This window comes from Photobacterium rosenbergii, from assembly GCF_003026455.1.
Taxonomy (GTDB): domain Bacteria; phylum Pseudomonadota; class Gammaproteobacteria; order Enterobacterales; family Vibrionaceae; genus Photobacterium; species Photobacterium rosenbergii.
On the sequence record NZ_PYMB01000018.1, the window covers coordinates 57,672 to 99,217 of the forward strand.

General features: G+C 51.6%; 28 protein-coding genes, 1 pseudogene and 1 other annotated feature (1 of these 30 only partly in view). Of the genes and pseudogenes, 13 read left to right on the top strand and 16 right to left on the bottom strand.

The genetic code is table 11. The features are described from left to right. A protein-coding gene (gene brnQ, locus C9J01_RS22510; protein WP_107300383.1) for a branched-chain amino acid transport system II carrier protein crosses the window boundary here: on the bottom strand, positions 1-837 show its 5' portion. Its footprint begins 483 nt before the window's first position; only the first 837 of its 1,320 coding nucleotides appear in the window; it begins with the start codon at positions 835-837; the stop codon falls past the left edge of the window. A 361-nt stretch (positions 838-1,198) separates the two neighbouring features. Between brnQ and C9J01_RS22515 the strand changes: the two genes are divergently transcribed. Both C9J01_RS22515 and srmB read left to right on the top strand, forming a co-directional pair. Next, complete coding sequence (locus C9J01_RS22515; RefSeq protein WP_107300384.1) at positions 1,199-1,915, top strand: tRNA1(Val) (adenine(37)-N6)-methyltransferase; 717 nt, start codon at positions 1,199-1,201, stop codon at positions 1,913-1,915. 167 nt (positions 1,916-2,082) lie between these two features. After that, entirely contained in the window at positions 2,083-3,306 is a 1,224-nt protein-coding gene (srmB, locus tag C9J01_RS22520) for an ATP-dependent RNA helicase SrmB (RefSeq protein ID WP_107300385.1), read from the top strand. A gap of 81 nt (positions 3,307-3,387) precedes the next feature. Here srmB and yaaA read toward each other — a convergent pair whose 3' ends face one another. Both yaaA and C9J01_RS22530 read right to left on the bottom strand, forming a co-directional pair. Continuing rightward, positions 3,388-4,161 carry a peroxide stress protein YaaA gene (yaaA, locus tag C9J01_RS22525; RefSeq protein WP_107300386.1) on the bottom strand — a complete coding sequence of 258 codons (774 nt, stop codon included), beginning with the start codon at positions 4,159-4,161 and terminating at the stop codon, positions 3,388-3,390. Positions 4,162-4,304: 143 nt separating this feature from the next. Beyond that, positions 4,305-5,735, bottom strand: a complete 1,431-nt coding sequence (locus C9J01_RS22530) for an alanine/glycine:cation symporter family protein (protein ID WP_107300387.1) — start codon at positions 5,733-5,735, stop codon at positions 4,305-4,307. A gap of 564 nt (positions 5,736-6,299) precedes the next feature. Between C9J01_RS22530 and C9J01_RS22535 the strand changes: the two genes are divergently transcribed. Next, positions 6,300-6,482, top strand: coding sequence for a DUF3545 family protein (locus tag C9J01_RS22535; RefSeq protein ID WP_039467101.1), 183 nt, complete (start codon positions 6,300-6,302; stop codon positions 6,480-6,482). Positions 6,483-6,555: 73 nt separating this feature from the next. Here C9J01_RS22535 and C9J01_RS22540 read toward each other — a convergent pair whose 3' ends face one another. The 4 genes from C9J01_RS22540 to nfo all read right to left on the bottom strand — a co-directional run bounded on the left by C9J01_RS22540 (position 6,556) and on the right by nfo (position 9,198). Next, a complete protein-coding gene (locus tag C9J01_RS22540) occupies positions 6,556-7,092 on the bottom strand; it encodes a hemerythrin domain-containing protein (protein WP_107300388.1) in 537 nt (178 codons plus the stop codon). Positions 7,093-7,215: 123 nt separating this feature from the next. After that, positions 7,216-7,890 carry a uracil-DNA glycosylase gene (ung, locus tag C9J01_RS22545; RefSeq protein WP_107300389.1) on the bottom strand — a complete coding sequence of 225 codons (675 nt, stop codon included), beginning with the start codon at positions 7,888-7,890 and terminating at the stop codon, positions 7,216-7,218. A gap of 121 nt (positions 7,891-8,011) precedes the next feature. Further along, positions 8,012-8,140 (bottom strand): hypothetical protein, encoded by a 129-nt coding sequence (locus tag C9J01_RS30085; protein ID WP_255526797.1) that lies wholly within the window; start codon positions 8,138-8,140, stop codon positions 8,012-8,014. Positions 8,141-8,334: 194 nt separating this feature from the next. Next, positions 8,335-9,198 carry a deoxyribonuclease IV gene (nfo, locus tag C9J01_RS22550; protein ID WP_107300390.1) on the bottom strand — a complete coding sequence of 288 codons (864 nt, stop codon included), beginning with the start codon at positions 9,196-9,198 and terminating at the stop codon, positions 8,335-8,337. Positions 9,199-9,747: 549 nt separating this feature from the next. On the opposite strand from nfo, the gene grcA reads away from it, so the two are divergent. The 3 genes from grcA (at position 9,748) to C9J01_RS22565 (ending at position 13,017) form a co-directional block, all read left to right on the top strand. Next, complete coding sequence (gene grcA, locus C9J01_RS22555) at positions 9,748-10,125, top strand: autonomous glycyl radical cofactor GrcA (protein ID WP_107300391.1); 378 nt, start codon at positions 9,748-9,750, stop codon at positions 10,123-10,125. Between the two features lie 239 nt (positions 10,126-10,364). Next, complete coding sequence (locus tag C9J01_RS22560) at positions 10,365-11,540, top strand: dicarboxylate/amino acid:cation symporter (protein WP_107300392.1); 1,176 nt, start codon at positions 10,365-10,367, stop codon at positions 11,538-11,540. Positions 11,541-11,814: 274 nt separating this feature from the next. After that, a complete protein-coding gene (locus C9J01_RS22565) occupies positions 11,815-13,017 on the top strand; it encodes a dicarboxylate/amino acid:cation symporter (protein WP_107300393.1) in 1,203 nt (400 codons plus the stop codon). A gap of 77 nt (positions 13,018-13,094) precedes the next feature. Here C9J01_RS22565 and thrC read toward each other — a convergent pair whose 3' ends face one another. From thrC to thrA, 3 genes are read right to left on the bottom strand one after another with little or no spacing between them, the layout of a single operon-like run. Next, positions 13,095-14,378 carry a threonine synthase gene (thrC, locus tag C9J01_RS22570; RefSeq protein WP_107300394.1) on the bottom strand — a complete coding sequence of 428 codons (1,284 nt, stop codon included), beginning with the start codon at positions 14,376-14,378 and terminating at the stop codon, positions 13,095-13,097. A gap of 2 nt (positions 14,379-14,380) precedes the next feature. After that, positions 14,381-15,337 carry a homoserine kinase gene (gene thrB, locus C9J01_RS22575; protein ID WP_107300395.1) on the bottom strand — a complete coding sequence of 319 codons (957 nt, stop codon included), beginning with the start codon at positions 15,335-15,337 and terminating at the stop codon, positions 14,381-14,383. A gap of 1 nt (position 15,338) precedes the next feature. Beyond that, the gene (gene thrA / locus C9J01_RS22580; RefSeq protein ID WP_107300396.1) at positions 15,339-17,798 is read right to left on the bottom strand and encodes a bifunctional aspartate kinase/homoserine dehydrogenase I; all 2,460 of its coding nucleotides are present in this window, start codon (positions 17,796-17,798) and stop codon (positions 15,339-15,341) included. Positions 17,799-17,868: 70 nt separating this feature from the next. Continuing rightward, positions 17,869-17,987, bottom strand: a sequence feature (Thr leader region). Positions 17,988-18,288: 301 nt separating this feature from the next. On the opposite strand from thrA, the gene aceK reads away from it, so the two are divergent. After that, complete coding sequence (aceK, locus tag C9J01_RS22585; RefSeq protein ID WP_107300397.1) at positions 18,289-20,007, top strand: bifunctional isocitrate dehydrogenase kinase/phosphatase; 1,719 nt, start codon at positions 18,289-18,291, stop codon at positions 20,005-20,007. A 133-nt stretch (positions 20,008-20,140) separates the two neighbouring features. Beyond that, on the top strand, positions 20,141-20,599 hold the full coding sequence (locus C9J01_RS22590; protein WP_107300398.1) for an autotransporter outer membrane beta-barrel domain-containing protein: 459 nt from the start codon (positions 20,141-20,143) through the stop codon (positions 20,597-20,599). Positions 20,600-20,690: 91 nt separating this feature from the next. Here the strand turns inward: C9J01_RS22590 and C9J01_RS22595 are convergent, their stop codons facing one another. Both C9J01_RS22595 and C9J01_RS22600 read right to left on the bottom strand, forming a co-directional pair. Further along, positions 20,691-21,188, bottom strand: a complete 498-nt coding sequence (locus tag C9J01_RS22595; protein WP_107300399.1) for a putative 4-hydroxy-4-methyl-2-oxoglutarate aldolase — start codon at positions 21,186-21,188, stop codon at positions 20,691-20,693. A gap of 72 nt (positions 21,189-21,260) precedes the next feature. Further along, entirely contained in the window at positions 21,261-21,662 is a 402-nt protein-coding gene (locus C9J01_RS22600) for a DUF3293 domain-containing protein (protein WP_107300400.1), read from the bottom strand. 394 nt (positions 21,663-22,056) lie between these two features. Between C9J01_RS22600 and arcA the strand changes: the two genes are divergently transcribed. Then, positions 22,057-22,776, top strand: a complete 720-nt coding sequence (gene arcA, locus C9J01_RS22605; RefSeq protein WP_039467143.1) for a two-component system response regulator ArcA — start codon at positions 22,057-22,059, stop codon at positions 22,774-22,776. Between the two features lie 83 nt (positions 22,777-22,859). Here the strand turns inward: arcA and C9J01_RS22610 are convergent, their stop codons facing one another. The 4 genes from C9J01_RS22610 to mnmL all read right to left on the bottom strand — a co-directional run bounded on the left by C9J01_RS22610 (position 22,860) and on the right by mnmL (position 28,880). Next, positions 22,860-23,435 carry a hypothetical protein gene (locus C9J01_RS22610; RefSeq protein ID WP_107300401.1) on the bottom strand — a complete coding sequence of 192 codons (576 nt, stop codon included), beginning with the start codon at positions 23,433-23,435 and terminating at the stop codon, positions 22,860-22,862. Then, positions 23,432-25,798 (bottom strand): aerobic respiration two-component sensor histidine kinase ArcB, encoded by a 2,367-nt coding sequence (gene arcB / locus C9J01_RS22615; protein ID WP_107300402.1) that lies wholly within the window; start codon positions 25,796-25,798, stop codon positions 23,432-23,434. The genes C9J01_RS22610 and arcB overlap by 4 nt, the downstream gene beginning before the upstream one ends. A 127-nt stretch (positions 25,799-25,925) precedes the next feature. Next, positions 25,926-27,752, bottom strand: coding sequence for a GGDEF domain-containing protein (locus C9J01_RS22620; protein ID WP_107300403.1), 1,827 nt, complete (start codon positions 27,750-27,752; stop codon positions 25,926-25,928). A 183-nt stretch (positions 27,753-27,935) separates the two neighbouring features. Continuing rightward, the gene (mnmL, locus tag C9J01_RS22625) at positions 27,936-28,880 is read right to left on the bottom strand and encodes a tRNA modification radical SAM protein MnmL/YtqA (protein WP_107300404.1); all 945 of its coding nucleotides are present in this window, start codon (positions 28,878-28,880) and stop codon (positions 27,936-27,938) included. Between the two features lie 618 nt (positions 28,881-29,498). Here mnmL and gltB (C9J01_RS22630) point away from each other — a divergent pair. From gltB (C9J01_RS22630) to C9J01_RS22645, 4 genes and pseudogenes are all read left to right on the top strand, one after another. Further along, on the top strand, positions 29,499-34,046 hold the full coding sequence (gene gltB, locus C9J01_RS22630) for a glutamate synthase large subunit (RefSeq protein ID WP_107300405.1): 4,548 nt from the start codon (positions 29,499-29,501) through the stop codon (positions 34,044-34,046). Continuing rightward, complete coding sequence (locus C9J01_RS22635) at positions 34,039-35,511, top strand: glutamate synthase subunit beta (protein WP_107300406.1); 1,473 nt, start codon at positions 34,039-34,041, stop codon at positions 35,509-35,511. Before gltB (C9J01_RS22630) ends, C9J01_RS22635 begins: the two co-directional genes overlap by 8 nt. Before the next feature lie 350 nt (positions 35,512-35,861). Continuing rightward, positions 35,862-40,325: a glutamate synthase large subunit gene (gene gltB, locus C9J01_RS22640; RefSeq protein ID WP_107300407.1), complete on the top strand. Its 4,464-nt coding sequence runs from the start codon at positions 35,862-35,864 to the stop codon at positions 40,323-40,325. 12 nt (positions 40,326-40,337) lie between these two features. Beyond that, positions 40,338-41,483, top strand: a pseudogene (locus C9J01_RS22645) (FAD-dependent oxidoreductase); the annotation flags it as partial. Positions 41,484-41,546 lie beyond the last annotated feature (63 nt).

The window sequence follows — 41,546 nt, forward strand, 5'->3', positions numbered from 1 at the left end:
GCCGGCAGGACCAAACAGTGCCGCAACGTAAATCGCCAGGATATCACCACCATTTGACGCATTGGCTGCGATATTCACACTGGTAGCGCCCAAGTAGAATAGGGAGATGTAGACAAACGCCAAGCCAGCAGCCGCAATAAGGCCAGCCATCACCAGGTATTTACGGGTTGCCGTCTCATCGGTCACACCTTTGCTGCGTACCGCATCGACAATCACCATACCAAACAGCAACGCCGCAACCGCATCTAGGGTGTTGTACCCTTCGACGAAACCTTTAAGGAAAGGCATATCGATGTAATCACCACGCGCCGCTTCAATCGCATCCTGCGGGTTAGCAACAACGCTCACAGCCAGTGCGACCAAGGCAATGAACAAGATCGGCGTCAGGAATTTACCGACCATATCGACCAGGTTGCCGCGTGAATGGGACAGGAACATCGCAATGCCAAAAAAGACAATAGAGAAAATAGTTAGGCTAAGCTGTCCTGCATCGGCAATGAATGGCTTCACACCCATTTCGTAGGCCACCAAACCGGCACGCGGGGCGGCAAAAGCTGGGCCGATCACGATAAAAATCAAAACGGCGAGCAGTGTCGCGACTTTGGACGGTAAATCCTGGGTCATGCCTTTCCAGCCGCCAGCAACAGCAACGGCAATAATGGCTACAAGCGGTAAAGTAACACCGGTTGACAGGAACCCGAACATCGCCGGAACGAGGTGATCACCAGCCTGCTGGCCAGCTTGCGGCGGAAATATGATATTGCCTGCGCCAAGGAAGAAAGCGAAGGTCATAAAACCTAACGCCATGATATCGGTAAAACTGAGTGACTTTTTCAAACTGCACCTTCCACTCTTTGTTATGTCTGCTGTATTTGTAACTTTTGTTATTTTTTTGGCCACATAAAAGGATTACCTGAATGTGACCTTGCTCGCAGCATAATGACGAAAAAGTACTCAATAAGCAACATCGTAGTGAAAAACACTATAATCTTTGGAGTTGAAACTCAAAAACCAGCATATAACACCAAAATAAAAACCTCAGCCGAAGTATAAAACCAATAAAAGCCAATTATAAAAAAGATAAAAAACAGAATTAATAACTATGCAACATCTATTCAACAGAAGGTTACCATTCTGCATTTCAGTTCGGGCGGGCTATAATGCCATGGTCAAAAATACAACAAGGTCCAGCAACACCATGGCAAAAGGGTTCACCTTCAAACAATTCCACGTCAACGATCATGGCTGCGGCATGCCCGTCAGCACCGATGGTGTCATGCTCGGCGCCTGGGCAGCGCTACCCGCATCGGGCCAGATCCTCGATATTGGCACCGGTAGTGGCCTGCTCGCATTAATGAGTGCGCAGCGCACAGCCAGTAACGGCAACCCTATTACCGCCATTGAAATCGACAGTGGGGCAGCAGCAGCGGCGCAGAAAAACTTCACCGACTCCCCGTGGCTGTCGCGTATCGAGTTAGCACACCAGAGCGTGCAGGGCTGGGCTAGCCAGCAGCCGGCGGGCAGTGTTGCAGCGATTGTCTGCAACCCGCCCTACTTCAACCATGGCGAACAAGCTGGCTGCCAATCCCGGGCAACAGCGCGCCACACCGATACCCTGTCGCACCATGACTTATTGGCAGCCATTAGCCACCTGCTGGCCCCAACGGGCACTGCCAGCCTGATCCTGCCGGTTTATGAAGGCGAGCAGTTGATCGAAGCTGCCCGTGCCCACCAGCTATACTGCCAACGGGTCTGCGAAGTCAAAACCACCGAACGTAAAGCCCCTGCCCGGCTACTGATCGCTTTGGCCGCAAGCCCATCAGAACAACAAAACGAACAGTTGGTGATCCACCAAAGCGGCGGGTACAGCGAGGCATTTATTGCCCTGACCAAGGCGTTTTACTTGAAAATGTAGCGAGGCTGCAGCATTCGGTTTGGCGATTAGCGGAAGTTTTTGTACTTTTATCGGTGATCGTTGCGGCAATTATCTCTATAATGCCGCCCCTTATGTATTTTGCACGTGCTCTATAGGCTTCCCCGATAGGCGGAAGATACCCCTGAGTTCCCAAGGAGAAATGACTGGTGAGAGACTTTTCCGAATTAGAATTAGATAGCGAGCTGCTGCAGGCCATTGAAGATATCGGCTACGATCGCCCAACCGTGATCCAGGCCGAGGCGATCCCGCACGCGCTGGATGGCCGTGATGTTCTGGCGTCCGCTCCTACCGGTACCGGAAAAACCGCAGCATTTCTTCTGCCGATGATCCAGCACCTGCAGGACTTCCCGCGCAAGAAGCCGGGGCCTGCACGCGTATTGGTCCTAACCCCGACCCGCGAACTGGCTATCCAGGTTGCCGATCAGGCGCGCGCGCTGGCCAAGCATACCCAACTGAAGGTGTTCACTATCACTGGCGGGATCTCCTACGACGAGCATGCTGAGCTACTGGGCAAAACCCAGGATATCGTGGTAGCGACACCGGGCCGTTTGATGGAGTACATCGAAAGCGAGCGCTTTGACTGCCGTGCCATCGAATGCCTGATCCTCGACGAAGCTGACCGCATGCTGGACATGGGCTTCGGCAAAGCCGTAGAGCGTATTCACAACGAATGTCGCTGGCGTCGCCAAAGCTTGCTGTTCTCAGCAACGCTGGAAGGCAAGGGTGTCCGTGACTTCTCTAACACCATTTTGAACGAGCCGGTTGAAGTCAATGCCGAGCCGCCACGCCGCGAGCGTAAGAAGATCCACCAGTACTACCATCGCTGTGATGATATGGCCCACAAGTTGGCATTGCTGGAAAACATCCTCAAGGGCGAAGCCGAGCGCACCATCATTTTCGTCAAGACTCGCGAGCGCCTTGCCACCCTACGAGACCAGTTGGCGGCAATGCAGATCCCATGTTGCTGGATCCAGGGTGAGATGGCCCAGGCATCACGTAATAACACCATTCGCCGTTTCCGCGAGGGTGAAGTGAACATCATGCTAGCCACTGACGTTGCAGCACGTGGTATCGACCTGCCTGATATCAGCCACGTAATCAACTTCGATATGCCGCGCACCGCCGACGTCTACCTACACCGTATTGGCCGTACTGCCCGCGCAGGTAAGAAAGGGACAGCCGTTTCTTTGATTGAGGCACACGATCAGGCAATGATTGAGCGTGTCGGCCGTTACATGAAAGAAGAAGTCGCTGAGCGCTTTGTTGAAGGCATGCGCCCGCAACACAAAAAGCCAGCTACGGTGAAAAAGAAGAAGAAAAAAGATCCGAAAAAGAAAGCGGCAGTGAAAAAGAAGAAAGCCAAGAAGTAAGGCTTTTTACCGCAAGGACAAACAAAACGGGCTGGTATCTACCAGCCCGTTTTTTATTCCGACGATATATTGCTTTCGCGCTTATTGCTCTTCGCGCTTGAATACCAACTCGGTAGCTGTCGACTCAGCCGGCACAAAATAGTACCCGGCAGTATCGAACTGCTGCAGCTTCTCAACCGAATCCACTTGGTTATCAATAATGTAGCGCGCCATCATGCCACGGGCCTTTTTGGCATAGAAGCTGATCACCTTGTAGGTGCCGTTCTTGCAGTCTTTGAATACCGGGGTAATGATCTTACCGGCCACCTGCTTAGGTTTAACCGCCTTGAAGTATTCATTGGAAGCTAGGTTGATCAGGATGTCATCGCCCTGTTCTGCCAATGCATGGTTGACCTTATCGGTAATGATACTCCCCCAGAACTGGTATAGGTTCGTGCCACGGGGGTTGTCCAGCTTGGTGCCCATTTCAAGGCGGTACGGCTGCATCAAATCAAGCGGGCGTAGCAGGCCATATAGGCCAGATAGCATTCTCAGGTGCTGCTGGGCATAGGCAAACTGTGCATCGTCCATGGTTTCGGCGGCTAACCCGGTATACACATCTCCCTTAAAGGCCAAAATCGCCTGGCGGGCATTTTCCGTTGTAAATTCTGGCTGCCACTCGGCAAAACGAGCTGCGTTCAAACCGGCGATTTTATCGCTTACCTTCATCAGGCTGGCGATCTGGGCTGGCGTCAGCTCACGGCAGACCTCAATCAACTCAGCCGAGTGGTCAGTCAACTCTGGCTGGGTAAAGGTTTCTGTCGCCAACGGAGAGTCGTAATCAAGTGTTTTTGCCGGTGAAACCACAATTAACATGGGAAGCTTCCTTTTGATCTTATATAGCTAAGATGTTAACAGCCTGACAGAAAAAAACCACGCGTTGTACGCGTGGTCTTTTCTATTATTGTTATCGCTAAATTCGATGGTTGGGATCTACCAACCCAAGCGGCTCTTGGCTATCAATCCTTTTTCGGCTGATCCCAAATCCCTTCTTCCAACTGGGCATGCAGTTCAGGGTAATCCTTACTGTCGAAGGTCGGTACCCTGCCCTGTTTAAGCTGGAGATTGTAGTCCCGAGCCAACTTCACTACCGTGCCGGACAGCAGCACAATCGCAATCAAGTTGATAATCGCCATCATCCCCATCGACACATCCGCCATTGCCCAGACGGTCGGCAAATCGGCCACGGCACCGAACATCACCATACCCAGCACGACAATACGGAACACGGTCAAGCCTGCCTTGTGGTTATGCTCAAGGAAGATCAGGTTGGTCTCGGCATACGAGTAATTCGCCACCAATGAGGTAAAGGCAAAGAAGAAGATAGCAACGGCAATGAAGATAGCGCCCCAGCCACCGACCTGAGAGCTCAGCGCTCGCTGGGTCAGTTCAATACCGGTGATCTCACTGTGCGGCACATACTCGCCCGACATCAGGATAATGGCCACGGTTGCCGAACAAATCACGATAGTGTCCATGAATACACCCAGCATCTGGACATAGCCCTGAGAAGCAGGGTGCGGTGGGTACGGTGTTGCCGAGGCCGCAGCATTAGGAGCAGAGCCCATACCCGCTTCATTGGAAAACAAGCCGCGCTTGAGGCCATTTATCATTCCCTGGGCAATGGTGTAACCCAAGGCGCCCGAGGCCGCTTCTTCAAGGCCAAACGCACTGCGGAAGATCAAACCTAGCACCTCAGGCAGTTTGCCAAGGTTGGTAAACATGATAAACAGGGCCAACAACAGGTAACACAGTGCCATGGCCGGCACCAATATTTCTGCAGTGCGGGCAATGGCACGCAGGCCGCCAAAGATAATGACACCCGCCATCACCACCAGCACGACACCAACGTAAGCCGGATTCCAGCCAAAGGCGACATTCATCGCCTGGGTGATTGAGTTGGCCTGTACCGAGTTAAACACCAAGCCAAAGGCGATAATCAGGAAAATGGAGAACACCACCCCCATCCAGCGCATGCCGAGGCCCTTTTCCATATAGTAAGCCGGGCCACCACGGTAGTTACCGTCATCATCTCGGGTTTTATAGAGCTGGGCCAGGGCACTCTCGGCAAAAGCCGTTGCCATCCCCAACATGGCAATCAGCCACATCCAGAAAATGGCTCCCGGGCCACCAAGGGTAAGGGCAACAGCCACACCAGCCATGTTGCCGGTGCCAACACGGGCAGCCAAACTGGTACACAGCGCCTGAAACGATGAAATGCCCGATTTGTCCGACTTACGACTGTTCTTCATGACGCTGAACATGTGGCCGAAGTGACGGAACTGAATGAATCCCAACCGATAGGTAAAGAACACGCCAACGCCAATCAGCAAATAAATGAGCACGGAGCCCCATAACAGATCGTTCAAAAAGTTAATCTGACTTGACACGTCTACCCCTCTAGAAATCAATAATAAGCTGATTACCGGTCCCATTGACCGTAAACAGAAAATATCGGCACAGCCCGCCAGCCAACCTGGCGTGAATCTGCCGGGTAAGCAAAACAGTTACTACAACCTTAGTTTTATTATGTGGCAAAAGACAGCGGAGGATATTCCTGCATCCACAGACCGCTCTCTGACGCAGCTATTTTGTTGGCATGATGTTAACAAGAGGCATAAGGAAAGCACCACCTGCTGACAGGACCTTGTTTGGTATAACTGCAGATGGCTGATGATCATGCAAAGATAACCAGCAAAAATCAATATCCTAGCCATGAATATTGCTTATCTGGCATTTTGCTGGCGAATTTAGGGCCGATATTCTGCTTTTTCATCCCATTCTCACACCCCATTGCAACGACTTTCTGGTGCTTTTTTATACAACCAGTTTGACATTGCGATCTTACGCACATCAAAACTTCATCAATGGGTAACATTTGCGAAACACATCAATTTTATTTTGTGGCTTGCTATGATATTTAATTAGGACCGATTGTAAGGAAGAGGTGCTCTATGGACAGCTATGCATTCGATGACATTCTTGCAACTGAAACACCAAGACGTGGTTCCCGGAGCAAGCCTGTAAAACGCAAGTGGCGTGAAATTGAAGCGCTGAAAGACAGGCAAAGACTGCGCCGTGAATTGGCTGATATTGACATGTTCAAGGATTTATCAGACGACGATCTTGATTTCTGAATCAACAAGCAATGATCAACTAAAGAGCCGGCCTTTGCCGGCTCTTTCTTTATATATCAATATACACGGATCGCTAAGCTTGTAGCCGCTCCGCAAGGTTACGGTAACGATCGGTGACCTGAACACCAAATAACGGGTCACAATCGCATTCTTCATACTGCTGTGATACTGCCAGCCAATCATCCTGGGTAAAGTGCTTGCGGATAAGGGGAAGGATATGTTTTTCCTCGAACTCCAAATGAGCGTACTGGCGGACAACAAAAGCATTGAGCTTGTCGGCAAACACATCAAGCGGGATCACCGCATCCATCAATATCATCTCGACCGTATCGGCGAACTCCTGGGTCAGCCTTGCCAGCTCTTCATGCTCTTTTTCCAGGCTTTCAACTTCACCGACATGCTCGGCATAGTGCTGTTGATAATAGTGATAAAGCACATCTTCTTTCGGATGGTGGCAACACTCGGCATGATTCTGCAGGTAATCAACAATATCTTTGATCAGGCCATAATCGACCTCTTGCCCGTTGCGTATTGCAGTCAGCTTCTGTTGAAGTATCTTCAGCAGTCGGCATATATAACCATGTTCAGTGTGAATATCGTCCAGCATCATTGCGTAAACCTCCCAGTCATCTCCATTACTAAAAGTGTAAGTAGGGATGGAAAAACGCACCTTGATCCTGGTTATTTAATGTGCAGATAATTTACATTACCTACACATTTTGACAATTAAAGATTAATCTTCCAGTAACCAATTTATTGTCGGCTTATTCATCTGATTTAATAGCTGATTTGTCTGCGAGAAATGTTTACAGCCAAAGAAGCCTCTGTATGCAGACAGGGGGGATGGGTGAGCAGAACGCAGTACATGGTGCCGCTCAGTATCGATTTTCTTGCCTTTCTTCTGGGCATGCGCTCCCCACAGCAGAAAAACCACGCCCTCACAATGCTGATCAATAACCTCAATCAAACGGTCGGTAAACGTCTCCCAGCCTATTTTGGCGTGAGAATGGGCATTGCCCTGCTCCACCGTCAGGACCGTATTTAGCAGCAATACCCCTTGTTCGGCCCAGCTTTGCAGGTAGCCATGGGATGGCGGGGTAAACCCGTCAATATCCGTTACTAGCTCCTTGTACATGTTGGCTAGGGATGGAGGGATCTTCACGCCTGGGCGGACCGAAAAGCTCAAACCGTGCGCTTGATCAGGGCCGTGGTAGGGATCCTGTCCGAGGATCACCACTTTGACCTCCGATAACGGGGTCGCTTCCAGCGCATTGAAGACATCTTCCTGTGGTGGGTAGATCTCCTTACCCGCAGCACGTTCGGCGGCAACATGCTGTTCAACCTGTTGGAAGTAGGGTTTCTGGCGCTCTGCATCAATCACATCTTGCCAGCTCAATACCGGGCTCATTCTCTGCTCCTCAATCTTATTTTGGTGCCCATTGTATGGGTTTGGTTGAGAAAACAAAGCCCCCTACCGGCCAAAGCACAGGAGGGGGCATTTCATTAGCAGAAGAAGAAAGCGTGCAGGACTATTCGACTTGGTAGCGCGCCTTGGGAGTAACAGGCGTTCGCCAATGGCCACGGCCCTGGATATGGCGGTGGGCCTGCGGCAGCCGTGAGATACCGTAACTCAACATCATCATTTCACTGTTCATCATTTTCCCTACCCTATTTGCTAAACCACTGGATAAAGATATGAAAACTTAGTGCCAACATTGCTGAAGAGTTAAAAAACATTATTTATCAATGGTTTAATTACAAACCTATAAAATCACCCATTTTCCGCCGCCCAACCTTGGTGAAACTTGCCCCATTGTAGGACAAATCATACACGTCTAGACCTCGGTGCAAGCTACTGGGCCACCGCCAATGATTCAGGGACAAACGACCGCAATGTGGCGATTTCCTGCTGCCAGATATCGGGGTTGATGGTTTCCAGCACCAACGGGATATTGTCGAAGCGGCTATCTTGCATCAGGTAGCGGAAGCAATCCCAACCTATTTCCCCCTCACCAAGGCTGTGGTGGCGGTCAAGGTGGCTACCTAGGCCGCCCTTCGAGTCATTGAGGTGCATACCACGTAGATATTGCATCCCGACAACTTGGTCAAATTCAGCAAAGGTGTTGTCCGTCGCGGTTTCACTGCGCAGATCATACCCGGCGGCAAACGCATGGCAGGTATCAATACACACACCTACCCGCGACTTGTCCTCAACCTGTTCAATAATGCTGGCTAGTTGCTCGAACCGCCAACCGAGGTTGCTCCCTTGCCCGGCCGTGTTTTCGATCACTGCTACCACATTCGGCACGGCTTGGTGTGCCATATTGATAGACTCAGCAATCAGGGACAGGCATTGATCCTCAGGGATTTTCTTCAAGTGACTGCCCGGGTGGAAATTGAGCAGGTGCAAACCCAACTGCTCGCAGCGGGCCATTTCATCAATAAACGCATTACGCGATTTTTCCAGCTTCTCACTCTCTGGCGCACCAAGGTTTATCAGGTACGAATCGTGGGGCAGGATCGCATCCGGGGAAAACCCGTATTGCTGGCAACGGGCCTTGAACGCGGTGATCACATCTTGCTCCAACGGCTTGGCCGCCCACTGACGCTGGTTCTTGGTAAACAAGGCAAAGGCATTGGCGCCGATCTTGTTGGAATTCTCTGGAGAGTTGTGCACACCGCCAGCAGCGGATACGTGCGCACCAATTAATTTCATCTTTTTCCTACTCTGAAGGTTTGCAATTTAAGCACGGATTGTACGTTATTTATCAACGTCAGCGCTTACAGATTGATCGGGGCAAGCGCACATTTTCCGCGAGGTTACGTGAGTAGCGCCCGCCATTTTGATGTAATTTTACTACAAATGATCCATTCAAATTTTTTTTAATTGATAAAATATTAGTTAAACACTAATAAATATGCGGCTTAGTTGACCTAGCTCAATAAAATAGCCTGAATATATTTAAGGTTTTTTGTTGTAATTTGATCTAAATCAATACACAATTGGTGTCAGCGAGATATATAATACGCAACTCAACAAGAAAACCGAAAAAACTAACGACATTCTCTTTAGCGGTGATTGCGAATTATAACTACTAAAAAATATGGCTTGTGGCGGTTGAAGCTTTTTTGCTCACTGGGCTTCACTTATTCATAAAAAACCGATTTTCGGTCGTATTTTTCAATAGTCATAATTTTGCAAAATCAGGCTTAAACCTCAGGGGTTAGGTCATAAGAGATAAGTCTTAAAACGGAGAAGAAAGTCATGATCCAAGGTATTCAAATCACTAAATCAGCTAACGATGACCTACTAAACTCAATCTGGCTGCTAGATACTGAAACTAACGAAGCTCGCTGTGTTGCTGCTTCTGCAGGTTTCGAAGCTGACCAGGTGATCCCGGCTGCTGACCTAGGTGAGTACGAGTCTCGTGAAGTTGCTATCGAAGCACCAGCTAAGATCGAAGGTGGCCAGCACCTAAACGTTAACGTTCTTAAGCGTGAAACTCTGGAAGATGCTGCTAACCACCCAGAAAAATACCCACAGCTAACTATCCGTGTATCTGGCTACGCAGTACGCTTCAACTCTCTGACTACAGAGCAGCAGCGTGACGTTATCGCACGTACTTTCACTAACAGCCTGTAATCACAGTTCCTGTTAGCAAAAACGGCGCCCAAGGGTGCCGTTTTTTTATACCTCGTCCGCAGCATCTCAGTAACCCCCTTCGCATACTGTTTATATTATCATCTAAAATGTGACAACAATTTAGGTATTAATGTTAAATAAACTGTACATTCATAGCGTTGCCTACCACCCAATGTTTGTATCACGGGCAATGCCACAAATATGGAGCTTTTATATAACAATATTTTCGGAGCCAGTTCATGAAGTTAATCCTCAAGCTTATCGCGGGTATTTTGATCGGTATCCTCCTCGGTTTCTTCGCCCCTGACGCAATCATCCGCGTCCTGCTGACTATCAAATTGCTTGGTGGCCAGCTAATCGGTTTCACGATTCCCCTTATCATCCTGTTCTATATCACCAGCGGCATTGCCAGCCTGCCAAAAAATTCCGGCTCACTGTTGGGTAAAACCGTCGCCCTCTCTTACGGTTCGACCATCATTGCCGGTAGTTTGGCCTTTATTGTGGCGAGCACCGTGATCAGCGGTATGGCTGAGCCAGTCACGGCGGCAGCAGATAGCGCCAACAAACTTACCAGCTTTATTACCATTGAAGTGCCGCCACTATTCGGTGTCATGACAGCCCTAGCCACCGCTTTCCTATTTGGCCTAGGGATCAGTATTACTGACAGCAAACCACTAAAAACGATTGCCGAAGACGGCCGCAGGATCATCGACCTATTACTTTCCAACATTATTATCCCGCTCCTGCCGTTCTACATCGCCGGTGTCTTTGCCGAAATGGCTGCAGAAGGTACCGTCTTCTCGACCCTGAAAACTTTCGGCATTGTGCTGGCACTGGCTATCTTCATGCATTGGGTTTGGATCACCATCCAATACACGGTAACTGGCTTGGCGCTGGGCTATTCCCCGCTGAAGCTGATCAAGAACATGATGCCGGCGTATTTTACCGCTGTCGGAACCATGTCCTCGGCGGCCACCATTCCGGTAACCCTTCGCCAGACCAAAGAAAATGGTGTCAACGAGTCCATCGCTAACTTCACCATCCCGTTGTGTGCCACTATCCATTTATCGGGCTCAACTATCACCTTGGTCACCTGCTCAACGGCAGTCATGGCTTTGAGCCAACATATTGCAATCCCATCTTTGTTTGAAATGCTGCCGTTTATCATGATGCTCGGGGTGACAATGATTGCCGCACCAGGGGCACCGGGCGGTGCCGTGATGGCCGCACTTGGCCTGATGGCATCGATGCTAGGGTTCGGTGAAGCAGAGCTGGCACTGATGATTGCCCTGTATATGGCCCAGGACAGCTTCGGTACGGCCTGTAATATTACCGGGGATGGCGCTATCTCCTTGTGGGTCAACAAGTTTGCCAAACAGCCTCAACCACAGGCCATCGAGCAAACCGACTCCTAACGAGCTGATCAGTATGAAGAAGGCAGGCTTTGGGCCTGCCTTTTTTATGAGACCGATATCACAAGGGCATTTTTTGTGCTGCAAGTATTTTACTGCGCCTTAATATATGTCAAAAAAAGCATCGGTATGCTGTTATTACACCCAAGCAAATCACTATTTCACTCGATGTAACACATAAAACACCTCTTTTTTGGCATCCTTTGCCAAGTAATGGTAAAAACATCGCCGCTTTGTTACGGACTACTATCCATTTTCCTCAATAGGACTATTGGCGATGAAACTGATTTTAAAACTCATTGCTGGCATTCTAGCCGGTATTCTCTTCGGCCTGTTTGCCCCTGATGTGCTGGTTCAAATCCTGATCACCATGAAGGCTTTGATCAGCCAACTGATTGGCTTCACCATTCCCCTGCTTATCCTCTTCTTTGTCACCAGCGGGATCGCAAACCTACCGAAGAACTCCGGCAAACTGCTGGGTAAAACTGTCGGCCTGAGTTACCTATCCACCATGGGGGCTGGTGCTATGGCTTACTTGGTCGCAGGACAGGTACTGCCTTCAATGCTGCACAGCACCGCAGAAGTCAGCGAGGCAGCCCGCACCCTGGCTCCTCTTATTGATTTGAAAATCCCACCTATCATGGGGGTAATGACAGCCCTCGCCGTCGCCTTTATCTTTGGCCTGGGTATCACGGCAACCAACAGCGAGCACCTACGCAAACTGAGTGACGAAGGCCGTGACATCATCGAGTTGTTCCTAGCCAAGGTGATGGTGCCATCGCTGCCGTTCTACATTGCCGGTGTGTTCGCCGACATGACCGTCAAGGGTACGGTGTTCTCGACCCTGAAAACTTTTACCCTAGTACTGGTATTGATTGTCGCCCTGCATTGGCTGTGGCTGACCTTCCAATTCATTAGCACCGGTGCATTGCTTGGCCGCTCTCCGCTCAAGTTGCTAAAGACTATGCTGCCAGCCTATGTTACCGCGCTAGGCACCATGTCATCGGCTGCTAGCCTACCTGTCACCCTGCGCCAGACCGAGCAAAACGGGGTGAAAAAGCCGATTGCCAACTTCGTCGTGCCGCTTTGTGCCAACATCCACATGTCTGGCTCGGCGATCAGTATCACCTCGGTGTGCGTTGCAGTTATCCTGGTTACCGGCAATGCGACCGTCCCGAGTTTTATTGAAGCACTACCGTTTATCGGCATGCTGGGTATAACGATGGTCGCCGCACCGGGTGCGCCGGGTGGTGCTGTTATGGCAGCAGTTGGCCTGCTGGGCTCTATGATGGGCTTTACCGAAGCAATGATCGGCCTGCAGATCGCCCTTCACCTAGCACAAGACGGTTTCGGCACCGCCTGTAACATCACCGGTGACGGTGCGCTGGCACTATGGGTAGACAAATTTGCCGATGAGGCGGTACCCGGTGAAGTGATGGAAGCTGAAGCCGCAACCACCAGCAGTGAACAAACGGCCTAAGCCAAAACAAGTCTCACTCGATTCCAAATAAAAAGGGAGCCAATCGGCTCCCTTACTTATTTCATGTCATTAAAAGCTTACTGCACGCTGCGCAGAACCGCTTTTAACTGCTCGAAATCATTGTCACGCTCAAGGGACAACAGTTCCATCGCATTGTGCTTGGCTAGCGGTCCAGGCAGGTCAATGTCTTTGCCTAGGATCTCATCCACCACTTCTTTGAATTTAGCCGGGTGGGCGGTACACAAGAACAAGCCTGTTTCGCCTTCAGCCAACTGCTCATTCAAGATACGGTAGGCAATCGCGCCGTGCGGTTCACACAAGTAGCCTTCTTGCTCCATCTCACGCAAGGTCTCAGCGGTCTGCTCATCATTAACTGCACCATAACCCAATTGGTCAAGGCCCCAGCCTTTGAGTCGGCACAGCTCTTCAATACGTGGCCAGTTGTTTGGCTGACTGACATCCATAGCATTGGAGATAGTCGGCACCGTTGGCTCTGGTGTCCAGTTACCGGTTTGCAGGTAACGTGGCACAGTGTCATTGACATTGGTGGCGGCAATGAAGCGCTTCACCGGTAGGCCAATGGCTTTGGCCAGCAAACCCGCTGTCAGGTTACCAAAGTTACCGCTTGGTACTGCAATCACCAGCTCCTCGCGCTTCTCTTTAGGCAACTGGGCAACCGCTTCGAAGTAGTAACAAATCTGGGCCAACAAACGGCTAATATTGATCGAGTTCGCCGAGTTGAGGCCCACTTCCTGACGCAACTCACTATCATCAAAGGCTTGCTTAACCAGCGACTGGCAATCATCAAAGGTGCCGTTAACCGCAACCGTCGAAATATTGCCGCCAAGGGTACAGAACAATTTTTCCTGCAGCGGGCTGATCTTACCCTTTGGATAAAGGATCACCACCTTGATGTTATCCATACCGTAAAACGCATGGGCCACGGCCGCACCGGTGTCACCCGAGGTGGCCGTAAGGATCGTGATTTTACCGTCACTCTCAGACACCGCAGCCAATGACTGGGCCATGAAACGGCCACCGAAGTCCTTGAAAGCCAGCGTCGGGCCATGGAAAAGCTCAAGGGCGTAAACCCCGTCTTTCACCGGCTTGATAGGCGCAGTGAACTGGAAGGCATTACCCACCATCTGGGAAACAGTTTCTGCCGCGAGTTCCTCACCGATAAATGCCGACAGAATCGCGGTACTGCGACTGACAAAGTCTTGCTCTAGTAGCGCATCGACATTATCGAAAGCCGGTAGGTCAGCAGGGAAAAACAAGCCTTGGTTGCTCCCCAACCCCTGGCGTACCGCCTGGCCGAACGAAACCTGCTCTTGGTGATCTTTTAGGTTATATAGCTTCATGGTTACAGCTCACTTCCTGTTACTCTTGAGCCCTGCCCGTCCAAACGACAGACATGGACGAATCCTTCTTCATTCTGAACATAATGATCTTGCAACCATCGTGCAATACGTTTTGCGACTTCAAGGTCGTCACATACGGTAAACATCGTCGGTCCCGAACCGGAGATCCCGCTAGCCAGAGCCCCTGCTTCCAGCGCATACTGCCGCGCTTTTGCAAAACCAGGCAGCAAACGCTCGCGATAGGGTTCAGCCACCACATCTTTGATCATTTTTGCTGCCAGCTCTGGTTGGCCTGAATGACAAGCATGGATAAAGCCGCCTAGGTATCGGCCATGGGCAATGACATCCTGACGACGATATTGAGATGGCAAGATAGCACGAGCTTCTGCAGTCGGGACTTTGATCCCCGGATAGGCCATTACCCAGTACCAGTTATCGAAACATGGCACCTGCTGGCTGATGATCCCCAGCTCCTCGACCATAAATTGCAGCCCACCCAGATAACACGGGGCGACATTGTCGTAGTGCAAACTACCTGAAATCTCGGCTTCCATCTCCCCCATCAGGGCCAGCAATTCAGTTTCGTCGAGCGGTTGCTCATGAAAGCGGTTTAGCGCATCGAGCGCCGCAACAATCGAACAGGCACTTGAACCCAAGCCCGAACCGATCGGCATGTTCTTTTCCAGTGTCAGGGCGACAGGTTTTAAAGCCGCCCCTTTTTTATCAAGCTCACGGGCAAATACTTGCCAGCAGCGGTAGACAATATTCTCTTCCGCCTGCTGGGGCAGTTTATCGACAAACGCCCCAACACAGTGCAACGAAAATGGCTGGGCCCCAGATTCCGCCAACACCCTGTCGCCAAGCAAAGTGCCATCGATAGGGGACACTGCGGCCCCCAGAACATCAAAACCGACACTGACATTGCCAATCGACGCCGGTGCATAAACCACTACACTCATCTTAAACTCCTAATTTCCAGCCCAGCGTACGCATCAAGTCGGCAAAGACCCCTGCAGCGGTTACTTCAGTACCGGCACCGTAACCTCGCAGTACCAATGGGATTGGCTGGTAGTAGCGGCTGTAGAAAGCCAGCGCATTCTCACCATCCTTAATCTTGAACATAGGGTCATCTGGATTGACCGCAGCAACCTTCACCGCACATTTGCCGTCTTTGATTTCACCGACATAGCGTAAAACCTTGCCCTCGCTGGCAGCTTCTTCAATTAAGTTGGCAAAGTAGGCATCCGCTTCAGGCAGGCGCGCCATGAAATCATCAACAGAGCCTTCGGCATCAAAGCCCGGCGGCAGGGCCTGCTCGACCACAACATCTTCCAGCTCAAGCGCCATGCCCGCTTCACGCGCTAGGATAAGTAGCTTGCGCGCGACATCCATACCCGAGAGGTCTTCACGCGGGTCCGGCTCAGTGAAGCCGTTATTCCTAGCGACAGTCGTCGCTTCGCTAAAGCTCATACCTTCATCAAGCTTGCCGAAGATAAAGGACAGCGAACCAGAGAGGATGCCCGAGAAACGCTCCAACTCATCACCGGCAGCCATCAGGTTCTGCAAGTTTTCAATAACTGGCAACCCGGCACCTACCGTGGTGTCATACATGAACTTACGGCGCATTGAGCGCGCAGCCTGACGCAACTGCTGGTAGTAAGCCATGCTGGCGGTATTGGCTTTCTTGTTCGGGGTGATCACGTGGAAGCCTGCTGACAGGAAGTCAACATACTGCTCGGCAATACCTTGGTCTGAGGTACAGTCAATCACGATTGGGTTAATGACGTGGTTACGTTTCACCAACTGGATCATCCGTGCAAGGCTCAGAGGCTCGGAAACCTGGCCCATCGCGTCACGCCAGTTCTCCAGTGGAAGGCCATTGCCATCTAGTAGCAAACCTTTGCTGTTAGCCAAGCCGCACACCCGGATCACAATGCCATTCTCGGCCAGTTTCGCCTGCTGGCGCTGGATCTGATCCACCAACTCGCCACCGACACCACCAACACCAATAACAAAGACATCAAGGAAGTGTTGGCTGTTAAATAGGTTCTCGTGACATGCCTTGACTGACTCGGAAACCTTGTCGTCAGGGATCACCGCAGAAATCGCACGCTCGGAAGAGCCCTGGGCAATCGCTACGATATTAACGTCTACTTCAGATAGCGAGGTAAAGAAACGGGAAGCCACACCACGGGACGTTCGCATACCGTCACCGACCAAAGTCACGATCGCAACGTTATCCATAAATTCGACAGGCTCAAGCAGGCCTTCTTTCAGCTCCAGCTCAAAGTGATCCTTTAGAGCTCGCTGGGCTGCCAATTTGTCCTCACTCTCGATACAGAAACTGATGCTGTACTCCGACGAAGACTGGGTGATCAACACAATCGACACGCCGGCCGATGACATCGCACCAAACACACGTGCGGCCATGCCAACCATACCTTTCATCCCCGGACCTGACACATTGACCATGGTCAGATCTTTCAGGGTAGTGATCCCCTTGATATCGAGCTTATCTTCACCGGTATCAAGGCCGATCAGCGAACCGGCTCCCTGTGGGTTGAAACTGTTCTTGATCAAGCAAGGAATGTGGAACTGGGCGATCGGGGCAATAGTTTTCGGGTGCAATACCGATGCACCAAAATAAGATAGCTCCATCGCTTCTTGGTAACTCAGGGATTTAAGCAATCGGGCATCAGGAACCAAACGAGGATCACAGCTGTAAACGCCATCGACATCGGTCCAGATCTCACAGCATTCCGCACGTAGGCACGCTGCCAGTACCGCTGCCGAATAGTCCGAACCATTACGGCCGAGGGTCACCAACTCCCCTTTCTCGTTGCCAGCCGTAAAGCCCGGCATGATGTTGACATGGTCTTGCGGCAACGGGTTTTGGCGGAAGTTCTGGGTAGAGGCTTCAATATCAACGTGGGCTTCGAGGTAATCACCGTTTGCCAACAAGTACGCAACCGGATCAATCAGGCTCGCCTGATGGCCTTTGGCCTGCAGCAGCGACTGCATCATGACAATCGACAGCCTTTCACCCTTACTGATGATTTTGGCGTAGACATTATCAGGGCATAGGCCTAGCAACTTGATACCGTGGACGTATTGCTTCAACTGGCCCAGTGAACTGGCTAATTTGGCATCTAGGGCCTCTTTGTCAAAGCCCGGCTCTACTGCTTTGAGGCCTGCCAGAAGTTCATTGAATACCGCTTCCAGATCGGTCAGTTGTACATCCGCCTCACCAAACTGGATACTATTTTCAATCACTGACACCAATTTATTGGTGACTTTACCCGGTGCCGACAGCACCACTGAAACTGGCCCCTGCTGGGCATTATTGGCGATGATATCTGCTGCTCGAGAAAACCTATCAGCATCGGCCAACGATGAACCACCAAACTTTAATACTCGCATTCCCTACTCCCACAACTTCCTAAAACGTGCCCCCGGGGACTCTTTGCCACTCCAGGATGAAAAATCTGGTTAAAAAAAAGCCCACATCTTTTTGGGATGTGGGCTTTTTTTGCAATTCTTTCGCGCATCAGCCCACCCCAGCAATCATGGTGCCGGTAATAATAATGGTGGTTGTATTCATGCTGAATGCGTTAAACATAGGTGTCCTAAAAAGATAACCAATATATGTATGCATTTACGTTTACCGTAATCATTTTCCCGAGTCAACCTTATTTTCACAACGAGATGTCTATTTAACTAGCAAAATGCAGGTAAAACTAGCGATATAGCTATACCATTGAGGCATGGTTAGTATCATTTTATTGCAGTTAACTAAAACACCATGCATAGTAGATATGGTGAATAATTAATCAATTCGGGATGATGCGCCTGAGCTTGGTAGCAATGTGTCGCTACTTGTAGGCTAACTTGAGAAGAATAGGGAGTTCGGATGACAGCTGCAATGGAACAACTTGTCGCCCATACGATTCTGCAAGGTTTCGATGCCATGTATGGCCGATTTTTGGATGTTACCGCCGGTGCGCAGGAGCGCTTCGAAAGCCAGAACTGGCCAGCCGTGCAACAGGCCCTGAAAACCCGGATCAAGTTCTACGATCATCATGTTGGCCTTGTCACTAGCCAAATTACCATCATGCTCGGCAAACGCTACGCCAACCACGCATTCCTGATGGCTGTCAAAAATGCCTACGAGGACCTACTGCTCGATTACCCCCGCTACGATATTGCGGAAAGCTTCTTCAATTCTGTCTATTGCCGGATCTTCGAGCACCGAAATATCAAACGCGACAAGTTGTTTGTCCATAGTTCCCAAGAAGGCCGTATTCCCATTTACCCGACGAACCTCAGCCGCCTTTACAACACCGGGGCGACGCTCGATACCCTGCTGGGCCGGATCCTTGATGATACGCCGTTCAGCCTTGAGTGGGAGGACAAGCAACGGGATATCCAGTTACTTGGCGATCGTATCAGCCACCACCTTGCAGCATTTGGCAATCCACCGCCGGTGATCGAAATGATCCGGGAGCCCTTTTTCCGCAACAAGGCAGCCTACCTGGTAGGAAGGATCCGGTTCGACGACCATAACCACCTCCCTATTGTGCTACCTATTCTGACCACCAACGAAAACAAGCTGTATGTCGATGCCTGTCTGGTTGATGTCGATGCGGTCAGTATCCTGTTTGGCTTCGCCCGTTCTTATTTCATGGTGTATGCGCCAGCCCCAGCCGCTCTGGTGCGTTTCCTCAGCGAGCTAATGCCAAACAAAACCAAGGCCGAGCTCTATACCGCAATAGGCTGCCAGAAACACGGCAAAACCGAGCTATACCGCGAGTTCCTCCATCATATCGAGCATTCCGATGACCAGTTCGTGTTGGCACCGGGTATCAAAGGTATGGTGATGTCGGTGTTCACCCTGCCGTCCTATGGTTTCGTATTTAAGATCATCAAAGACAAATTTGCACCACAGAAAGAGATAAGCCACGCCGTGGTGAAACAGAAATACCGGCTGGTAAAAGAGCACGACCGGGTTGGGCGAATGGCCGATACCCAGGAATACCGCAACTTTACTTTCGACCGCCACCGCTTCAGCGATGAGTTGCTAGAAGAATTGCTCAACGTCGCCCCGTCTATTGTTAAGGTGACCGAGAAAGAAATCTTGATCAAGCACCTGTATATCGAACGGCGGATGATCCCGTTCAACCTGTATATTGAACAAGCCAATGATGATGATCTGCGTCATGCGGTCGACGAGTACGGCAAAGCCATCAAACAACTGGCAGCGGCCAATATCTTCCCCGGTGATATGTTATTCAAGAACTTCGGTGTAACCCGCCATAAGCGGGTGGTTTTCTATGATTATGATGAGATTAGCTACATGACGGAGATGAATTTCCGCCAGATCCCACCACCACGCTATCCAGAAGACGAAATGGCAGCAGAGCCTTGGTACAGTGTCGGGATCAATGATGTCTTCCCTGAAGAGTTTCGGACCTTCCTGTTGATCAACCCGAAAGTGAGGCAGCTTTTCAACGAGCTGCACAGTGATCTGTTCGAGCCCCAATATTGGCAGCAATTACAAAGTAACATCGAAGAAGGCAAATTCGAAGATGTCTTCCCTTACAGCAACCACCAGCGACTCAGTTCAGGGTAAGGGAGTTGCTAAATAGGGCAGAATGTCTCAGCAATGCAAAACCGTTGTGTCATTTTTGTACTAATTGGCCTAGTATTATTTTGTTAAGGAAACATAACAAAATATCACAACAATAAATCAGGGAAGGTGATGAATGCGTACATGGCTAATCACGATTGCCCTGCTGGTAGTGGCGTTACCAACAACAGCAGCAGAAAGCAGGCTATTTAACATACTTGACGATAATTCGTCTTCTGGGTGGTTCATGTCATCCCAGTCCAAAGGTGCAGAGCAGTTCGATCTCTGGCAAATCGACAGCGGCTACGCCTACTCTATCTCAGATAATACCGAGCTTTACCTAAGTACCCGCTTAAAAAGCGGCAACGAAAACCAATCAGCCAGCCGTGGGATGCTATCCGGTGTTAAGTATAGTTTTTCCCCAAAACTGAGCTTACAAAGCGCCGTGACTTCCGAAACGCAGAACCAAGACACAGTGATGGGTGTTGAGGTGTCTAGTCAGTATGAAGTCACGGAGAGACTAAACCTGCATGCCACGCTCGACTACGAAGCACTGGAGCAAATATACCAATTTGGGATTGGTTTTCGTTTCTAGCGCTTCTGGCAGCTAAAGCAGATAAAGAAACAACAACGCCTGGTTATGCCAGGCGTTTTGCTATTTGAACCATTGTTGCTAAGCCTATCAATCATCCATTGATGGCCGATAGATCTAGGGGCTGCTTACTAAAAACTACCCCGTTGAGATCGGCGTAAACCATATCCCCCGGGTAGACCAAGGTATGGGCAACAGTAAGGGTGACATTTTCCTCACCAGTCTGGCGCTTAACTGTTTTAACTGGGCAGGTCGCCAGTGCTTTAACCCCAATATCCAATGTCGAAATGATCCCGACATCCCGTGCAGCCCCATTAATGATGATCCCTTCCCAGCCATTTTTCTGGGCCAACATCGCCAATTGGTCGCCTAGCAACGCTTTATTACAAGAAGCATGGCCGTCGATAAATAACACTTTGCCCTTGCCATCACGGGAGATGATGTCGCGTACCAAACTATTATCTTCAAAGCACCGCAAGGTGACTACCTCACCATAAAATACCGTCCGGCCACCATAGTTGTTTAAGGTCAACGGTAACCAACGCACTTCCTGTTCAAAGTTATCGCACAAGTCCGGGGTCAAATCTTTCATTGCAGGCTCCTTTGTTATATTTGTGGCCTTCCCTTTCCAAGGCCGTTTCTTCCCCAGCTCCTTGGGGTTACGTTAAGTGTAGAGAAAGCTCGGCCAATCACCCAATCTTTGTGTTTCAACTCCGTCGAGTAAAACTGGCACTAAAAACAGCTCGTTATCTTCGACCCAATAAATCGCGTTCTGCCCCCAACGTTTGGCTTCCCGGCATGCTTCCGCCTTGCTCATCGGGACGATAAACCCCAACTCATGCCATTGCCCATCCGGGGCACTGCAACTTATTGGCAGTACGCCTTCAACTTGAGATTTGAGCGCCAGCTCCAACTTTTGGTGACGGACGAGATTGTCTTTCTTGCTAAGAACGATGCTTCTCGGATTAAATGCTGTTAGAATTGCAAAGCAAGGGTAAACAGGGTGTTGCTTAAGATTAAAGATGATCGATTGGTAGCTACACCATAGTGATTTTTTTTCACACATAGAAAGTGACACCTGAGGGACGATGCATTTTTTTGTAGCGAATGTTAAACAAAGTAGAGAGTCGTAATACACTTCATACTGTTTGATGTAAATCAATAAAGTGCCCGAAAGCAGCGCGGAAACAAAGCACTTATATTGTTAGCGAGCTGTTAAGTGAATACAATCGTCGCCATCCCACGGAAATTGTAGCCAATGCCCCTAAGTTTGGGCTTTTTCAGCGCAAATCATCATGTCATGATGAGCTGAATAAATGGATGGCGTACCAACAGGAAACCGAGAAAATACAACCAAGCACGTATTTCTCCCAAGTTTTTGCCTGTATGTGAATTTTTTATATAGAATTTTACTATTCTGTTTTTGACCAGATTCCGTTTTTAGAAATTAGGTACTGCCAATGCAAACCCCTCACATTCTAATTGTAGAAGACGAGCACGTAACACGTAATACCCTGAAAAGCATCTTTGAGGCAGAGGGTTACACAGTATTTGAAGCCAATGACGGCGCCGAAATGCACCAAATGCTTTCTGAGCACCCTGTTCACTTGGTGATCATGGATATCAACCTACCAGGCAAAAACGGCCTGTTGCTTGCGCGTGAACTGCGTGAGCAAGGTGACATGGCACTAATGTTCCTGACTGGCCGTGACAACGAAGTGGATAAGATCCTTGGTTTGGAAATTGGTGCAGATGACTACATCACCAAGCCATTCAACCCTCGTGAGCTAACTATCCGTGCTCGCAACCTGCTAACTCGTGCAATGAACCAAGGCTTGCCAACTGAAGACAAGCGCATGGTTGAGCGTTACGAGTTCAACGGCTGGTCGCTAGAAATCAACAGCCGTTCACTGGTAAGCCCAAGCGGTGATCAGTTCAAGCTACCTCGCTCTGAGTTCCGTGCCCTGCTTCACTTCTGTGAAAACCCAGGCAAGATCCAGACACGTGCCGAGCTACTTAAGAAAATGACTGGCCGTGAGCTTAAGCCACATGACCGTACTGTCGACGTGACTATCCGCCGTATCCGTAAGCACTTCGAATCAGTCGCTGATACACCGGAAATCATCGCGACTATCCACGGTGAAGGCTACCGTTTCTGTGGCGATCTAGAAGAAGAGTAATCCTTCTGGCTTTGCCCATAAAAAAGGCTCCTCACGGAGCCTTTTTTGTTTCTGTTACCCAGAAGCAGCAATAAAACAATCAATCAGAATACCTGACTGATCAGCACGTCACGTTGGATCACGACCTGCTCCTGCCCCTGATAAAGTACTGTGACTGCAATATCAGCCTTGCTGCCCGGCAACCATTCCGGCCCACCACGCATACTGACTTCAAGGCTCATCTCACCTTCCGAGCGAACCTCAAGGTTTTCCTGCGCCAACCACTGCTGATCTTCTTGTGCGACCATCACCTGCATGATTTCTACCCCGGTAGGAAGGGGCTTCATCTCACGAGACAACAGACGGATCGAGGCATGCAGTTTGTTTGCCGGCTGACTACCATCGTCACCAATCACCGGCATGCTGTTGAGCCATAGTTCGCTGCCGAGATAGACCGTCACATCGGATAACACCAATTCCTGCGGAGATTGCCAGATATCGATTTCCGCCGGCAAGGTCACCGGAACATCCTCGACAACTGGCGCTTCTGGCTCGGCTTGCTCTTCCACTGCAGCTGGATCTTTGGAGCCAACCTCTTGTTCTTGAGCCCTTTCACCACAACCAGCAACCCAAACCACCCCAGCCGCTAGCAGCAACGCTTTTGCATCAGTTCCCATCATGCCTTCTCCTGCTGGGCTAACCAGTCTTTAAGCACCTTAAGATCATTGTGGTAGCCTTCTTTGATTTCATCGACCCAATCATTGATATTCTCCCACCAGGCCGGTAATTCCGGTGATTGCGCTTTCTGGGCAACCTGCTGGATATGCTTGAGGCCGATTGAGCCCGCCGCCCCTTTGATCTTGTGCGCTTCAAACTTGATGCCGTCTTGGTCCTTGGCTGTCATGTTGGAATCGAGGATCGCGATATATTCCGGCATCTTGGCCTCAAACATTGCAATGCTGTCATACACTGGCTTGGTACCCACAATCTCCACATAGGAAGACAGCATTTCCAGATCCAACAAGGTATTGATCATCTCATCGCTAACCCTTTGCGGGTTTTCTTTCTCAACCACCAATTCCTCTCCTTCTTCCTCATCCAGAGGGCAGGTCAATACCAAACGCTGGATCACCTCAGTGATGGCCTTGACGCTCAAAGGCTTGCTAATTGCATCATCCATCCCCTTGGCCAAATACTCACTCTTGTCCTTGATGACATTGGCCGTCAGGGCAACCAGTGCCGGTAGGTAATCAAACTGTTCACGCAATTTGGCTGCGACATCAAATCCCGTCATATCCGGCAATTGGATATCAAGCAATACCAAATCGTAAGCTTCAGGATCGAAGAGCTCCAAGGCTTCATCGCCCCGCATCGCCACAGTAACCTCGTGGCCTAGGCTCTCCAGCAGCGCCTTCGCTACCGTAATGTTAAGCTCGATATCCTCAACCATAAAGATATTGAGGCTGACCTGCGGCACCGCTGGCAAGGCTTCCTCTTCCTCGACACGTTCAACCAGTGGGGCAGTGATAGTCACGGTAAAGGTACTGCCCTCTCCTACTTCGGAGCTCACAGTAATATCCCCGCCCATCATTTGCACCAGTTGGCGGGACACCGACAAACCAATCCCGGTGCCCACCGCATGCAAGTTGTCGTCCTCATCCTTTACCTGATAGTACATGGCAAAAATCTTGTCGAGCTCTGTCGCCGGGATCCCAATCCCGCTATCCTCGACCTCGAAAGTAATATGGGCCTGCCCATCGTCCACTTCACTGCTGACCGACATCACCACACCACCATCCTTGGTGAACTTGGTCGCGTTACTGATCAGGTTCCACAGCACCTGGCGCAAGCGGGTACCGTCGACCTCAATAGACTCCGGTAGCTCAGTCAGCCGCTCAAGGTCAAAACGCAGGCCTTTCTGGCTTGCCATCAACCCTGAGATATTCTCCATCTCAGAGACAAAGTCATGGAAGTCGAGCGGTTTGGGCATCAGCTCAAGGCGACGGCGGTCAGATTTATCCATATCGATAATATCGTTGAAGATATTGCCCAAGGTAATGGCGCTGACATAGATGGTACGCATGTAGTCGCTCTGCTCTTTGTCGAGCTTGGTCTCAAGCAGCATCCGGCTGAGGCCAACGATGCCATTAAGCGGGGTACGTAATTCGTGGCTGATAGTCGAAATAAAGGCGGTCTTATCACGGCTCGCCTTCTCCTGTGCATCTTGATATTGCTTGCGTTCGGTAATATCACGGCCAAAGCCCATCAATCCCAAACGGCGGCCATCACGGCTGTAGAACGGCACTTTGCGAAGCTCGAAAATCGCTTTCCGGCCATCAGGGTATTCCAGCCACTGCTCGTAAGTGAGTGATACGTTGTTGTGAAATACCTGCTGGTCAGTCTCTGCAATCTTGCTCGCGATCTCCTCGCTGTAAACGTCCCGGGGAGTAAGGCCAACCAGTTGTTTCTCAGTCCGGTTAGTGAGCTCTTCCATTGCACGGTTGCAGCCGGAGAACTGGCCTTTTTCATTGCGGTAGTAAATCAAATCAGGTGAGGCATCGAGGAAGGATTTGAGCAACGCACTCTGCTCGGCTAATTCCAGCTGGGCATTCTCACGCTGGTAGACCTCGTTTTCCAAATCTTGCATCGCTTCACGGCGGGCTTCTTCTGCCTTTTCCCGCTCTTCGATTTCCTGATTGAGCTGGTTGATGTTTTCATGCAATTGCTTGTTGAGCTGCATATCGCGCGAGCGCATCTCTTCAAGCTTGGTCACCAGCTTGGACAAGCGCTGGCGGGATTCTTCTAGCTGATCGACCACAACAGATAGGAAGTAGACAGCCCAGGGGGTGATCAACAAACCAAAAAAGACAGAGCGGACAATATCAATATCCAGCACTTCTCCCTGTAGGACGAGGGTAACACCAATCTGCACCACCACCGCCAAGGCCACCAACGCAAGGGCCAGCAGCAAACTAAACTTGACCAACCCGAGTTTGACCAGCAGATCAACGTAATATTGTGCCAGTACTTTGATTTGTTTCATTATTGCTTCCTATTCACTACCGCTGCACCATCATAATAGTGCGCAGCTGAGAACCCAAGCAGGCTTTTTCCATTCACCTGCAGTCCTTCACATTTTGTTGTCCAGCCTTATGACCTTACCAGACAAGCTACCCGGCCTCTTTCTCTGACATCGTCATGGTACAGTTTCGCCCTGCCGCCTTGGCGCGGTATAGCGCTACATCAGCCAACTCCACCAACTCACCATAATCTTGATTTGGCTTGGGCGTCAGGGTCGCCACCCCCAGACTCACCGTCAGTGTTGAGGCGATATCCGAAAAGCGGTGGGTCAACCCTTTCTCGGCAAGCGCACGATGGATTTCCATCGCAACAACCTGACCGCCCTCAAGGCTGGTATTTGGTAGCAGGAAGGCGAACTCCTCACCGCCGTAACGGGCGACCTCATCAGTCTCGCGCTTGACCACACTGCGCAGCACTTTCGCCACTTCACGCAAGGCAAAATCGCCCTGCTGGTGACCATAGTTATCATTGAAAGCCTTGAAGTAGTCGATATCACACAAGATCAAGGTTAGCGGATGCTGCTCTCGAATATGGCTATACCACATCTTACGCAACTGCTCATCGAAGCTACGGCGGTTTGCAACTTTGGTCAGGCTGTCAACAAAGCTCAGTTCCTGTAACTCCATGATGGCATCAGCCAGTTGCTGCTCGGCCATCTTACGCTCGGTGACGTCCCGCGCCATCATCAGCACCCCGGTGGTGCCATCTGTCGGGTCCCGGTAAGGCGACTTAAGCACTTCGTACCAGATAGGTGTGCCATCGTCCAAAATCACATAGTCATCAAGCTTTACGCTGATCCCTTGCTGGGTAACCTGCAGATCTGTCTGCCTAAAAATTTCGAACTTATCCGGCTCAAGTACATCTGCCGAGGACTTGCCCAACAGCGCTTGCTGGGTATAGCCCAACGAGCGGGCAAATGGCTCATTGCAGCCGACATAGACACCATGTTCATTATACAAAGCTATCGGATCCCGGCTGGCGCTGAGGATGGTATCGAGCAAAGTATTTCGCTGGGCCAGTTCCTGTTCGGTCACTTCCCGCTTTTCGATCTCGGTTTTCAATACCTCTTGCATCTCATGCCAGTCTGTCACGTCATGGCTGATGCTAAGGGTACCGATAGCCTCTCCCGTATCACCGATCAATAAGTTGCAATTGGTTTCTAATAGCCTGCTCGAGCCGTCAGGTGCTGTAGTCCAAGTATGGGATGCCGTATTACCCAAGGAGCCAAGATCCTGCTCCTCGGTGATCCCTTCATCAATCCTGCCGCGCCAGAAACGGTCAAAAGCCTTGTTAGTACCGATCAACTTGCCAGACTTATCCTTGAAATACACTAGTTCTGACAAGGAGTTCAGAACCTGCTGGAAGATCCGCTGTTCATTTTCCAGCTTCACCTGCTCACCGTGACGGGAGCGTGGCAAAACGATAAACAATAACCAGCAAGGCTGCCACTGGCAGCGTATCGACTGGCCAGACACAATAAGCGGAATCACCTTGCCATTACTTTGCGGCAAGGCTTCTTCAACCTCCCTAAAAGCTTTCAGGCCAGTAAAAGGACGCAGGAAATCACACAGCATGTTGCTGCTGAGGCCATCGGGGTAAAGGTAGCGGTCATTGAGTTTTCGCACCCCAAGCAACTGGCGGCAGGGCTTATTGCCATAGAGTAAATGGCCGTCCTTTTTCCGGACCAGCGCAACCGCAACGGGCATTAGGGTCAGTTGGGCATGAAGGCGGTTGAAGGAGCTGGCCTCTAGGTGATGAAACAGCAAGGTCAATAGCCCGCCGCCGATAGCCAGCACAAGGATCAATAATGAGAAAAGTAATGCAGGGTTGTCAGCCTGCAACCATTGGGAAACAGTCGAGGCTAAAGTGGCAGGAGCGAAAAAGCCCGCCCCCAGCAGCAGAAAGCGGCGAGACATCCCTTTAAATAGAAGTCCCCCGCAGCAGGCCAGTAAGGTGAGCGATGTAAGCAATATCGGACTAACAGATCTTTCCTGACAGGAAGTATGCATTGATTTTAGTAATTGACGTCATTTTACTTGTAATCTAACACACTTACCGTTGTAACAGCTAATGCCAGCCCGGTTGGCAAGCTGCAAGTTTTAACTCGATCGCCGCACAGGCAGGGTGTACTCAAATGGCTTGCCCAGCGCCGCTCCCTGACCACCATTTTGATCCAGGTTACGGCCAATTTCCGTCATGGCTAACCAGCGGTTTTCACACCACTCTGGGGCCAGTAAGGTTGGCTTACGGGCACTGGCAGAAACACGGTGGTAAACCACCTCTGGCGGAGTCAGTCGGATCATCTCAGCGGAGATCGCGGTATAGTCTTCAAGGCTGAGCTCTGCCAAACGCCCTGCTTTCCAAGACAAGCCCATAATACTGCCTTCAACAATATGAAGCGGGTGGAGCTTGATCCCATCCACACCGGCATCGACGACCTTACGGACAGTCTCTAAATTGTCTTCTCGGGTGTCCCCCGGCAGGCCGACAATCAGGTGGGCACAGACTTTCAGCCCCAATGCCCTTGCCCGCTTGGTGATCGCCTCGTAGCAGGCAAAATCATGGCCACGGTTGATCCGCTTGAGGGTTTTATCATTGGCGGTCTGCAGACCGAGCTCCAGCCAAATTTCATACCCTTGGTTATGGTAGCCCGCCAACAACTCCAACACTTCATCCGGCACACAGTCAGGGCGGGTACCAACACACAAGCCAACGATATCCGCCGCTTCCAGTGCTTCTTCATACATCGCTTTGAGTGTCTGTACTTCAGCGTAGGTACTGGTGTAGGCCTGGAAATAAGCTAAATAGCGCTTGGCGCGGTTCACTTCGCCAGCACGCTGTGTCAGCTGCTCGGTGATTGGTTTGTGCTGGGCCTGCTCATCGGCGAACGAGGCAACATTACAGAATGTGCAGCCGCCACGACCGATTGTGCCGTCACGGTTCGGGCAGCTGAAGCCACCATGCAAGGTCAGTTTATGCACCTTCTCTCCGTAGCGACGCTGTAGGTCCTGGCCAAATGTGTTCACGAGCTCATGCAGCTGCATCTTGTCACCTAGTCATTCAAGGGGTCGAAAAAAGCGGCACAGATTAGCACCGAAAACAATGGCAAAAGTTGTGCAAGAACAATAAAGGCGTTTTTTTCACCAAATATGGGCTGAGAAAGGGAATGAAAATTAGCAACAACATCATTTTGTAATACTTTGGTCTAAACCCACCCCTATTAGCCATATTAAACCCATGGTTATATTACTCCACTATGCATATTGGCCACTAAATGCGAATAGATACGCACCTAGTTAAGTAATTAATTCATGGTGATACCGAGATGTTACAGGGTGGGGATATTTTTTGTTGGTAATTAATCAATCAAAATTGTAGGATAGTTACAGCTGTGTGCAATTTATGAACAATAAAAGTAACTAAACCAGGCGAATATTTAGTGGTTTATGTTGCTCCCCCTCAAAACTGCAGCGCTTTTGCATACCAGAGCACAGGTGCTACAGAATGAAGTTTGCTATTGATTGACTACATCATCCCACAGCAAACCCATCCGACAAGGCCGGACAGGAGTCCAAAATATAGGCCCTGGAGGATGTATAACCAAAATTAGGGATAACTCAGGTACCAGGATTGGTGCCTGTTGAAACTGGAAGGAAGTATCTATGACAGATCAAGAGCTGAATGCTCAGGGACTTTATGTGCCTGAAATGGAGCACGATGCCTGTGGTATCGGCTTTGTGGCCCACCTGAAGAACCGTAAATCCCACGAAATTGTCACCCAAGCCCTTGATATGCTAGCTCGGATGGAACACCGTGGCGGCCAAGGCTGTGACCCGTGCAGTGGTGACGGTGCAGGTATCTTGCTGCAAAAACCCCATGAATTCCTGCTGGAAGAAACCGTTAAGCAAGGCATCCGCCTGCCCTCTTTCGAGCAGTACGGTGTCGGGGTGGTACTATTCCCTAAAGACGAGTACAAACGTCAGCAGTGCCGTGACATCCTTGAGCGCAATGCCAAACGACTTGACCTAGAAGTCATTGGCTACCGTGTGCTACCGGTCGACAATTCAATGATTGGCGTTGACCCGCTGAGCACCGAGCCACAATTCGAGCACGTCTTTATTACCGGCGGTACCAGCATGGAACCGGCTGAGCTAGAACGTAAGCTCTACGTGCTACGTAACTACACGGTCCGTGTCTGCCTGGAAAGCATCTCCAACATCGGTGATGACTTCTATATTAACTCTCTGTCATACAAGACATTGGTGTACAAAGGCCAGCTAACCACTGAGCAGGTACCTCAATACTTCCTTGATCTACAGAACCCATCGATGGTGACGGCACTGGCGCTGGTTCACTCCCGCTTCTCGACCAACACCTTCCCGAAATGGCGCCTGGCCCAGCCTTTCCGTTACATTGCCCACAACGGTGAAATCAACACCGTGCGCGGTAACCTTAACTGGATGAAGGCCCGTGAAGCAATCCTCGAGTCTGAACTGTTCAGCCAGCAGGAAATCGACATGCTGCTGCCTATCTGCCAGGAAGGTAGCTCGGATTCGTCCAACTTCGATATGGCGTTGGAGCTTCTGGTGCTATCAGGCCGTAGCCTGCCGCATGCACTGATGATGCTGATCCCTGAAGCTTGGCAAGAAAACAAGAACATGGATCCGAAGCGCCGTGCTTTCTACCAGTACCATGCCAATGTCATGGAACCGTGGGACGGCCCGGCCTCGGTGTGTTTCACCGACGGCGTCCAGGTTGGTGCGACCCTTGACCGTAACGGCCTGCGCCCATCGCGCTACACAGTGACCAAGGATGACTTCCTTGTCATGGCTTCAGAATCCGGTGTGGTTGAGATCGAGCCGGAGAACGTCCAGTTCCGTGGCCGCCTGCAGCCTGGCCGTATATTCGTTGCCGACCTTGAACAAGGCCGCATCATCTCTGACGAAGAAGTCAAAGACACTATCGCTTCAGCCCAGCCTTATGAGCAGTGGGTCAAAGATAACCTGCTGACATTGAAGAGCCTGCCTGAAGCAGACAACATGCACCACCAGCCAACGCCTGAGCGCCTGCTGCACCATCAGCAAGCCTTCGGCATGAGCTCGGAAGAAGTCAACGACATCATTGTGCCGTTGGCGAAAACGGGTTACGAGCCACTCAGCGCCATGGGTGCCGACTGGCCGCTGGCTGTGCTGTCGCACCAATCACAGCACTTGTCGAACTACTTCAAGCAGCTATTTGCCCAGGTCACCAACCCGCCGATCGACCCGATCCGTGAGCGTATGGTGATGTCACTCAATACCTATCTGGGTAAAGACCACAACCTACTAACAGAAACCCCTGAGCACTGCCAGAAGGTGGAAATCGAGTCACCGGTACTGAGCAATGCTGAGCTGGAAAAACTGCGTGCTATCGATAACGAGTACCTGCAGGCCAAAACACTGGATATCGTGTTCCGCGCCAGTGGCGAAGACGGCAAGCTAGAGCGTGCCCTTAAGCGTATCTGCCAGTACTCAGAAGATGCGGTTGTCGATGGCTACTCAATCATTATCCTGACTGACCGTGCCGTGAACTCCAACCATGCCGCTATCCCTGCGATGCTGGCTGTGGGTGCTGTCCACCACCACCTGATCCGCAAAGGTCTGCGTGCCAAGTGTGACATTGTGGTAGAAACCGGTGACGCCCGCGAGACCCACCACTTTGCCACCCTAGTTGGCTACGGTGCCAATGCGGTTAACCCATACCTAGTGACCGAGACCATTGTTGACCTGCAGCGCAAGCGCAAGCTGGATCCGGAAGTACCGACCGAAGAGCTGTTCAACAACTACCGCAAGGGTGTGAACGGTGGCCTGCTGAAGATCTTCTCCAAGATGGGAATCTCGACCCTGCAGTCTTACCACGGTGCCCAGATCTTCGAAGCCCTTGGTATCAGCAAGTCAGTGGTCGATAAGTATTTCACCGGTACGGTTTCCCGCATCCAGGGCCTAACTATCGATGACATTGCCAAAGAAGTCTTGGTTCGCCATCGTCTGGGTTACCCAACCCGCGAAGTGCCAATCCAGATGCTGGATGTCGGTGGTGTCTACCAGTGGAAACAGCGTGGTGAGAAGCACCTGTTCAACCCGGAAACAATTTCACTACTGCAGCAATCAACCCGTAACAAGGACTTTGCCCAGTTCAAAGAGTACGCCAACGCCGTTGATGCGCAGGGCGATAACGCAGCGACCCTGCGTAGCCAGCTAGAGTTCATCAAAAACCCAGCCGGTTCTATCCCACTGGCAGACGTTGAGCCAATCGAGAGCATCCTCAAGCGCTTTGCGACCGGTGCAATGAGCTTCGGCTCTATCTCGTACGAAGCCCACTCGACGCTTGCTGTCGCGATGAACCGCATCGGCGCTAAATCCAACTCTGGTGAAGGTGGTGAAGACCCAGCCCGTTTCGAGAAAAAAGATAACGGCGACTGGGAACGCTCTGCAATCAAACAGGTGGCCTCTGGCCGCTTCGGTGTGACCTCTTACTACCTGACCAACTCTGATGAAATTCAGATCAAGATGGCACAGGGTGCTAAACCGGGTGAAGGTGGTCAGCTACCGGGTGACAAGGTTGATGACTGGATCGGTGCAACCCGTCACTCAACTCCGGGCGTCGGTTTGATTTCACCACCGCCACACCACGATATTTACTCTATCGAGGATTTGGCACAGCTGATCTACGATCTGAAGAACGCCAACCGCGCCGGCCGTGTCAACGTCAAACTGGTATCAGAAGCCGGTGTCGGTACGATTGCCTCGGGCGTAGCCAAAGCGAAAGCGGATGTTGTGCTTATCGCAGGTTTCGACGGTGGTACTGGTGCATCACCAATGTCATCTATTCGCCACACCGGTCTACCTTGGGAGCTTGGCTTGGCCGAAACCCATCAGACCCTGCTGAAGAACGGCCTGCGTAACCGTATCGTGGTCCAGACTGATGGTCAGATGAAGACCCCGCGTGACCTTGCTGTCGCAACCTTGCTTGGTGCTGAAGAGTGGGGTGTAGCAACCGCAGCCTTGGTGGTTGAAGGTTGTATCATGATGCGTAAGTGTCACAAGAATACCTGCCCAGTAGGTATCGCGACCCAGAACAAGACCCTGCGTGAGCGTTTCGACGGCCGCGTAGAAGATGTTGTGACCTTCTTCCAGTACATGGCTGAAGGCCTGCGTGAAATCATGGCCGAGCTAGGTTTCCGTACTATCGACGAGATGGTTGGCCAGTCACACAAACTGAAAATCCGTGACAACATCGGTCACTGGAAGTACAAGAACCTGGATCTGAGCCCGGTACTGTTCATCGAACCGGCCCGTGACGAAGACGGCGTGTACAACCAGCGTGAGCAGAACCACAACCTCGAAGAGGTATTGGATCGCAAGCTGATTGAAGCCGCGGCCCCTGCCCTTTACGAAGGCAAGCAGGTAGATGCCGAGTTTGACATCATCAACACCGACCGCAGTGCCGGTACCATGCTGTCGAACGAAATCTCTAAGATTTACAAAGACAAAGGCTTGCCACAGCCAATGAACGTTAAGTTCAACGGCTCTGCCGGCCAGAGCTTCGGTGCCTTCCTGGCCAAGAACGTCAAGTTCGAAGTCGAAGGCGATGCCAACGACTACTGGGGCAAAGGCCTGTCAGGCGGTACGCTAGTGCTCTACCCTGATGCCAAATCTGACATCATCCCGGAAGACAACATCGTAGTGGGTAACGTCTGTTTCTACGGTGCAACATCGGGTGAGTCATACATCCGCGGTATGGCGGGCGAGCGTTTCTGTGTCCGTAACTCAGGTGCCAAGGTCGTCGTTGAAGGCGTTGGTGACCATGGTTGTGAATACATGACAGGCGGTGTGGCCGTTATCCTTGGCCAAACAGGCCGTAACTTCGCAGCCGGTATGAGTGGCGGTGTAGCCTATGTTTGGGATCAGTTCGAAGACTTCGACACCAAGCTCAACCCAGAGTTGGTCGACCTCGACCCAATCGAGCAGGAAGACAAGGATCTGCTGCACGATATGCTGACCAAGCACGTCGAGCTTACAGGCAGTACTGTTGCAGAAACCTTCCTATCTAACTTCGAGGCTAACCTCGAGAAGATGGTGAAAGTGATGCCAAGGGATTACAAGGCAGTACTACAAAAGCGCAAGGCAGAAGCACAAAACAAGGAAGAGTTGGAGGCCGTCAATGGGTAAGCCTACTGGATTTTTAGAGTTTGGCCGTGAGCTGCCAAAGAAGCTGGATCCGAGCGTCCGTATTCAGGACAACAAGGAGTTTGTTCTCAACGAGGAGTTCGGCGACAAGATCAACACGCAGGCTTCGCGCTGCATGGACTGTGGTGTTCCGTTTTGCCACAACTCCTGCCCGATCGGTAACATCATCCCGGAATTCAATGACGCGGTGTACCGTGACAGCTGGGAAGAAGCGTGGAACATCCTAAGCTCAACCAATAACTTCCCGGAATTTACCGGTCGTGTGTGCCCGGCCCCTTGTGAAAGTGGCTGTGTACTGGGGATCAACCAAGACCCAATCACGATTTGTAATATCGAGAAGACCATTGTCGAGACGGCGTACCGTGAAGGGTACGCCAAACCGAAGACACCACGTTCACGTACTGGCAAGACGGTCGCGATCATCGGTTCAGGCCCTGCGGGCCTGGCTGCCGCCGAGCAACTCAACAGTGCCGGCCACTGCGTAACAGTGTTCGAGCGTGATGAAAAAGTCGGTGGACTACTACGCTTCGGCATCCCTGATTTCAAACTGGGCATGGACATTATCGATCGCAAGATCAACCTAATGGCCGATGCCGGGATCAAGTTTGAGGTTAACGCCCATGTTGGTGTCAACATTAACGCCCAGCAACTGCGCCAGGACTTTGATGTGGTTCTGCTAACCGGTGGCTCGACAGTACCGCGTGATCTACCGATCCCGGGCCGTGAGCTCAAAGGCGTACACTTTGCCATGGAGTTCCTTGCCCAGAACAACCGCCGTGCCAACGACATGGATCTGAAAACCGAAGAGATCCACGCCAAAGGCAAGCATGTGGTAGTGATCGGTGGTGGTGATACTGGCTCTGACTGTGTGGGTACCTCCAACCGTCATGGTGCTGAAAGCATTACCCAGGTTGAGATCATGCCGATCCCGCCAGAGAAGCGCCCGGCCAACCAGCCATGGCCTTCTTACCCGATGATCATGAAAACCTCGACCTCCCATGAGGAAGGGTGTGAGCGTCACTGGAATATCCTAACCAAGGAGTTCATCGGTGATGAAGCGGGTAACGTCAAAGCGCTGCGTATTGCTGACATCCAATGGGAAGAAGCGAAAGCCGGAGAGCGCCCTGGCTTTACCGAAGTGGCAGGCTCTGAGCGTATCATCCCGTGTGATATGGCCTTTTTGGCCATGGGCTTCCTGCACCCAGAACCAACAGGCGTGCTAGCGCAACTGGACATCAAACTCGATGACCGCGGTAATGTAGCGACACAGGGTTTTGCGACCAACCAACAAGGCATCTTTGCTGCTGGCGATATGCGTACCGGCCAATCACTGGTAGTGCGCTGTATCAACGAAGGCCGTGAGTGTGCCCGTGAAATCGATGACTACCTAATGGGCGGCAGTAACCTCGAAGCCAAGGCAGATTCATTGATGCTGTCAAATGCCTAATAGGGTGAAAACCTGCCCACCTCGGGAAAATTAAAACCAAACCGGCCTAGATGGCCGGTTTTTTATTCCTCGTAAGCCGCCCCTGTCATAATTATTCACTCAATCTCCTCCCAAAATGACTGCATTATCTGTGCCTACACCCGATGTTAATTTATTGTTTATAGTTTGACCTTTCTGTAAATAGTCGTTAACTTGAAAGGTCGCTGGAAGCAAAAAGGTACCTTTAGCGACCACCCTACAAGCAAAAGAACCAATCCGTGGTACGCGTGAAGGTTGTCAACGATGGTCAGGAAGACCGTCAAAAAATGCAGTATTTCTGCTTATTCAGGCAGATGCTAGGGAGAGTTGTAATGACACTGTATAACCCCATGCTGGATAAAGATAACTGTGGTTTCGGGTTGATTGCCCATATCGAAGGAGAAACCAGCCACAAGCTTGTCCGCACCGCTATATCCGCCCTCGACCGCATGACCCACCGTGGCGGTATCGCCGCTGATGGCAAAACCGGTGATGGCTGCGGGCTATTGATGAAAAAACCCGACAGCTTTTATCGTATCGTGGCCGAAGACAACGGCTGGAAGTTGTCACGGGAATTCGCCCTCGGCATGCTTTTCCTCAGTCAAGACCCGGTACTTGCCGAGCAGGCACGTACGATTATCAGCGAGGAACTGGCCAAGGAAACCTTGTCATTGGCCGGTTGGCGACCAGTCCCCATCAACCCGCAGGTACTGGGCCCAATAGCGACCGAAACTCTCCCCAATATCGAGCAGGTCTTTATCAACGCCCCGGCGGGTTGGAAGCCAAGGGACATCGACCGTCGCCTTTATGTCGCCAGACGCCGGATCGAAAAACGTATCACCGCCGATCCCGACTTTTATATCTGCAGCCTGTCGACCCAAGTCACCGTCTATAAAGGGCTGTGTATGCCTGCCGATCTCCCCCGCTTTTATCAAGATTTGGGAGACATCCGGCTAGAATCTTCTATTTGCCTGTTCCACCAGCGCTTTTCTACCAACACCCAGCCGCGCTGGCCACTGGCCCAGCCATTCCGCTATCTCGCCCACAACGGTGAGATCAACACTATCGCGGGTAACCGCCAGTGGGCACGGGCTAGGGCTTACAAGTTTGCCTCGCCATTACTGCCGGATCTGCAAACTGCGGCCCCGTTTGTCAACGAAACCGGGTCGGACTCCTCGAGCCTCGACAACATGCTCGAACTGTTCCTCTCCGGCGGGATGGATTTGTTCCGTGCGATGAGGATGCTGGTACCGCCAGCCTGGCAGAACCACCCAGATATGGATCCTGAGCTGAGGGCCTTTTACGACTTTAACTCCATGCACATGGAGCCATGGGACGGGCCAGCCGGTATCGTTATGTCCGACGGCCGTTATGCCGCCTGTAACCTCGACCGAAACGGCTTGCGCCCAGCAAGGTATATCATCACCAAGGACAAGCTGATCACTTTGGCTTCCGAGGTCGGGATCTGGGACTACGCCCCTGATGAAGTGGCCGAAAAAGGCCGGGTCGGACCGGGCGAATTACTGGTGATCGACACCAAGTTTGGCAAGATCTGGCATTCTGCCGATATTGATAACGATCTGATGGGACGCCACCCCTACAAAGAGTGGATGGACAGCCATGTCAAACGCTTGGTGCCGTTTGAAGATCTAGGCGATGAACAGGTCGGCAGCCGCTCTTTCGATGACACCGAGTTGGGTACCTGCCAGAAACAGTTCGCCATGAACCGCGAGGAAATCGATCAGGTCCTCAGGGTGATCGGCGAAAACGGCCAGGAGGCGACGGGCTCGATGGGTGACGACGCCCCGATGGCCGTACTGTCCTCCCGCGAACGTGCCGTCACCGATTACTTCCGCCAAATGTTTGCCCAGGTGACCAACCCACCAATAGACCCATTACGTGAAAAGCATGTGATGTCGCTGGCAACGTGTATTGGCCGTGAAATCAATGTCTTCTGCGAAACCGACAGCCATGCCTACCGGGTTGCTTTCGGCTCGCCGGTACTGCTCTATTCTGACTTGGTCCAGTTGTTGGAGCTTGATAACCAGCACTACCGCAATAGCATCATCGATATCAACTTCGATCCTAACGAGAAAGATCTCAAGCAGGCGATCATCGATATCTGTGATCAGGCCGAGCGGTTGATCCGCAGCGGTACGGTACTTATCGTGCTGTCAGACCGTGGCATTAATGCTGGCAAACTCCCTATCCCAGCAGCCATGGCTGTAGGGGCAGTACAGAACCGGTTGGTAGCCGAGCAACTCCGCTGCGATGCCAACATCATTATAGAAACCGCTACTGCTCGTGACCCGCACCAGTTTGCGGTGTTGCTTGGTTTCGGTGCCACTGCGGTGTATCCGTACCTTGCCTATGAAACCCTCGGCCAACTAGTTGACAGTGGTGCCATTGCCAAACCGTACCGCGAAGTGATGCTCAACTTCCGCAATGGTATCAATAAGGGCCTATACAAAATCATGTCCAAGATGGGGATATCGACCATCGCCTCCTACCGCTGCGCCATGTTGTTCGAAGCAGTCGGGCTCGATGATGAGGTGGTCGAACTCTGTTTTAAAGGTGTTTCGAGCCGGATCCAAGGCGCAGGCTTTGCCGATTTCCAGCAGGACTTGTTCAACCTATCCCGCCGCGCCTGGCTCAAACGCAAACCTATCGAGCATGGCGGTTTGCTGAAATACGTTCACGGCGGCGAGTTCCATGCTTATAACCCGGATGTGGTCGGCACCCTGCAAAAAGCGGTCAAGTCCGGTGATTACGCCGACTACCAAGCCTTTGCCAAACAAGTTAACGAACGTCCTGTTGCGGCAATCCGTGATTTGCTCAAGCTGAAACCGGATCAAACGCCTGTCGCCCTCGACAAGATCGAACCCGCATCAGCTCTTTACCAACGCTTCGATTCCGCTGCGATGTCTATCGGTGCCCTCAGCCCCGAAGCACACGAAGCACTGGCTATTGCCATGAACCGGTTAGGCGGCTTTTCTAACTCCGGCGAAGGTGGTGAAGATCCCCGTCGCTTCAACAGCGAGCGTAACTCCCGTATCAAGCAGGTCGCCTCAGGCCGCTTTGGTGTGACTCCGCACTATTTGGTCAACGCCGATGTTATCCAGATCAAGGTGGCGCAAGGGGCCAAGCCCGGTGAAGGCGGGCAGCTTCCGGGCCACAAGGTGACCACCGAGATTGCCAAGCTGCGTTTTGCGGTGCCGGGTGTCACCTTAATATCACCGCCACCCCACCACGATATTTACTCGATTGAAGATCTAGCCCAGCTAATTTTCGATCTCAAACAGGTCAACCCGACCGCCTTGGTATCGGTCAAGTTGGTTTCTGAACCCGGTGTCGGCACGATTGCGACCGGTGTAGCGAAAGCCTATGCCGATCTCATCACCATCTCCGGCTACGACGGTGGTACCGGTGCCAGCCCGCTCACCTCGGTGAAATATGCCGGTAGCCCGTGGGAGTTAGGCTTAGCCGAAACTCAGCAGGCACTGGTTGCCAACGGCCTGCGCCACAAGATCCGGCTCCAAGTCGACGGCGGCCTCAAGACCGGCTTGGATGTAGTCAAGGCGGCCATCCTCGGTGCCGAGAGCTTCGGTTTCGGAACCGCGCCGATGGTAGCCCTCGGATGTAAATACCTCCGCATTTGCCACCTCAACAACTGTGCAACAGGTGTGGCGACCCAAGACGAAACCCTGCGCCGTGACTTCTTCAAAGGGTTACCTGAGCAGGTAATGAATTACTTCATTGGCCTTGGTGAGGAAGTCCGTGAACTCCTTGCAGAGCTCGGGGTAGAAAAACTGACTGATTTGATTGGCCGCACCGAGTTGCTCGAGGTGATCGAAGGCTATACCGCCAAACAAAGCAAACTGGATTTATCGCCGGTGCTGGCAACCTGCGAACCACTGGAAGGCAAAACTTTGTATTGCAGCGAAAGCAATACCCCGTTCGACAATGCGCAGCTCAATGCCGCCTTGCTCCAGCAGGCGCTACCCGCGATAGAAGCCCGCAGCGGAACAGACATCTTCGACGACATCCGTAACACCGACCGCTCGGTGGGTGCGCGGCTATCGGGGGAAATCGCCAAGCGCTGGGGTAACCAGGGCATGGCTTCGACACCGGTCAACCTCCACCTGACCGGCACCGCCGGGCAATCTTTCGGGGTATGGAATGCCGGAGGGCTCAACTTATTCCTCACTGGCGATGCCAATGACTATGTGGGCAAAGGTATGACTGGCGGGCAAATAGTCATCCGTCCGCCAGTTGGCTCGGCGTTCAAATCCAACCAATCCACCATTATCGGCAACACTTGCCTCTATGGCGCAACGGGTGGCAAGTTGTTTGCCGCCGGTAAAGCCGGGGAGCGGTTTGCGGTCAGGAACTCAGGCACCATCGCGGTTATCGAAGGTGCTGGTGATAATGCCTGCGAATACATGACCGGGGGTATTGTTGCCATTTTAGGTAAGACCGGGGTCAACTTCGGCGCCGGGATGACCGGAGGCTTTGCCTACATCCTCGACGAAGATGGTGATTTTGCCGGACGGGTAAACCCTGAATTGGTCGAAGCCTTGCCGCTGGCTGAGCTCAAGATCCACCAGGAGCACCTGCGCGGCCTGATTGACCAGCACCTCGAACTGACAGGCTCGGATAGGGCGCAAGAGATCCTGGCCGAATTCGACCAGTGGATCCCACGCTTCTACTTGGCTAAACCAAAGACCGCCGATGTGAACACCTTACTCGGCCACCAGAGCCGCTCAGCTGCCGAGCTGCGCGTCCAAGCACAATAGGGAGGGAGCCCGATGAGCCAGAATATTTACCAGTTTATCGATGTTGCGCGTATCGACCCACCCAAGAAGCCACTGAAAGTGCGCAAGATTGAGTTTGTTGAGATCTACGAGCCCTTCACCCAGCAACAGGCCAGCGCCCAGTCTGACCGTTGCCTTGATTGCGGTAACCCGTATTGTGAGTGGAAGTGCCCAGTCCACAACTATATCCCCCAATGGCTCAAGCTCGCCAATGAGGGGCGGATCATCGAAGCGGTTGAGCTGTCGCACCAGACCAACACCCTCCCGGAAGTGTGTGGCAGGGTCTGCCCACAAGATCGCCTATGTGAGGGGTCATGTACCCTCAACGATGATTTCGGTGCCGTCACCATCGGCAATGTCGAAAAATACATTACCGATAAAGCATTCGAGATGGGCTGGAAACCGGATATGTCCCATGTTGAATGGACCGACAAGAAAGTCGCCATTATTGGGGCCGGACCGGCCGGCCTCTCCTGTGCCGATATCTTGGTGCGTAACGGGGTCAAGCCGGTGGTATTCGACCGCTATCCGGAGATCGGCGGCCTGCTGACCTTTGGGATCCCATCGTTCAAGCTTGAAAAAGAGGTGATGATCAACCGCCGCCGGATCTTCAGCGAAATGGGCGTCGAGTTCCGCCTCAACACCGAGGTCGGCAAGGATGTGCAAATGACAGAGCTCACTGCAGAGTATGATGCGGTCTTCCTTGGCGTCGGTACCTACCAGAACATGCGGGCAGGCTTGGAAAACGAAGATGCGCCGGGGGTATTCGATGCCTTGCCGTTCCTGATCTCCAATACCTACCGTGTGATGGAGCTCGAGGGCAGCCCGCCGTTTATTGATATGGCAGGCAAAAATGTGGTGGTACTCGGAGGTGGTGATACCGCGATGGACTGTGTCCGGACCTCGGTGCGCCAAGGTGCCAGCAGTGTTATCTGTGCCTACCGCCGTGACGAGGCCAACATGCCAGGGTCTAGGCGTGAGGTAAAAAATGCCCGAGAGGAGGGCGTGAAGTTCAAATTTAACCTCCAGCCAACAGGCTTAGAGCTTGGTAAAGATGGGCAAATCAATGGGGTCAAAATGGTCAAGACAGCCCTCGGCGAACCCGATGAAGCAGGCCGACGCCGAATTCGGCCAACCAAGGCATAGCATGGGGTTGGAAACCAAAGGCCATGATCACCGCATCGGCAGGCAGGGTATGCTCGC

Excerpts from the sequence above, each read along its gene's own strand:
- gltB (WP_107300407.1), top strand. The coding sequence starts at position 35,862 with ATGACACTGTATAACCCCATGCTGGATAAAGATAACTGTGGTTTCGGG.
- thrA (WP_107300396.1), bottom strand. The coding sequence starts at position 17,798 with ATGCGAGTATTAAAGTTTGGTGGTTCATCGTTGGCCGATGCTGATAGG.
- gltB (WP_107300405.1), top strand. The coding sequence starts at position 29,499 with ATGACAGATCAAGAGCTGAATGCTCAGGGACTTTATGTGCCTGAAATG.
- C9J01_RS22540 (WP_107300388.1), bottom strand. The coding sequence starts at position 7,092 with ATGATGCTGGACGATATTCACACTGAACATGGTTATATATGCCGACTG.
- C9J01_RS22595 (WP_107300399.1), bottom strand. The coding sequence starts at position 21,188 with ATGAAAGATTTGACCCCGGACTTGTGCGATAACTTTGAACAGGAAGTG.
- C9J01_RS22610 (WP_107300401.1), bottom strand. The coding sequence starts at position 23,435 with ATGATGGGAACTGATGCAAAAGCGTTGCTGCTAGCGGCTGGGGTGGTT.
- yaaA (WP_107300386.1), bottom strand. The coding sequence starts at position 4,161 with ATGTTAATTGTGGTTTCACCGGCAAAAACACTTGATTACGACTCTCCG.
- C9J01_RS22560 (WP_107300392.1), top strand. The coding sequence starts at position 10,365 with ATGAAGTTAATCCTCAAGCTTATCGCGGGTATTTTGATCGGTATCCTC.
- thrC (WP_107300394.1), bottom strand. The coding sequence starts at position 14,378 with ATGAAGCTATATAACCTAAAAGATCACCAAGAGCAGGTTTCGTTCGGC.
- C9J01_RS22565 (WP_107300393.1), top strand. The coding sequence starts at position 11,815 with ATGAAACTGATTTTAAAACTCATTGCTGGCATTCTAGCCGGTATTCTC.
- mnmL (WP_107300404.1), bottom strand. The coding sequence starts at position 28,880 with ATGCAGCTGCATGAGCTCGTGAACACATTTGGCCAGGACCTACAGCGT.
- C9J01_RS22635 (WP_107300406.1), top strand. The coding sequence starts at position 34,039 with ATGGGTAAGCCTACTGGATTTTTAGAGTTTGGCCGTGAGCTGCCAAAG.
- arcB (WP_107300402.1), bottom strand. The coding sequence starts at position 25,798 with ATGAAACAAATCAAAGTACTGGCACAATATTACGTTGATCTGCTGGTC.
- aceK (WP_107300397.1), top strand. The coding sequence starts at position 18,289 with ATGACAGCTGCAATGGAACAACTTGTCGCCCATACGATTCTGCAAGGT.
- C9J01_RS22515 (WP_107300384.1), top strand. The coding sequence starts at position 1,199 with ATGGCAAAAGGGTTCACCTTCAAACAATTCCACGTCAACGATCATGGC.
- thrB (WP_107300395.1), bottom strand. The coding sequence starts at position 15,337 with ATGAGTGTAGTGGTTTATGCACCGGCGTCGATTGGCAATGTCAGTGTC.
- nfo (WP_107300390.1), bottom strand. The coding sequence starts at position 9,198 with ATGAAATTAATTGGTGCGCACGTATCCGCTGCTGGCGGTGTGCACAAC.
- C9J01_RS22600 (WP_107300400.1), bottom strand. The coding sequence starts at position 21,662 with ATGTGTGAAAAAAAATCACTATGGTGTAGCTACCAATCGATCATCTTT.
- C9J01_RS22620 (WP_107300403.1), bottom strand. The coding sequence starts at position 27,752 with ATGTCTCGCCGCTTTCTGCTGCTGGGGGCGGGCTTTTTCGCTCCTGCC.
- arcA (WP_039467143.1), top strand. The coding sequence starts at position 22,057 with ATGCAAACCCCTCACATTCTAATTGTAGAAGACGAGCACGTAACACGT.
- C9J01_RS22590 (WP_107300398.1), top strand. The coding sequence starts at position 20,141 with ATGCGTACATGGCTAATCACGATTGCCCTGCTGGTAGTGGCGTTACCA.
- ung (WP_107300389.1), bottom strand. The coding sequence starts at position 7,890 with ATGAGCCCGGTATTGAGCTGGCAAGATGTGATTGATGCAGAGCGCCAG.
- grcA (WP_107300391.1), top strand. The coding sequence starts at position 9,748 with ATGATCCAAGGTATTCAAATCACTAAATCAGCTAACGATGACCTACTA.
- C9J01_RS22535 (WP_039467101.1), top strand. The coding sequence starts at position 6,300 with ATGGACAGCTATGCATTCGATGACATTCTTGCAACTGAAACACCAAGA.
- C9J01_RS30085 (WP_255526797.1), bottom strand. The coding sequence starts at position 8,140 with ATGATGAACAGTGAAATGATGATGTTGAGTTACGGTATCTCACGGCTG.